We start from the raw sequence: 54,801 nt of genomic DNA on the forward strand, positions 1-54,801 counted from the left end.
CACGAACGACCCCGCACATCTAGTGGTGTGTGGTGCGGTTGTCAGTTTCATAGTGTTTCGGTGGCCATAGCGTGAGGGAAACGCCCGGTTACATTTCGAACCCGGAAGCTAAGCCTCACAGCGCCGATGGTACTGCAGGGGGGACCCTGTGGGAGAGTAGGACGCCGCCGAACAATTTGTGGGAAGGCCCCGCACCGTATGGTGCGGGGCCTTCTGCATTTCCGGGACAAAAAAGGGATGCCGGCGGTCGGCGCACCTGCCGTACGGTTGCCGTCATGAGCAGCCCCAGCAGTGATGAGAAGTACGTCGTCCGTGCCATACGCGCCGACGAGTGGTCCGAGGTCAAGGCGCTGCGGCTTCTCGCGCTCCAGGACCCGGTGGCGCACCTGGCCTTCCTGGAGACCTATGACCAGGCCACGGCGAAGCCGGAGTCCTACTGGCGGGAGCGGGCTGCCGGGGCTGCCGAAGGGGCGCCGGACGCGCGGCAGTTCATCGTCGAGGCGCCGGACGGGGCGTGGGTCGGCAGCGTCACGGTCCTCGTCGAGGAGGCCGGCAGCCGCGACTGGGCCGGGTGCCCGGTCGAGCGGCGCCAGGGGCACCTCGTGGGCGTGTACATGCGGCCCGAGCACCGCGGGTGCGGACTGACCGAGGTGCTGTTCGACGAGGCGCTGAGCTGGGCCTGGCACATCGGCCTGGAGCGGGTGCGGCTGATCGTGCACGAGGACAACGGGCGGGCGGAGCGGTTCTACCGCCGGATCGGCTTCGAGCCGAGCGGGCACACCGTGTCCTTGTCGGCGGACTCGGAGGAGAGCGAGCTGGAGTTCGTGCTCGCGCGCCCCTGAGGCCTAGACCGGCAGCTCCCGGTGCGGCCAGCGGGCACGGGCCTGTTCGCGTGACCGGAGCAGGGCCAGGGTCGGAAGGCCGCGGTCCGCTCCCGTGGACAGCAGGTCCGGGAGGTCGGGCAGTGGGGCCACGGCGGCCACGTCGTCCAGGACGAGGGTGAGTGGTGGGTCGAGCCGACCGGAGGATGACCGTTCGGCCATGCGCCGGCCGTGCTCGACCACGCTCTGGGCGAGTGCCGTCAGCAGGGGCATCGCGCCCGGATCGGTGCGCGGGTCCTCGATGGACTGCCCCATCACATAGAGCGTTCCCTCTTCGTGGACGAAGGAATCCAGGGCGAGCGCATCATTTCGGTGCGGAGTGCAGGCTTCGCGGACGTTCACCGTGAAGAGCGAGGCCAGGGCACGGCTCGTCAGCTCCTGGGCGATGTCGCGGCGTTCGGGGTGCGACGTGAGCGCGGCCTCGAGTTCGCCCGCCGCACCGGGCGCCGCCTTGGGGTGGGTGCGCAGGACCCGTACGGCGTCCTGGACCTGGGATCCCTGGGCCCAGCGGTGGACGTGGCGGACGGTGCGGCCGTCGACGGCGGCGGCGTGCAGGTAGCTGCGCAGCAGGGTCTCCGCCGTGTCGCTCACGGCCTGGTCGATCCTGGCGGTGGGGCGGACGGGGGCGAGGAGGGCGGTGGCCCGGGCGGTCGCGGTCGTCCGGTCCGCGCAGCCCGCGATGGGGGACCAGTGCAGGCGGTCCGGGGTGTCGCAGAGGTGGAGGGGGTCGTAGAGCAGGACCGGGCCCAGCTTGGCCCGGGCGTCCTTGGTGTCCTGCCACAGGCCGGGGTTCGAGGTGACGACGAGGGCGGGGCCGGCCGCGTCGCGGACGGCCTGGGCCGCGGTGGACCGGCGGCTCTCGCGCGAGCCGAGGACGACCGTCCTCCCGTCGGCGGTGGGGGCCTGGCCGAAGGGTGCGGCGAGGACTGCGGACGGGCCCCCAGGGGCCGCGGGCCGCGGTGCCCCCACCGGCTCCGGCTGCTGGGCCTGCTCGGTCTTCTGCGACTGCTGTGGCTGCTCGGGCTGGGTGTGCGGCGGTTCGGGTGGCTGTGCGGCCGTCCTCTGGGCCGGGACCTCGTGGGGTGCCGGCGCGGGGACCGCGTGCGGGTGGGGGGCCGTGTCGGGGGTGGGTCGCTCGCGCTTCGCCGCGTGTTCGGCGCGTCTGCGCAGCCGGCCCGCGCGCCATCGCGCGACGGTGCCGATGACGAACACGGTGAGTACGAACAGCACCATCAGCTGGCCGATGAACAGCCCCCAGAACAGCCCGTATCCCGACAGCCCGCCGGGAGGGGTGTCGGGCCAGGCGCCGGGCAGGTCGTGCGGCCGGCCGACGAGGTGGCGCATGGCGAGCGGCGTACGGGCGAAGGTGACGCCGGACGGCCAGGCGCCGTGCGCGAACAGGCCGGCGAGGCCGGTGGCCGTCCAGACCAGCAGCGTCATGCCGAGGAGGAACCCCAGCAGACCGACCAGCAGCCCGTCGGGCACGCCGGTCCGGCCGTCCCGGTGGGCGGCCTGTCCGCGGTCGCGGTCGTCCGGTCGCACGCCGCCTCCTAGGCCACCGTCGACTCGGAGGAGCCGTCCAGGTCGCCGATGTGCTGTTCCACGAAGGCCGCCGCCCGCTGCTCGGCCTCCAGCTCGGCGGCGCGCAGGGCGTCGTCCTGGAGGTCGCTGGCGGACTCGGTCATCGCGCGGTCGGTGAAGACCAGTGGGCGTTCGGTCTCGGTGACCAGGTGTTTGACCACCTGGACGTTGCCGTTGACGTCCCACACGGCGATGCCGGGCGTGAGGGTGGGGATGATCTCCACGGCCCAGCGGGGCAGGCCTAGGACCCGTCCCGTCGCTCTGGCCTCGTCGGCCTTCTGGGCGTAGATCGTCCGGGTCGACGCCATCTTCAGGATCGCGGCCGCCTCCTTGGCCGCCGCGCCGTCCACCACGTCGGACAGGTGGTGGACGACCGCGACGAAGGACAGGCCGAGACGGCGCCCGAACTTGAGCAGCCGCTGGAACAGCTGCGCCACGAACGGACTGTTGATGATGTGCCAGGCCTCCTCGACCAGGAAGATGCGCTTCTTGCGGTCGGGGCGGATCCAGGTGTGCTCCAGCCACACGCCGACGATGGCCATCAGGATCGGCATGGCGATGGAGTTGCGGTCGATGTGGGACAGGTCGAAGACGATCAGCGGGGCGTCCAGGTCGATGCCGACCGTGGTGGGCCCGTCGAACATGCCGCGCAGGTCGCCGTCGACCAGGCGGTCCAGGACCAGTGCCACGTCCAGGCCCCAGGCGCGGACGTCGTCTATGGCGACGTTCATCGCCTCCGCCGACTCCGGCTCGGGGTGGCGCAGCCGCTCGACGATGTCGCTGAGCACCGGCTGGCGCTCGACGATCGTCTCGTTCACGTAGGCGTGCGCCACCTTCAGCGCGAAGCCGGAGCGCTCGTCGAGGCCGTGGCCCAGGGCCACCTCGATGATCGTCCGCAGCAGGGCGAGCTGCCCGGTCGTGGTGATCGCCGGATCCAGTGGGTTGAGCCGGATGCCGTGGTTCAGGGCGGCCGTCGGGTCCAGCCGGATCGGCGTTATCCCCAGCTCATCCGCGACGAGGTTCCACTCGCCGACGCCGTCCTCGCCCTGGGCGTCGAGGACGACGACCTGGCGGTCGCGGAAGCGCAGCTGGCGCAGGACGTAGGTCTTCTCCAGGGCCGACTTGCCGTTGCCGGACTCGCCGAGGACCAGCCAGTGGGGCGCGGGCAGCTGCTGGCCGTACAGCTGGAAGGGGTCGTAGATGTAGCCCTTTCCGGAGTAGACCTCGCGGCCGATGATGACGCCGGAGTCGCCGAGGCCGGGGGCGGCGGTCGGCAGGTAGACCGCCTGGGCCTGGCCTGTCGACGTGCGCACGGGAAGCCGGGTGGTCTCGACCTTCCCGAACAGGAAGGACGTGAAGGCGTCCGTGAGGGCGGTCAGCGGGTCCCGCATCAGAGCATCAGCCCCTACCGTCGGATTCCGGTGGCGAACGGGAGCGTGTTCACGAAGGCGCGGTGGTGCTCGCGGTCGCACCACTCCAGCTTCAGGTACGACTTTCCGGCCGAGGCGCGGATGGTCCGCTTGTCGCGGGCCAGCGCCTCGGGGGTGCGGGAGGAGACGGTGATGTAGCCGACGAGGTTGACGCCGGCGGCGCCGCTCGCCAGGTCCTCGCCGCGCTGGTCGATGCGGTGGTGGGCGGCCACGTCGCGCGGGTCGACGGTGCGGTTCATCTTCGCGGCGCGGCTGGCCTCGGCGACGTCGTTGGTCTTCTCGGTGAGCATGCGCTCGATGGCGACCTCGGTGGGTTCGAGGTCCATCGTGACGGCGACGGTGCGGATGACGTCGGGGGTGTGGACGAGCAGTGGGGCGAGGAAGTTCACGCCGACCGGGGTCATCGGCCACTCCTTGACCCAGGCGGTGGCGTGGCACCAGGGCTCGCGGGTGGAGGACTCGCGGGTCTTGGCCTGGAGGTAGGTCGGCTCCATGGCGTCCAGCTCGGCCGGCCAGGCGTTGCGCTGCGTCATCGCCTGGATGTGGTCGATGGGGTGGTCCGGGTCGTACATGGAGTGGATGAGCGAGGCGAGCCGTCCCTGCCCGAGCGGCTGCCGGACGCGGATGTCCGCCTCCTGGAGCCGGGAGCAGATGTCGGTGAGTTCGCGGGCCATGACGACGGCGAGTCCGGCGTCCCGGTCGAGCTTGCGGCCGCCGGCGGGCCGGGCCGCGCGGGCCATGGCCTGCGCCTCGGCGGCGAGCTCGCGGGTGTAGTGCATGCAGGCGACCAGGTAGGCGCGGTGCTGCTCGCTGCTGGTGGACACCATCGACTGCAGATGGTCGTAGGACCGCTGGAGCCAGTGCGGAGCGCGTTCGTCGCCGCGCTGGGCGACGTCCTTGGCGTGGGCGTCGGGGTCGGCGGGCAGGGTGCGGGCGAGCATCTGGAGGCGGGTGACGAAACCGTCGCCGTTGGCCACGTGCTTCAGCAGGGTGCCGAAGCGGTCGACGAGGGCCTCCTGGTCCTCGGAGTCGCGCAGGCCGACGCCGGGGCCCTCGATCTCGATCGCGGCGGTGACCGTCTTGCGGTCGGCGTGCAGCAGGACGGCGATCTCGTCCGGGCCGAAGGGCGCGGCGAGCCAGGTGATGCGGCCGATGCCGGGCGGCGGGCCCACCTCGATCTCCCGGCCGTCGAGGCGGGTGCCGGCCTCCATGGCGGCGGAGCGGTAGAGGGCGCCGCGCTTGACGGTGCGCTTGTAGCTGCGGTTGATCTCGAACCACTTGTAGAAGGTGCGGTGCCGGTAGGGCACGTAGACCGCGGCCAGCGCCAGCATCGGGAAGCCCGCCAGCAGCACGATGCGCACGGACAGGACGGGGACGAGGAGTCCGCACATCATGCCGATGAACGCGCCCAGGACGATCAGCGCGATCTCGCCGGTCTCGCGGTTGCGGCCGATGATCGCGTTCGGCCGGGCGCGGCCGATCAGGTACGTACGGCGGGGCGTGACCGCGTGGGACACGTGGGAGTCGGTCGTCAACGCCCGTCACCTCCTGTGCGGTTGGTGCTGCTGTTGCGGGTGCTGCCGGCGTGCGGGGTGTTCACCGGGCTGGGGGAGCGGGGCGCCGGTGCGGCGGAAGGGACGGTTCCGCCGCTGTCCGGGACGCGGGTGCTGTGCGCGGAGACGCCGCCGGAAAACGGGTTGGCCGGGCGCGGGGCGGACGACTGGGCGCCGCCGCCGGAACCGCCCGCGTCGACCCGGGTGCTGTGGGTCTTGATGCCCTGGGCCACCATGTTGGCCGGCGAGCTGAGGACCGCGGCGGCCTTGCCCTCGGCGCCCTGCATGATGCGGTTGTTGCGGGAGGCGGCGATCTCGTCTCCGAAGCCGGGGACGAAGCGGTAGATCATGGCGCTGGCGAAGATGGCCAGCAGGATGATGGCGAGCCCGGAGACGACGGCCCCGAGCGCGTCCGGCCCGTCGTCCGCGGCGAGCGCGCTGGCGAGGCCGAGCACGATGACGATGACCGGCTTGACCAGGATGACGGCGATCATGATGCCGGCCCAGCGGCGGACGTGGCCCCAGAGGTTCTTGTCGACGAGGCCCGAGTAGACGACGACGCCGAGGAGGGCGCCGACGTAGAGCAGGACGGCCCTGAGGAACAGTTCGAGGTAGAGGACGCCGGCCGCGAGGATCGACACGAGCGACACCAGGATCAGCATGATCGGGCCGCCGCCGATGTCCGTGCCCTTGTCCAGCGCTTCGGCGAACGTGCCGAAAAAGGTGTCCGTCTGGTTGCCGGTGGCCTTGGCGAGGACGTCGCTGACGCTGTCGGTCGCGGAGACGACGGTGTACAGGATCAGCGGGGTGAAGGCGGAGGCGAGCACGGTCAGCCAGAGGAAGCCGACGGCCTCGGAGAGGGCGGTGGTCAGCGGGACGCCGCGCACGGCCCGCTTGGCGACGGCCAGCAGCCACAGCAGCAGCGTCAGGATGGCCGAGGCCGCGAAGACGACGGCGTACTGCTTGCGGAAGGTGGGGTTGGTGAAGTCGACCTCGGCGGTCTCCTGCACCGCCTTGCTGAGCTGCTTGATGGTCCAGGAGGCGGCGTCGGCGCAGCCCTGCGCGAGGGAGGAGAGGGGGTCGAGGGTGGAGGTGGGGTCGGTGGTGAGGCCGTTGGAGCCGTTGGACCCGGATTCGTTGCCCCTCTCGCAGTACTTCCGTGCCTCGCCGACGATGAGCTCGCAGCGGTTGTCGCCGGCTGATGGGGAGGGACTGGCGCCGTCCGACGGTGTCGCACTGGGCGAGGGGTCGGCGACGGCACGGGTGGCGAGCAGCACGACCGACGTCTGGACGGCTGTCACGACTCCGGCGAGCCTGAGCAGGGGGTGACGGCTACCGGGCATAGGTGAACCCTCCGTACTCGTCGATGGCCTTGCTGATCTCGTCGGAGGTGGCGGCCCTGTCGTCGCCGGGCACGGGGGCGGGGCCGTCCTGCTGCGAGTCGGCGGCGATCTTCCAGTCGCCGCCGGTCCACTGCAGGGTGAACGTCCAGGTCTTCCAGGTGGAGGTGACCGGGTCGGTCGATCTCTCCCCGGACATGCCGATGAGCCCCATGTACCAGACCGCGACCTTGGCCGTGCTGTCGCCGTACTGCTGCACGGTGGTGCCCACCGGGACCACACGGGAGACGAACGTGCTCCCGGTGGGCGGGTCGCCGTTGGAGTCCAGGCCCACCTTGCCGAGGAACTCGGCCGAGTAGGCCTGGTCCATGGGGCCGCGCAGCCGGGTGGCCGCGGCCGGGGTGTACAGCAGGTCCAGGAGGGAGTGCCGGGTGTCCTTCTTGAACATGTTCGTGGAGCCCAGCGCCACGGCGTAGTTCGCCGCCGCGCTCTGCGCGCCCTGGGCGTCGTGGGTGAAGCCCGAGGGGATGCCGCCCGTCTTCGTCGTCACCGGGCGCTTGCCCGTCGCCGCCGTCGCCGCGCCGGCCGGTTCGCCGCCGCGGTCGTCCGCCGAGGAGGATCCGTCGCCGCCACGGTTCGCGAAGGCGATCGCGGCGATCAGCAGGACGACCACGCCGACCACCGTGACCAGGCTGCGCGAGGACGAGCGGCCGCCCCGCCGCGCACCCCCGTAGGGGTCGCCGGCCCGGTCCGGGAGCCGGGTGCGGGTCTGCCCGCTGCCGCCGAACAGCTCGTCGTCGGCGCGCGCGGACTCCCCGTACCGGTGCTCGTCTCCGTAACTCATGCCCCGTACGCCCCCTCGACCTCGTACCGGAACGCGTGGAAGTACGACGGTAGCCGTGCTGGTTCCCGCGCGGAGGCGGTGTGGTGACAGGACATCAGGGAAACGCAACCTCAGCCGGTGGGCACGGTGGGTGGGTGGGGGCAGCGGGGGCACCGGGCGCGCCCGGAGGGGCTGACCGACGGCGGCGGCGGAGCGCCGTGCGCGGCGTGCGCGGGCGGTGCGCCGGTTACACGGCCATGCCGTACACGATGGTGAAGAGCGTGCCGAGGGATCCGATGATGAAGACTCCCGTCAGGCCAGCGATGATCAGGCCCTTGCCCTGTTCGGCGCTGAACGTGTCGCGCAGGGCCGTGGCGCCGATGCGCTGCTTCGCGGCGCCCCAGATGGCGATGCCGAGGCAGAGCAGGATGGCCACCGCCATCACCACCTCGATCATCACCTTCGCCTCGTTGCCCAGGCTGCCGAAGGGGCCCCAGTCCGGAGCGATCCCGCCGATGATGGTGTTGATGTCTCCCTTGTCGGCCGCAAAGAGCATGTAAGTCACCGCCCCTGTTGGGTAGTTCCGCCTGCCTCTGCGAGCGTGCAGAGGTCAGGCATCATTCTCGCCGACAATGATGCAGCCGGATGTCGACTTGGCGTCATTGATTGGCGGGTTTCGTACGAACACCTTGCCACCGCCGGTCGCCGGCCACGCGAAGCGGCTGGTGGGGCGGTGTGCGAGAAGGCCGTGTGGTCACTCTGTGTATCACGGCGGGTTACGCCGGGCAATGAGGTCGGAATGAAACCCGGCGTGTGGTTCCGTCGTTGACCTTCTTCACGTCGCGGCACCTTTCCTGACGGCCGGTCGGGTGAGGTGCCCTCTCGATGGTCTCACGGGTCTCCCCTTTCCTCCGGGCCGCTGGAGCGTGCGCGACGCGTGACGGTTCCTCAGCGTATATGAACTGACGTTCGATCGGGGAGGGGTCGATTCCGCTTTCGTGCGCCGCTCCGGACCGGAGCCGGGTCCCGGGGAGGCCGCGGTGAGCGGGCGCTCGTGGTGCGGCGGGCGCGGGTTGCGGCGAGAATCTCAGGGAAGCCGGGATCTGTCCCGCACTGCCGTGGGTACGGAGTGAGGCCTGATGAAGCGCACCTCACACAGGCGGAGCCCCGCCCGGCACGCCCGCCGGCGTGCCCGGAGCCGGCACGGTGCCCTGCTCGGGGCGCTGCTCCTCCTGGCCGCCACCTCGGCCTCTGTCGCGGCCGCCGACGACGGCCCCGGCCCCCTCGGGGTCACGACCGAGGCGGTGGCGAGCGCGTGGTCCGCGCGGGTGGGGGTGCTGTTCGCGGCGGACGACGCCGGTGCCCCGCGCGGCGACCACTTCTGCACCGCCTCCGTCGTGCACAGTCCCGGCCGCGACCTCGTCGTCACGGCGGCCCACTGCCTGGACGGCGACACCGACCTCGTGTTCGTGCCCGGGTACCGCGACGGCGCGGCGCCCTACGGGACATGGGAGGTCCAGCGGCGTCTCGTGCCCGGGCGGTGGGCCGAGGGCCGGGACGAGGACAGCGACGTGGCGTTCGCGGTGGTCGCGCACCAGGACGGCAGAGGTGTGGAGGACGCCGTCGGCGGCAACCGCTTCGTCACCGGAACGGCCACCGGGGCGACGGCGGTGACGGTCACCGGCTATCCGCGGTCCCGGGACGTGCCCGTCCGCTGCACCGCCGAGCCGGACGCCCTCAGCCGCACCCAGCAGCGCGTCCGCTGCCCCGACTTCACCGGCGGCACCAGCGGCAGCCCGTGGATCGGCGGGAACGGGGAACTCGTCGGGGTGCTCGGCGGGCACGAGCGGGGCGGCTCGACGGCCGACGTCTCCTACAGTGTCGTCCTCGGGCGGGAGGCGGCGGAGCTGTACGAGGAGGCGGCGAGCTGAGCCGGGGCGGTGAGCTGGAGTGGCCGGGCCTCCGGCGGCGGCCCGCGGGCGGTCGTCCCCGTGCTTCGAATCCGCGCTGGGGGGCGGCAGCTCGCGTGACCGTGTGACCGTGTGACCGGGCGCGGCCCCTGCCCGCGCCACCGTGTGCGGCCGGTTGATGCTCCGATCGGGTGACCCGGCCGTGGCATGGCCGGACTGGGGGGACCGGCGCCGGGCGGGAGGCTGCCTCAGGTCCGGCGTGTCACCGGGGCGGGCCGGGCGCGGCCGCGGGCCCGCGCGCGTCGGGAGGAGACACCGGTCACGACGGTTGTCCACAGCCCCGCCGCGAAACTGGCGCGTGTGGCATGGTCTGTTGGACGGGCGCGCGGAACAATCGGCAGTCCCCGCGCGCACGGACCGCGGTGGCCGCCCGGACAACGTCCCGTGGTTCCGCGCGGCGGTACCGGTGGGGGAGCAGGCGGCAGGCGGACGGGACCGACGGGATCGGCCGCGAGGGGAAGGGAACTGGCCGAAATGCCCGCGGGCCGGACGGGCACGCGGTGGAAGCGGCATGGAACGGGGCGTGGGTGGGGGAGGGTTGAGCCGTGCGGAAAGTATGGGTGGCCGGTGGTGTCGCGGTCGGGCTGGGCCTCAGCTTCGTCATGGTGCTCGTCGTCGGGGTGTACGTCGTGGGCGGGAACCTCGCGGGCGGCGCCGGCCGGGGAGGGGTCGGGCTGGCCAAGGGGGCTGTTCCCGCCGCCTATCAGACGCTCGTTCAGAGATGGGGCAATCTCTGTCCCGCCCTCAACCCGGCCCTGCTCGCCGCGCAGTTGTACCAGGAGAGCGGCTTCAACCCGGAGGCCAGGAGCCCCGCCGCGGCGCAGGGCATCGCACAGTTCATCCCCGGCACCTGGAACACGCACGGCATCGACGGCGACGGCGACGGCGACCGTGACGTGTGGGACCCGAATGACGCGATCCCGTCGGCGGCGTCGTACGACTGCGAGCTGGCCAAGTACGTGAAGGACGTGCCCGGGAACCTCACCCGGAACATGCTCGCGTCGTACAACGCGGGGGCGTACGCGGTCATCAGGTACGGGGGCGTGCCGCCGTACGCGGAGACGCAGAACTACGTCAGGACGATCCTGACGCTGGCGGAGAGCTTCGCCGCGCCGGTCACGCGGGTCGACCCGTCCAAGCAGGCCGCGGCCGCGATCTCGTACGCCCAGAGCAAGCTCGGCACGCCCTACCTGTGGGGCGGTGAGGGCACCCCCGAGCAGGGCGGACGGTTCGACTGCTCGGGTCTGACCCAGGCCGCGTACGCGAGCGTGGGGGTCACCCTGCCGCGGGTCGCCAACGACCAGTACAACGCGGGGCCGCACCCGAAGCGGGACGAGCTGCTCCCCGGCGACCTGGTGTTCTTCTCGGACGACCTCACCAACTCCCGGGCCATCCGCCACGTGGGTGTCTACGTCGGCGGCGGATACATGATCGACGCACCGCGGACGGGGGCCGTGATCCGGTTCGACCCGATCGACACGCCGGACTACTTCGGCGCCACCCGGGTCACCGAGGATGGCGCGAAAGCGCTCCCCACACGGGTGTGAACCCAGCGTGAACCCGCCCCCTGAGCTGCGCAGACGAGTCTCTCTTCGATAACGTCTGCGTGATCATTCGGTGGAGTGTGGAACGTATCAATCAAGGTCGTGCGTTCCTGGTGACGTAGGCCGAGCGGACGTCGGACGGAGCGCGTGTCGCACACGCGTGCAGCGGAAGCGGATCTACACCACGGGGGTGGGCAGGAGCGGCGCACACAGGGTGCGTCCGAGGAACACGACGAAGGGGCCGCAGCACCATGGCTGGACTCGCCGAATCCGGGTCGAACCCCGACGTCGACCTGCTCTACGACATCAACGGCCTGGCCAAGGCCGCGCCGCACTGGTTCGACCGGGTCATGGAGTACGTGGGCGAGTACGGACTGCTGCTCGCCATGGTGCTGCTGGTGCTGTGGTGCTGGTGGTCCGTGCGGCGCCGGGGCGGGTCCGAGGCGGCGCCGTCCGTCGCCGCGCTGGTGTGGGCGCCGCTCGCCGCCGGGATCGCGGTCCTGGTGAACGTGCCGATACGGGGATTCGTGGAGCGGCCCCGGCCCTTCAAGGACCATCAGGGGCTGGACGTCCTGATCTCTGGCAAGTCCGACTTCTCCTTCGTGAGCGACCACGCGACGATCACGATGGCCATGGGCGTCGCGCTGTTCGTCGCCAACCGCCGGTTCGGGCTGGCCGGTATCGCGCTCGCCCTGCTCGAGGGGTTCTGCCGCGTCTACATGGGAGTGCACTACCCGACCGACGTGGTCGGCGGCTTCGCCCTCGGCACGGCGGTGGCCCTGCTGCTGTCCCCGCCGGCGATGGCGCTGCTCACGCCGGTGCTGAGGGCGGTCGACCGGTCGTCGTGGGGCGGGTGGCTGGTGCGGGCGCGCACGCGGTCCGGCGTGGACCGGGACGGCCTGGTCGCGGGCGCCCGGGCCGAGGACCGGGGGCCCGCCGAGGAGCGGGACCTCGCGGCGTAGCGACGGGATCCGCCGAGGAGCGGTCTCGGGGCATGGCGGCGGGGCCCGCCGAGGAGCGGGACCCGGTGAGCGCGGCGTCCCGGACGCCGCCGGCGAGCGGTACGGGTCCGGCGGTCCGGCGACCGGGGAACCGCCGGGGCGCGGGACCACCGGGCGGTGTGGAGCCCGGGGCGTAGTGCCCCGGAAGACCGGGGCGTAGTGCTCCGGGGCCCCTGCCCCGCTCCGGGCCTACAGCCCCTGTGGGTAGGTGAAGATGCGGTTCGGGTCGTACTGCGCCTTCAGCCGGGCCAGGCGGGGCGCCGCGTCGCCGTAGTAGGCCCGGCGCCAGTCGGTCAGCGCCGGGTCGGCGTAGTTCTGGTAGGCCGCGCCGGAGGCGTACGGCCTCATGGCGCCGTGCACCGCCGCCAGCCACGACTGGGCCGCCGAGCCCGCCCGGGAGCCGGAGGGCCGCGAGGCGCCCCCGCCATCGGGCCGCCAGGAGACCAGGTACTGGGCGAGCATCCGGGAACGGCGGTGGACGAAGGCCGTCGCCGTCGGCGCGACGCGGTTGACCGCTCCGCCGAGCGCGGTGAGCGCGACGCTGCCCGAGCCGCCCCGCACGGCCCGCACCTGGGACAGCAACGCCTGAATGCCGGCCGCCGGGATCGAGCGGTCGAAGAAGTCCGACCGCGCCGCGTACGTCTCCCGGCCGAGCGCGCCCCGCGCGGAGCGGCCCGGGGTCGGGCCGGGCAGATGGCACTGGGCGTCCGTCCGGAAGGAGGAGCAGCCGGCGTAGACCTCCATGGCCTGCTCGTACGACCGGCGCCGGAGCGTGACGTGGCGCGCGGGGGCGCCGATCGCCGCGGCCAGGCGGTCCACCGCGTTCTGCAGTTCGCCGTACGTGCCGAGGGAGAACGCCGACACGGACACCGTCGGCGTGCCGCCGGCCGTGTTCTCCAGGTGCAGGGCGGACCAGATCTCGTCCGGCTGGCCGGGGCCCCACTGCTGCCATGCCCTGACCACCGCGGCGGCCCGCGTCCAGGGCCAGGTCAGGTACGCCGACACGGCCTGGGGGGCCGGGTGGGTGCGGAACCGCAGCTCCGTCACGACGCCGAAGTTGCCGTTGCCCGCGCCGCGCAGCGCCCAGAACAGGTCCTTGTTCTCACGCGCGTTCGCGGTCAGCTGCCGGCCGTCCGCCGTGATCAGCGTGGCCCCGGTCAGGCTGTCGCAGGTCAGGCCGTAGGCACGGGAGACCACGCCGTGGCCGCCGCCGAGCACCAGGCCGGAGATCCCGACGGTCGGGCAGGATCCCGCCGGGACCGTGGTGCCCTTCGCCGCGAGCGCACGGTAGACGTCGATCAGCTTGGCGCCGGCGCCGACCACCGCGGTGCCGCCGCCCGCGCGCACCCGGTTCAGCCGCGACACGTCGACGACCAGCCGGCCGTCCCCCGAGGACCAGCCCGCGTAGGAGTGGCCGCCGTTGCGGATCGCCACGCGCAGCCGGTGGGCGCGGGCGTACGCCAGGGTGGACCGGATGTCGTCGGCGTGCGCCACGTACGCGACCGCGGCGGGCCTGAGCGAGTCGAAACGGGTGTTGTAGAGCTGCCGGGCCACGTTCCAGGAGGCGTCGCCGGGACGGACCAGGCTGCCGTCCAGGTCACGGGCCAGCGCGGCCCAGTTCGCGGCGGCCGCCGCGCCGGTGGTCCGCAGCGCGGTGCGGGAGGAGGTGGACGCGGCGGCCGCGGCGGTGGTCCGCGGGGCGCCGGCCGTCCCCTCGGTGGTGCCGCTGTGGCACGCGGCCGTGGTGACCGCCGCGAGCGCGGCCGCGCCGCCTCCGATGAACGCACGCCGTTCCATGTCTGCGCCTCCTGTCGGCTCCCGTGGATCGAGACGGGCATCCGGCCGCGGGGGTTCCGCCGGCCGCGGAAGTCGGCAGGGGGTGCCGGGTGGGAGCGGCGTGCGGGGAGACCGGATCCGGAGACCGGTCCGACGCCCCGTGCGGGATCGGCGCCGACGACGGCCGCGGCAGGCGCGGTGGCTTCGCACACGTGCGCGGCTCGGGCGGACGGCGGGCGACGTGTCGTCCGGACGAAGGAGCGGACTCCGGGCGGACGACCGTCCAGGCGACGGGGCGGTCAGGCGGCTGAGCGGCCGAGGGGGCGGGCAAGCGGTGAGGTGGGCAGGGGGTCGGGCGGACGGTGGATGATCGGGCCGAGGCCCGGACGAAGAAACGACTTCCGAGCGGACGAGTAGCTGGGAGGAGGCTGGGCGGACGGGGGCGGACAAGCGGCCGAGCGGCCGGGCGGCCGAGGGGGCGGGCAAGCGGCGAGGTGACCGGGGGATCGAGCGGACAGCGGACGATCGCCGGGGCAGGACGAAGAAGCGAGTTCCGAGCGGACGAGTAGCCGGGAGGCCGGGCGACCGGAGAGACGGGCGGCCGGGCGGTCAGGCGACCGGACGGAGGAACGGCCGGCGGCCGGGCGGACGAGCGACCAAGCGGCCGGCGACGGAACGGGAGGGGCGACCGGACGGCGGACCAGCGGCCCTGAGGCCGGCATCCGAGCCGCCGCAGGCCAGGGCCCAGGGCGGCCCGGCCGGCACCCCGGCGGGATCCGCGCGTGGCCTCCCCGTAAGCGTTCCGTGACCTCACCGCACCGACGGCAGGGGTTCACTTCCCGTTCACTCATGCCGTCTGGCCGATTCACCTGTTCTGCCTAATTTCGGCCCTACCCGGTGCGGAGTGCGGCCCGACAGGCGCTCACGCATCGCAAGGACACCGCAGCCTGAGAGCACGGCCTCGCAGGGCTGACACGACTTCGCACGCCGCCCGCCGGCGGCTCCTGGAAGGAACACCCGAAAGTGAAGCTTCAGCGCAAGAACCGGCTTCGCGCGATGTCCCTCGGTGCTGTCGCCGTCTCCGGCGCCCTGGCCCTGACGGCGTGCGGCTCCGACGACACGAGCAGCGGCAGCGGAACCAACGCCTCGGCGTCCACCCAGGCGGGCTCGGTCAAGTGCGACGACGCCAAGGGGCAGCTGCAGGCGTCGGGCTCCACCGCGCAGAAGAACGCGATCGACGCCTGGGTGAAGCAGTACACGCTGGCCTGCAAGAGCGTGCAGGTCAACTACAACCCGACGGGTTCGGGCGCCGGTATCACCGCGTTCCTGCAGGGCCAGACCGCCTTCGCCGGTTCGGACTCCCCGCTGAAGCCCGAGGAGGTCGCGCAGTCCAAGAAGGTGTGCTCCGGCGGCCAGGCGATCGACCTGCCCATGGTCGGCGGCCCGATCGCGGTCGGCTTCAACGTGCCGGGCGTGGACAGCCTGACCCTCGACGCGCCGACCCTCGCCAAGATCTTCAACGGCAAGATCACCAACTGGAACGACGCGGCGATCAAGAAGCTCAACCCGAGCGCCAAGCTGCCCGACCTGAAGATCCAGGCCTTCCACCGCTCCGACGAGTCCGGCACCACGGACAACTTCACCAAGTACCTGATCTCCCAGGCCAAGGCCGACTGGCCGTACGAGGGCGGCAAGGCCTGGCAGGCCAAGGGCGGCCAGTCCGCGCAGGGCTCCTCCGGCCTCGCCCAGCAGGTGAAGCAGACCTCCGGCGCCATCTCGTACTTCGAGCTCTCCTACGCCGCCGACGGCATCAAGACCGTCGACCTGAAGACCGCCGCCGCCGAGCCGGCCAAGGCGACCGCGGAGAACGCCTCCAAGGCCATCGCCTCCGCCAAGGTCGCCGGCACCGGCAGCGACCTGGCGCTGCAGCTGAACTACAACCCGAGCGAGGCGGGCGCCTACCCGCTCACCCTCGTCACCTACGAGATCGTCTGCGACAAGGGCAACAAGGCCGACACCCTGCCGACCACCAAGTCCTTCCTGACCTACATCGCCTCCGAGGACGGTCAGAAGATGCTCGCCGACGCGTCCTACGCCCCGATCCCCGACGAGATCATCGCCAAGGTCCGTACCACCATCGCGGGCCTGAGCTGACCTGAGCGTGCGGTCCGGCCCCACTCACGGGCCGGGCCGCGCCGTCCGGTGCACCGCCGCCTGGAGCCGCCCACCGCGCGCGGCTCCGCAGACCGGAGATCCAGATGGACATATCGACACAGAAGAAGGACGCGTCCGCGTCGACACCCCAGCCACCGGCGGTGGAGCGCGAGCGCGCCGCCCGGGGCACCACCCGGCCCGGAGACCGGATCTTCCTCGGCCTCTCCCGCGGGTCGGGCGTCTTCCTGCTCGTGATCATGGCCGCCATCGCGGTCTTCCTCGCCTACCGCGCCGCCCTGGCGATCAGCGAGGACCAGGGCAACTTCCTGACCAGCTTCGACTGGAACACCAGCATCGACCCGCCCGTCTTCGGCATCGCGGTGCTGGCCTTCGGCACGGTCGTCTCCTCGGTCGTCGCCATGGCGCTCGCGGTCCCGGTCGCGGTCGGCATCGCGCTGTTCCTCACCCACTACGCCCCGCGCCGGCTCAGCGGGCCCATCGCCTACGTGATCGACCTGCTCGCCGCCGTGCCGTCCATCGTGTACGGCCTGTGGGGCGCCCTGGTCCTGGTGCCGCAGCTGACCGGCCTGTACGCCTGGCTGGACGAGTACCTCGGCTGGACCGGGATCCTCTCCTGGCAGGGCGGCGCGCCGCGCTCCCTGCTCACCGTGGGCATCCTGCTCGCGATCATGATCCTGCCGATCATCACGAACGTGAGCCGCGAGGTCTTCCGCCAGGTTCCGCGGATGCACGAGGAGGCGGCCCTGGCCCTCGGCGCCACGCGCTGGGAGGTCATCCGCATGGCGGTGCTGCCCTTCGGCCGCTCCGGCGTGATCTCCGCCTCCATGCTGGGCCTCGGCCGCGCGCTCGGCGAGACGATGGCCGTCGCCATCGTGCTCTCCCCGGCCTTCGACATCCAGGCCAGCCTGCTCGACCCGGGCGGCGGGACCTTCGCCCAGAACATCGCGAGCAAGTTCAGCGAGGCGACCCCGCTGGGCCAGGACGCCCTGATCGCCTCCGGTCTGGTGCTGTTCGTCATCACCCTGCTCGTCAACGGCGCGGCCCGCATGATCATCAACCGCCGCAAGGAGTACTCGGGGGCCAACGCATGAGCACCGCAGCCGTCACCTCCCGCCGCGCGAGCAGCCTGCGCGGCGCGCGCCTGCCGAAGTGGGCGCCCTGGGCGATCGCCGCGGGCTCCGCCGCCGCCGGGGCCGTCATCGGCCTGGCCGCCGGCCTGCAGAGCAGGGTCCAGTGGGGCCTGATCGCCGCCGTCCTCTTCGTCGCCGGCACGTACGGGATCGCCGCGCGCGTCGAGGGCCGCCGCCAGGCCAAGGACCGCATCGCCACCGCCCTGGTCTGGGTCTGCTTCCTCCTCGCCGTCGTCCCGCTGGCCTCCGTGATCTGGGCGACCGTCGCGCGGGGCGTGAAGGTCCTCGACGGGTACTTCCTGACCCACTCGATGGGCGTCGTCGCCGACACCGAACCCGGCGGCGGCATCTACCACGCGATCATCGGCACCCTGGAGCAGGTCGCCCTGGCCTCCCTGATCGCCGTGCCGGTGGGCGTGCTCACCGCGATCTACCTGGTCGAGTACGGGCGCGGCCGGCTGGCCCGGGCCGTCACCTTCTTCGTCGACGTCATGACGGGCATCCCGTCCATCGTCGCCGGTCTCTTCGTCCTCAGCTTCTGGATCCTGATCCTCGACATGGGCTACTCCGGCTTCGCCGGCGCGATGGCCCTGGCCATCCTGATGATGCCGGTGGTGGTCCGCTCCACCGAGGAGATGCTCAAGCTCGTCCCGAACGAGCTGCGCGAGGCCTCGCTGGCGCTGGGCGTGCCGAAGTGGCGCACCATCCTGAAGGTGGTCCTGCCGACGTCGATCGGCGGCATCATCACCGGTGTGATGCTCGCGGTGGCGCGCATCACGGGCGAGACCGCCCCGGTGCTGCTGCTGGTGTGGAAGACCAGCCTGATCAACAACAACCCGTTCCAGGACCCGCAGGCCTCGCTGCCGCTGTACATCTACCAGCAGTACGCGAACAGCTCGGGTGCGGGCGCGGCCTACGACCGCGCCTGGGCGGCGGCGCTCACACTGATCGCCTTCGTCATGATCCTGAACCTGCTGGCCCGCGGCATCGCCCGCTGGAAGGCCCCCCGCTAACGATCTGCGGCTGCCGCCGCGTGGCCGGTCGCCGGGGCGACCGCCCCGGCTCCGCCGGGCGGGGCCGACAGCGACCGAGACTGGAAGTGAAGAAGTAGTCATGGCCAAGCGAATCGACGTCAGCGGACTGACCGCGTACTACGGCTCCCACAAGGCGATCGAGGACATCTCGATGACCGTGGAGCCGCGCTCGGTGACCGCGTTCATCGGCCCGTCCGGCTGCGGCAAGTCGACGTTCCTGCGCACGCTCAACCGCATGCACGAGGTCACGCCGGGCGGCCGTGTCGAGGGCAAGGTGCTGCTGGACGACGAGGACCTGTACGGCACCGGGGTGGACCCGGTCTCCGTCCGCCGCGAGGTGGGCATGGTCTTCCAGCGGCCGAACCCCTTCCCCACGATGTCGATCTTCGACAACGTGGCGGCGGGCCTGCGCCTGAACGGCGGCCGCAAGAAGGGCGAGCTGGGCGACATCGTCGAGAGGTCGCTGCGGGGCGCCAACCTCTGGAACGAGGTGAAGGACCGCCTGAACAGGCCGGGCTCGGGCCTGTCCGGAGGTCAGCAGCAGCGCCTGTGCATCGCGCGGGCGATCGCGGTGGAGCCCAAGGTCCTGCTGATGGACGAGCCCTGCTCGGCGCTGGACCCGATCTCCACCCTGGCCATCGAGGACCTGATCGGCGAGCTGAAGGAGCGCTTCACGATCGTCATCGTGACGCACAACATGCAGCAGGCGGCGCGTGTCTCGGACCGCACGGCGTTCTTCAACCTGGCGGGCGTCGGCCAGCCCGGCCGGCTGATCGAGATCGACGACACCGAGCGGATCTTCTCCAACCCGTCCGTGCAGGCGACGGAGGACTACATCTCGGGCCGCTTCGGCTGAGCCGGCGGCCGGTGCGAGAACCCCTCGCGGTGCTGCATGGCGGTGCCACCGCGAGGACGCAGAAGGGCCCGCCCCCGGCTTCGGGGGCGGGCCCGCTGTGGTGTTCCGACGGGTCCGCGCGGTCGCGGGCCGCACGCTCGCTGCGGAACCGTTTCGGCAGGCGCCGGCCCATATGGGCCGGCAGCGCGTGCGCCGTCTGGGGTGAACCGTTTCAGCACCTAGCGCCGCCCGATGCCGCATCCGGCGTGCGGCGGCTGAGCTGAACCGTTTCTTCGGGTGGCTCCGGCCGGCCGGTCCGGCCGGTGGCTAGAACGCGAGGTTCAGGACCCCGAACGCCACCGCCGCCACGATCGCGGCGGCCGGCATGGTGATGAACCAGCCCAGGACGATGTTCTTGGCGACGCCCCAGCGCACGGCGTTCACGCGCTTCGTCGCGCCGACGCCCATGATCGCCGAGGTGATCACGTGGGTGGTCGAGATCGGGGCCTTGAACAGGAACGCCGTGGCGAACATGATCGACGCACCGGTCGTCTCGGCGGCGAAGCCCTGCGGCGGATCCAGCTCGATGATCTTCCGGCCGAGCGTGCGCATGATCCGCCAGCCGCCCGCGTAGGTGCCCAGCGACAGCATCAGCGCGCAGACGATCTTCACCCACACCGGGATCGGGTCGCCGTAGTCCTCCACGTCCGCGATGACCAGGGCCATCACCACGATGCCCATGGTCTTCTGGGCGTCCTGCAGACCGTGGCCGAGCGCCATGCCCGCGGCCGACACCGTCTGGGCGATGCGGAAGCCGCGCTTGGCCTTGTGGGGGTTGGCCCTGCGGAAGATCCACAGGATGGCCGTCATCACCAGGTAGCCGACGATCAGGCCAACGACCGGCGAGATGAACATCGGCAGCACGACCTTGTCCAGCACGCCGTTCCAGTAGACCGTCGTGCCGCCGGCCAGGGCGGCGCCGACCATGCCGCCGAACAGCGCGTGCGAGGAGGAGGAGGGCAGACCGAAGTACCAGGTGGTGAGGTTCCAGACGATCGCGCCCACCAGGGCGGCGAAGAGGATCGCCATGCCCTTCGAGCCCTCGGGTGTCTGGATCAGGCCCTCGCTGACGGTCTTGGCGACCCCGCTGCCGAGGAAGGCGCCCGCGAGGTTCATCACGGCCGCCATCGCCAGCGCCGCCCGGGGGGTCAGCGCCCGGGTCGAGACGGACGTCGCGATGGCGTTGGCGGAGTCGTGGAAGCCGTTGGTGTACGTGAAGAAGAGCGCGACCGCGACGGTCACGACCAGGGCGAAGGTGTCCATGGACGGGCCTCAGGACTCCTTGACCGCGATGGTCTCCACCGTGTTCGCCACGTGCTCGAAGGCGTCCGCCGCCTCCTCCAGTACGTCCACGATCTGCTTCAGCTTGAGCACTTCGATCGCGTCGTACTTGCCGTTGAACAGGTGCGCCAGCAGCTTGCGGTGGATCTGGTCCGCCTGGTTCTCCAGGCGGTTCACCTCGATCCAGTACTCGGTGAGGTTGTCCATGGTCCGCAGGTTCGGCATGGCCTCGGCCGTCAGCTCCGCCGCCCGCGCCAGCACCTCGATCTGCTGCTCGACGCCCTTGGGCAGCTCCTCGACGTTGTAGAGGACGACCAGGTCGACGGCCTCCTCCATGAAGTCCATGATGTCGTCGAGGGAGGACGCGAGGGAGTAGATGTCCTCGCGGTCGAACGGCGTGATGAACGAGGAGTTCAGCTGGTGGAAGATCGCGTGTGTGGCGTCGTCACCCGCGTGTTCCGCTGCCCGCATGCGCTCCGCGATCTCGGCCCGGGCGGATGTGTCCGCCCCGAGCAGTTCCATCAGGAGTTTCGAGCCGGTGACGATGTTGTCCGCGGACGCGGCGAACATGTCGTAGAAGCTCGTCTCCCTGGGGGTCAGACGAAAGCGCACGTGTGGTCCTCGGTCTGCTTCGGTTTCGGTCAGGCTGATGCTAGGCGCATCATCCGGCCACGGCTATCGGGCCGCCCTCCAGTGTCGCCCATCGCGCGGAGTGCTCCGCACGTGGGCTTCACCACGGGCCGGCCGGGCCACCGCACCGGGCCCCGGCCGAGGGTCGTATACCCACCGAAATTCGGTACCATATACCCGGCAGGGGTATATGTCTGGAGCTGGAGGACGCGATGACGACCACCAAGGCCGGCGCGGCGGCGCCCTCCGAGGACACCGGAGCCGTGGTGACCGACCACGACCGCGGGATCCACGGGTACCACCACCAGAAGGACGAACACCTGAAGCGGCTGCGCCGCATCGAGGGCCAGATCCGCGGTCTGCAGCGGATGGTCGACGAGGACGTCTACTGCATCGACATACTCACCCAGGTGTCCGCCTCCACGAAGGCCCTGCAGTCCTTCGCCCTGCAACTGCTGGAGGAGCACCTGCGCCACTGCGTCGCCGACGCGGCCCTCAAGGGCGGCGACGAGATCGACGCCAAGGTGGAGGAGGCCACGAAGGCCATCGGGCGGCTGCTGCGCACCTGAGGCGGCGGGCGGTCGCCGTCCCGGCCGCGGTGGCCGGAGCCCGCCCGGCCGCGGTGGCCGGCGTCGTACGGTGTGCGGTCACCCGGCGGAGGCCGCCCGGCGTTCCTCGGCCACCTTCAGCACCTCGTCGATGCTCTCCAGGCTGAGCCGCTCCCGGGCCGCCGAGGCCGCGATGATCAGTTCTCCGCACAGCTCTATCTCGGCCAGTGCCACGTGGTCCTGAACTGCCGTACCGCCGACCGGAGCCACGTGCGTCACCTCTTCCTAGCCGTCACCGGCTTCCTAGAGTAGGCAGCGCCCCGCACGCCGCGCATGGCACGGACGGGCTAGTTCGCCGGTCGATTCCCGGCTCACCCCTCGGCGATCCGCCCGGCGTAGATGTCGTCCGGGCGCGGCAGCCGCACGGTCACGGGGGTGCCGAAGCCGTACAGCAGCGTCGTCGAGACCACCGCGACGGTGCCCCTCCGCTGCCCGTTGACGAAGCTGAAGCGCTGCCGGATCTTGCGCACGCGGCCGGCGTCGTCGAGGTACACGTCGAACGGGACCTCGGCCGTGGCGAAGCCCTTCGCCGCCGCCTCCAGGGCCGCCGCGGCCGCCGCGGAGGCGTGCTCCGCCGCCAGGGCCAGATCCGCCGTGCCGCGGTAGTGCCGCACCGCGGTCCCCGCCACCTCCGTGCGCCCCAGGTACGTCGCCGCGCGCGTCCCGCGCAGCACCTCGGCGGCGGTGAGCGGGTCGGTGGCGCCGCCGGTGACGAGGTTGCCGTCGGACGAGGTGGCGGTGTCCACCCGCACCCACTTGTCGGCCGGTACCCCCGCGCCCCGGTTCTTCATGAACAGGGCTCCGGGGGCGAGGAGTTCGGTGATCGGGCGGTACTCGGGGACTCCGGCCGGGTCCTGCGGCAGCACCACCGTCAGCCGCCCGAGCTGCCTGCGGAAGTCGTACGCGCCCTCGCCCCGGATCGTCACCCGGGTCCCGCCGGCGGCCATCTCCATCGACGTACGGGCCTGGGAACTGCCCGCCCGCAGCAGCGCGTCGGCGGCGCCGCGCAGGGTCCGCACCGGGTCGGACGCCGCCCGCGCGTCCTCGGCGGCGGCGCCGCCGGAGCACCCGGTGGCGCACACGCAGACCACCAGACCCGCGGCGAGGGCCGTGCCGCCCGCGCCGCGCCGGGTCCTCGACCCGGCTCGAGCAGGAGGGACCACCGTCTGCCGCCGCTCCGCCATCGCCTGCCTACCCCCAGCCGGTACGTCCGTCACGGGCCCCCTGTCCTCCCGGGTTAACGACGGGTAAGGGGGCCCGTCACGCACCGGCGCGGCACGGGCACGGCGGACGGTCACCGGCCGTTCACCCGGTGTCGGTACCGTGGTCGGCGTGGCACAGCAGGAGGGGCTCGGCCCCGCGCCCGAGGACCCCGAGTACGTGGAACACCGCACGACGACCGTCGAACAGGGGCGCTTCTGCGCTGCCCGGTGCAGCTGCGGCTGGCGCGGTCCCGCCCGCCGGGCCCGGAGCCTGGCCCGCGCGGACGCGGAGGGGCACGGGACGGGGCCCTGAGCGGGGGCGGGCCGGGTGAGCGGTGCTCCGCGTTCCGTCCGGCGGGGCGGGTGGTGCGTCGGTCCGGGCCCGGTGCGGCTGGGTGGCCACGGCTCCCTCCGGGCGGACGCGGCTCTGTTCCGGCGGCCGGCCCGTGAGGTGGGGTTCAGGCCGGTCGGACGCCGGGCGGGGCCGGTCAGGTGTGCGGCAGAGCGCCGGTCAGGCGTGCGGGGACGGTGCCCGTCGGGAGTGGGGCAGCGGTCCGGTCGGGCGCGCGGCAGTGGGGCGGCAACCGGCTACTGCGAGCGGCGCGGCTACGACGTCGACGCCCGGGCGGGCCGCTCGTACGGGCAGGGCGATGAGCCCACGGGCTGAGGGACCGGCCGGCGTACGGTGCGCCGGTTCGCTGCGGCCCAACGGCCGGTCGGGTGCGGGGCGGTGGTGCCGGTCGGGTGCGCGGGGGTGGCGTCGGTCGGGCGCGGGACGGTGGTGCCGGTCAGGTGTGCGCGGGTGGTGACGGCAGTTCGTCGACCAGGTCGCGGTCGCGGACCTGGGTGAGGCGGCCGCGGGCCTGCGCGGGCGGGAGCCACAGGACGCGGTCCACCTCGCTGTTGGGCGTGAAGCGGCCCCCGGTGGCCTCGGCCGCCCAGTAACGGACCTGCTTGGGGCGGCCGTTCGCCATGTAGCACACGGTGCTCAGCTCGGCGCCGGGGACGGCCGTGTACCCGGTCTCCTCCAGGACCTCGCGCAGCGCCCCCGCGAGCGGGTCCTCGCCGTGCCCCAGCTTCCCCTTCGGGTGCGACCAGTCGTCGTACTTGGGCCGGTGGACGAGGCAGACCTCCAGGCCGCCGTCCACGGGGGAGCGGCGCCAGAGCACGCAGCCCGCCGCCCGGACCGTGGTGCCGTTCGTACGTGCCACAGGGTCGTTCACGCCTTCACCCTCCTTGCCGTGGCCGGGTCGCCGGACGCTCCGCCGGCCCGGGCGCCGTCAGCGGGTGCCCGCCGTCTCCTTCTGCCACGACTGCTGGAAGGCGAACCGGGCCGCCTCCACCTCGTGCCGCTGGTCGGCGTGGAGGACGCCGAGCGCGTACGCCGTCGCCGGGGCGATGCGGGGCGTCCGGGCCGCCGCCGCGGCGGCCGCCGCGGCCTCCGAGGCGTCGCGGTGCCGGTCGAGGGCCTGACCTGCCGTCAGGAGCCGTACGTCGGCGGGTGCTTTGCCGCCGCGCAGGACCTCCAGGGCGTACCGGTGCAGCCGCAGCAGCAGGCGGACCTGGTGCCAGGGCGCGTCCTGCGGATGCGGGGAGGGGTCCGGGGACAGGCCGTGGACCAGTGCCTCCGCGTTGTAGGGGCTGCCCGCGGTGACCAGGGGCAGCGCGGTGACGGCCTCCGTCAGGCGCTGCTCCGCGGCGGCGGCCGGGGCGCGCAGGTCGGCGGTGGCCGCGGCGGGCGTCAGCGGGACGTCGCTGGCGAGGACGGCGACCTGGTCGGCGACGGCGTGGAAGCGGCTGGATCCGAGGGCCTGGAGGGCGGTGGAGTGGGCGCGGGTGCGGGCGAGGGTGAGCTGTCGGTCCAGGAGCGCGCCCGCTTTCGCGGCGCCGACCGCGAGGCTGCCGCGGTCCGGGGGAGCGGTGGGCGGGGCGGCCGGACCGGCGGTGGCGGGTGCCTTCCCCGAGCCGTCCGCGTCGGAGGTGCCTCCGCCGCCTGCCACGGTGGCGCCGGCGGCACGGCCGGCCGGGGCGGAGGCGGCCAGGGGCTCGCCGGCCGCGGCGGTCGGCCCGGGTGGGAGCGGGGCGGCGCCCGAGAGGCGGTGCAGGGCCAGCAGGAGGCGGTCCAGACGGGCCTGGCAGGCGTGTTCGCGGGCCAGCGTGCCCGACACCCAGGCCAGTTCGGGACGCAGCTGTGCCGCCCAGCGTTCCTCCAGCAGCGGCCGGAAGGTGTGCAGGCTGCCGCTGATGCGGCGGGCCGAGCGGCGCAGGGCGCGTGCCGCGTCGGCGGCCCCTTCCGCGGCGGCCGGCCCGGTCTCCCGGTGCAGGCGCAGCGCGCGGAGGAACTCCGTGGCCTGCGCTCGCAGGTAGAGCGCGAGGGCGTCCGCGGTGGGGACGCCGCCGTGCCCGTGGGCCTCCCCCCGCTCCGGCGGAGCCGCCGGCGGGGCGGAGGCCGGCCGCCCGGGCGAGGGCGCGGCCGCGGGGTCCGCCGGGTCAAGGTGTCGCGTTGCCACGCCGGCGCCTCCGGGCGTCTATGAGCATCTCCTGGACGTTGCGCAGGGGGTGTCCGTCGGTGTCGACCGCGTGCCGGGTCCACTCGCCGTCCGGGCCCAGGTGCCAGGAGGCGGTGGTGTCGGACATGCCGGTCTCCAGGAGCCGGTTCAGCGCGGCCCGGTGGGCGGGGTCGACGACCCGGACCATGGCCTCGATCCGGCGGTCGAGGTTGCGGTGCATCATGTCGGCGCTGCCGATCCACACCTCGGGCTCGCCGCCGTTGCCGAAGGCGAAGACCCGCGAGTGCTCCAGGAAGCGGCCGAGGACGGACCGTACGCGGATGTTCTCGGACAGCCCGGTGACGCCCGGCCGCAGGGCGCAGATGCCGCGCACCCACACGTCGACGGGCACCCCGGCCTGCGACGCGCCGTACAGGGCGTCGATGACCGCCTCGTCGACCATCGAGTTGACCTTGACGCGGATGAAGGCGGGGCGGCCGGCGCGGTGGTGCTGGGCCTCCTTGTTGATCCGGGCGATCAGGCCGTCCCGCAGGGACTTGGGCGCGACCAGCAGCCGGCGGTAGGTCTCCCGGCGGGAGTAGCCGGACAGGCGGTTGAACAGGTCGGACAGGTCCGCGCCGACCTGCGGGTCGGCGGTCAGCAGCCCGAGGTCCTCGTACAGGCGGGCCGTCTTCGGGTGGTAGTTGCCGGTGCCGACGTGACTGTAGCGGCGCAGGGTGTCGCCCTCCTGGCGGACCACCAGGGACAGCTTGCAGTGCGTCTTCAGGCCGACCAGGCCGTACACGACGTGGCAGCCGGCCTCCTCCAGCTTGCGCGCCCACTTGATGTTGGCGTGCTCGTCGAAGCGGGCCTTGATCTCGACCAGGACGAGGACCTGCTTGCCGGACTCGGCGGCGTCGATGAGCGCGTCGACTATGGGGGAGTCGCCCGAGGTCCGGTACAGGGTCTGCTTGATGGCGAGCACGTCCGGGTCGGCGGCGGCCTGCTCCAGGAAGGCCTGCACCGACGTGGAGAACGAGTCGTAGGGGTGGTGCAGCAGCACGTCCCGGCTGCGCAGCGCGGCGAAGATGTCCGGCGGGGACGCGGACTCCACCTCGGCCAGGTCGCGGTGGGTGCCGGCGATGAACTTGGGGTACTTCAGCTCGGGCCGGTCGAGGCTGTGGATGCGGAAGAGGCCGGTGAGGTCCAGGGGGCCGGGCAGCGGGTACACCTCGGCCTCGCTGACCTTCAGCTCCCGGACGAGGAGGTCCAGCACCTCGCGGTCGATGGACTCCTCGACCTCCAGGCGCACCGGCGGCCCGAACCGGCGCCGCATGAGCTCCTTCTCCAGGGCCTGCAGGAGGTTCTCCGCGTCGTCCTCCTCGACTTCCAGGTCCTCGTTGCGGGTGAGGCGGAAGGCGTGGCTCTCCAGCACCTCCATGCCGGGGAACAGCTCCTCCAGGTGCGCGGCGATGACGTCCTCGACGGGGACGTACCGGCCGGGGGAGCACTCCAGGAAGCGCGACAGCAGCGGCGGCACCTTGACCCGGGCGAAGTGGTTGTGTCCGGTGACCGGGTTGCGCACGACGACGGCCAGGTTCAGGGACAGGCCGGAGATGTACGGGAACGGGTGCGCCGGGTCGACCGCCAGCGGGGTCAGCACGGGGAAGATCTGGTGCCGGAAGAGCGTGAACAGGCGGGCCTGCTCCTTCTCCGTCAGCTCGTTCCAGCGGACCAGGTGGATGCCCTCTTCCGCGAGGGCGGGGGCGACGTCCTCGTGGTAGCAGGCGGCGTGCCGGGCCATGAGCTCGCGGGAGCGGGCCCAGATCATCTCCAGCACCTCGCGGGGCTGGAGGCCGGAGGCGGACCGGGTGGCGACCCCGGTCGCGATGCGCCGCTTCAGGCCGGCGACCCGGACCATGAAGAACTCGTCCAGGTTGCTGGCGAAGATCGCGAGGAAGTTGGCGCGTTCGAGCAGGGGCATGCTGGGGTCCTCGGCGAGTTCGAGGACGCGCTCGTTGAACGCGAGCCAGCTGCGCTCCCGGTCCAGGAAGCGGCCCTGGGGGAGCCGCACCCCGTCGCCGCGCGACTCGTCGTAGCCGTCGAGGTCGGAGTCGAGGTCGGGTTCCAGGTCGGAGACCGTGGCCGCCACGGTGTGCGGGCGGTGCGCGGCGATCGAGCCCACGGAGGGCTGGGAGTGCTGGATCGCCTCGTGGTCCACGGGGCCTGCCTGCACGGTGCCGGTGGGGGACGGGTGGGTCTGGGCCTGGCTGTCTGGCTGCCTCATGACGTCATTCTTCCGCGTCCGGCGCGCGACAGGCGCGTCGGAGAGGGTGCGGGGGAGCCCGGCCCCGGCGGGGGACTGAGCGGCCGGTCGGGTCCGCGAGCGGGCGGGAGCGTCCCCGGTCCCCGCGGCCCCCCGCGGGGGCGGCGAAGGCTCTGGCACGGCGGGCTTCATTGGCCGAGCGTCGCAAGCCCGTCTGAATCGCCGGTTACGGCGACATGACGTGCGGGCCAGCGGGGGGCGGCTCGCGGGGGATCCCGGCTTCGGGGTCTGCGGGGGCCGGGCCTCCTCGGCCCGGTACCGGAGCCGTCGTGGGACAAGGGGCCGCCCCCCAGATCGGCTCCCGTCTCGTGCAGGCCGCGAACATTGCCGGTGCGCCACGTGGCCGGCGGCGTCCGTGCCGATTCGGGGCCACTTTCCGGAACGGGTGAACCGGTCGGCGGGTCTCGTCCGATGAGGAGACGTGAGGGATACGACAAGCGACGGGGAGCTGCTGCGGGCCATCGCGGCGGACCGCGACCGCCGCGCCTTCGAGGAGCTGTACCGGCGGTACGCGCCGTGGCTGACCGCCCGGCTGCGCGGCCGCTGCGCCGACGCCGCGATGGTCGACGACGTCGTCCAGGAGACGTTCCTGGCGGTCTGGCGCGGCGCCGCCCGGTACCGGGCGGAGGGCCACTCCGCGGACGCGGCCGGATGGCTGTGGCGCATCGGCGCCCGCCGCCTGGTCGACGCGCTGCGCGGGGACGGGGCGCGCGGGCGCCTGCGGCAGGCGCTGGCGCGGCTGCGCCACCGCGAGGAGGTGTCCGCCGAGGAACGCGTGCTCGCGGGGGTGGAGCACGGGGACCTCGCGGGCGCCCTCACCCGGCTGTCGCCCGAACTGCGGGCCGTGCTCCAGGCGACGGTCGTCGACGGGCTCAGCACCCGGGAGGCGGCCGTCCTGCTCGGCATCCCGCCCGGCACGGTCAAGACGCGGGCCATGCGGGCCCGCCGGCAACTGAGGGAGGCGCTGGCATGACCTGGCACGTGGCAGAGGACGACCTGCGCGCCTACGGGCGCGGTGAGCTGGAGCCGCCGCTGCTGTGGTCCGCCGACACGCACCTCGCCGGGTGCGCGGCCTGCCGGGCCCGGCTCGCCTCGCTGGCCGACCCGGCCGCGCTGGACGCCGGCTGGGAGCGGCTGGACGCCGAGCTGGACGCGCCCCGGCCCGGACCGGCCGAGCGGCTGCTGCTGCGGCTGGGGGTGGCCGGCCACACGGCCCGCCTGCTGGCCGCGACGCCCGTCCTGCGCCGCTCGTGGCTGCTGGCGGTGGCCGTGGTGCTGATGACGACCGTGGCGGCCGCCGAGGAGCTGCGCGCCGCGGACTCGCCCACCGCGTTCCTCGCCCTCGCCCCGCTGCTGCCGCTGGCGGGCGTGGCGCTGGCGTACGGCCCCGGCCTCGACCCGACGTACGAGATGGCCGTGGTCGCCCCGATGCACGGCTTCCGGCTGCTGCTCGTGCGCACGGTCGCCGTGCTGGCCGTCGGGCTCGGCCTGAACGGGCTGGCGACCCTCGCGCTGCCCGGCTACGGCCTGCGGGCGCTGGCCTGGCTGCTGCCGGCCCTCGCCCTCACCGCGACCGGCCTGGCGCTCACCCCGCGGCTCGGCCCGTACCGGGCGCCCGCCCTGACCGGCGGGGTCTGGGTCGCGCTGCTGCTGGTGGCGGGGGCGAGGTCGGCCGGCGGGGGCGCCCTGCCGCAGTTCACCGCGGCCGGGCAGGGCGCCGCGGCCGTGGTCGCCGTCCTGGCCACCGGGCTGCTGTACCTGCTGCGCGACCGCTTCGACGTCGCCGGCACCCGCACGTCCCCGACCGGTCTCACGCACGGGAGCACTTCGTGACCACCACCGTCTCCGCCTCCGGGCTCACCCTCCGCCTCGGCTCCACGGCCGCCCTCGACGACGTCTCGCTGCGGCTCGGCGAGGGCGTCACCGGGCTGCTCGGCCCCAACGGCGCCGGCAAGACCACGCTGCTGCGGGTCCTCGCCACCGCGGTGCCCCCGGAGCGGGGGGCCTTCACCGTGTTCGGCCACGACCCGGCCACGGCGGCGGGCCGCCTGGCGGTGCGCCGCGCGCTCGGCTACCTGCCGCAGAACCCCGGCTTCCACCCCGACTTCACCGCCTTCGAGTTCGTCGACTACGTGGCCGTCCTCAAGGAGCTGAGCGACCGCGGGGCACGCCACCGGGAGGTGCGGCGCGTGCTGGAGGAGGCCGGTCTGAGCGAGGTCCGCGGCCGGCGGATGAAGCGGCTGTCCGGCGGCATGCGGCAGCGTGTCGCCCTGGCCGCCGCGCTCGTCGGCGAGCCCCGCTTCGTGGTCCTGGACGAGCCGACCGTCGGACTCGACCCCGAGCAGCGGATGCGCTTCCGGGAACTGATCGCGCGGGCGGGCGAGGGGCGCACGGTCCTGCTGTCCACCCACCAGACCGAGGACGTCGCGATGCTCTGCCACCGCGTGATCGTCATGGCCGGCGGCCGGGTGCTGTTCGAGGGCACCCCGGCCGAGCTGACCGCGCGGGCCGCCGGCCGGGTGTGGAGCAGTGCGGAACGCGACCCCGGCGCGCGGGCCGGGTGGCGCACCGGCACGGGCTCCTTCCGCAACGTCGGCGACCCGCCCGCCGGCGCCGGCCTGCTGGAGCCCACGCTGGAGGACGGCTACCTCCTCACGCTCGACGGCGCCGCCGCGGAGGTGGCGGCCCGATGACCATCACGACGGCCGGTCCGGCCCCGGCGGCCACCGGGCCGGCGCGCGCACCCCGGCGCCCGGCGGCCGTGCTCGCCCTGGCCCGTTTCGAGGCGCGCGAGCTGCTGCTGAGCGTGCTCGTGCTCGGCGCCCTGCTGCTCCTCCTCGCGGTGACGGTCCGGGCGGCCTTCTTCAGCGGCGAGGGCATGGACGGCTTCCCGGCGCTTCAGGACGCCGACCGGGACACCCAGAGCGCCCCCCTCCTGCTCGCCTTCGCGGTGTTCGCCTGCGTCAACCGGGCCGTGCTGCGCTCCCGCCGCACCGGCACCGACCGCCACTTCGGCGTGCTCGTCATGGATCCCTGGCGGCGCACGCTCGCCCACGCGCTCTCCGTCGTCCCGTTCGCGGCGTTCACCGCGCTGGTGGTCGCGTTCCAGTTCGGCCGGGCGGCGCTGCGGCCCGGCGCCGCCGGCCACGGCTCGGTCGCCGAGCTGGCGGTCGGCCCGCTCACGGTGCTGCTGTTCGGTGTCGCGGGCGTCCTGCTGGCCCGGCTGGTCCCCTCCGTCCTGGCCGCCCCGCTGGTCGTGGTCGGGCTGTACGCGGCCGGCCTGTTCCTCGGGGTGTGGGCGCAGGAGCGCTGGTTCCGCTGGCTGACCCCGGTGGTGCGCGAGCACGGGGCGGACGCCCTCCCCTCCGCCCTGGTGGGCCGCCCCGCCGCCTGGCACGCGCTGTACCTGGCCGGACTCACCGCCGCCCTGCTGGGCGTCGCGCTGTGGCGCAGCGGGGGCCGCACGCCGTGGATCAAGGTGCTGACGGCCGTGGCCGTCGTCGCCACGGCGGCGGGGGCGGCCGGCCAGTCGCAGGGTCCGTCCGCCGCGCTGGAGGCGGCCCGCGCGCGGGTGTCCACGGCTCCCGAGGAGGCGGAGACCTGCCGCACGCGTGGCGCCACGGTGTACTGCGCGCTGCCGGAGTGGACCGGCCGCACCGGCGACTGGGCCGAGGCCGTCGAGCGCGTCCGCTCCGTGGCCGGTGAGCCCGCGGCCTCGCGGCGGTTGACCGTGCGGCAGCGCGTCGAGGCCCGCTACGGCCTGGACTCCGACCCCTCCTACGCCCCGCTGACCGCGCCCGGCGAGGTCACCGTCCTCACGCGCTGGGGCGGCAACCGCGTCCCCGAGTTCTCGGTCGGGCTGGCCTCCGTGCTGGTGGCGGGCGACGAGCGGGCCGGCGGACGGCTGTGCGACGGCCGGACGGTGACCGCCATGTGGCTCGTGCTCGGCGCCGACCCGCAGCCGCTGAGCACCCTGCGCCGGGTGCGCCTCGACGACAGCCTCTCGGGGTCCGCGTACGTGCTGACCCCGACGAGCGGCCTGGGCATGAGCGCCGGCCAGACGCGGGTGGTGCGGGAGCTGCTGCGCCGCCCGCGGCAGGACGTCACGGCCGCGGTGAAGGCCCACTGGGCCGAACTGACCGCTCCCGGCGTCCCGACGGCCCGTGTCGCCCGGCTGCTGGGCGTGCCGGACGCGGTGCGGGGCGCGGGGGGTGAGGACCGGTGCGGCGACGAGTGACGGCGGCGGTCGCGGGATCGGGCCGCCGTACGGCACCGGGCCGGACGGCGGAACGGGCCCGGGGCGAGGACCTCGCGCCCACGCCCGGCCCGGTCCGGGAGGGCGGCCGGCTGCGGGTGGTGGGCGCGCTGGTGCGGCCGACGTGGCATGCCCTGCCGTGGCCGGCGCTCGCCGGGGCGGGCGCGCTGGGGCTGGTGCTGGCCGCTGCCGTGCGGCTGCAGGGCCGGGAGGCGGGGGCGGCGGCCGGTCTGGTGCTGCTGCGGCTGGTGGCGCTCGTCGGCGGGCTCGGGGTCGCCCGTCTGCTCGACGACCCGGCCCGGCACACCACCGCCGCGGTGCCCGTGCGGCGGCCCGTGCGGGCCGGGCTGCGGGCGGCGCTCGTCGCGCCGTTCGCCGGGGCCTGGTGGGCGGCCGCGGTGCTGCTCGTGCCGGCACCGGCCCGGCCGCCCGCCGGTGCGCTCACCCTGGAGGCGGCCGCGATCGCCGCGTGCGCGTCGGCCCTCGCCGCGGCCGCGGTGCGCCTGGGCACCACGGCCCGGCCGGGCGAGCGCACGGCGCTGACACTGCTCGCCCTGGCCGCCGCCGTGCTGCTGGTGCCGCGCCGGTGGAGCCTGCTGGTGGCGCCCGAGGACCCGAACTGGGCGCCCGCGCACGCGGGGTGGGCGGCGGTCCTCGTCCTGGCCGCGTTCACGTGGGCGCTGTGCCTGCCGGAGCCCCTGCGGCGCCGGCCCGTCCCCCGCCGCCGGTCCGCCGTGGGCGGGTCCGGCGCCTGAGGCGGCGCGTCGCGAGCGGGCCCCGCGCGCGGGGGAGCCGGCGCCCGGCGGGCCGGTCACCGCCCCGGTCCGGCCGGGTCCGGTCAGGTCTCCGTGCGGTACATCAGGTCCGCCTCGTACGTCACGAAGCCCATGCGCTCGTAGACGGACACGGCCGCCTTGTTGTCGGCGTCGACGTACAGCATCGCCGTCGACAGGCCCCGGTCCGCCAGGTGGCGCAGGCCGATCACCGTCAGGGCCTTGCCGAGGCCGCCGCCCTGGGAGCCGGGGCGCACGCCGAGGACGTACACCTCGCCCAGCCGCTCCTCGGTGTGGACCTTCGTCCAGTGAAAGCCGACGAGCCGGCCCTCGCGCTCGGCGAGGAAGAAGCCCTCGGGGTCGAACCAGGCCTCCGCCTTGCGGTCGTCGAGGTCCCGCTGGGTGAGTGCGCCCTGTTCGGGGTGGTGCGCGAACGCCTCGGCGTTCACGGCCAGCCACGCCGCGTCGTCCTCGCCCGGGACGAAGGTCCGCACCGTCACGCCCTCCGGCAGCACCGGATCGGGCAGCGCGAAGCCGGTCAGCGGCCGCCGCATCTGGCGCAGTTCGCGGAACAGGGTCAGCCCGAGGACCTGGGCGAGGTGCCGGGCGGCGGAGTGCCCGCCGTGCGCCCACACCCGCAGCCGCTTGCCGGAGACGGCGAGCAGCGCCATGCCGAGCGCACGCCCGTGCCCGTGCCCGCGGTGCGCCGGGTGGACGACCAGCTCGGCGGCCGGCGCCTCCACCGGGTCGGTGTCCTCCAGCTGGGCGTAGCCGACGAGCTCGCCGGCGACGGTCAGCAGCAGGTGGGAGACACCCGCGCGGGCGCCGCCGCGCAGCTGCAGCCGGCCCTGTTCGGACACTGCCTGCTGCCCGTCGTTGCGGGCGGCGTCCGCCAGCAGGGCGAGGACGGCTTCGGCCTGGTCCGCGGAGAGCGCGCCGAGGGTCTCGACGGAGCGGGCGATCGGTGCGGTGTCGTCGCTGGTCATGCCTATGAGGGTAAGGGGCCGCCGTTCCCGGCGGCCCCGCCGTGCGTGCGCGGCCCGCCCGGCCGCCACGGGTCCCGCGTTCGCGGCCCGCCTGTGCTGCGCGGGGGCTGCGTGCGCGGTCCGCCCGGTCGTCACCGATTCCGTGTTTCCGGCCCGCCTGTGCTGGAGGGGGGCCGCGTGCGCGGTCCGCCCGGATGCCACCGGTTCCGTGTTCGCGGCCCGTCCGAGCTGCGCCGAGGTAGCGTCTCCGGCCCCCCGTGCTGCACAGGGGCTGTCGCGGCCCGCCCCGTCGTCACCGGTTCCGTGTTCGCGGCCCGTCCGAGCTGCGCCGAGGTAGCGTCTCCGGCCCCCCGTGCTGCACAGGGGCTGTCGCGGCCCGCCCGGTCGTCACCGGTTCCGCGTTCGCGGCCCCGTCCGAGCTGCGCCGAGGCCGCGTCTCCGGCCCGCCCGCGCTGCGCCGGCCCTGCGGGCGGGTCGTCGTCACGGCGCCTCCGGCGGTGGGGTCGGCGCGCCCGGCAGGCGGATCGTCGCCACCGTGCCGCCGCCCTCGGCGGGGGCCAGCGACACCTCGCCGCCGGCCTGCTGGACCGTGCGCGCGACGATCGACAGGCCGAGACCGGAGCCCGGCAGGGCCCGCGCGCTGGGCGAGCGCCAGAAGCGGTCGAAGACGTGCGGCAGTTCCTCGGCGGGGATGCCGGGGCCGTGGTCGCGCACGGTCAGGACGCCCCGGTCGAGGACGACCTCGACCGTGCCGCTGTCCGGGCTGAACTTCACCGCGTTGTCCAGGATGTTGACGACCGCCCGCTCCAGCGCGGACGGCTCCGCCCGGCTGTACCAGGGGGCCAGGTCCGCCGTGATGGTCAGCTCCGGCCCGCGCAGCCGGGCCCGCCGCAGCGCCGCCGCCACGGTGTCGTGGAACGCGACGACCTGCACGCGTTCGCCGCGCTGCCCCTCCGACCGTGACAGCTCCTGCAAGTCGCCGATGAGCGCGGCCAGTTCCGTCACCTGCGCCTTCACCGACGCCAGCAGCGCCTTGCGGTCCGGCTCGGGGATCGGGCGGCCGGTCTCCTCGCTGCGGGTGAGCAGTTCGATGTTGGTCCGCAGGGAGGTGAGCGGGGTGCGCAGCTCGTGGCCGGCGTCCGCGATGAGCTGCTGCTGCAGGTCCCGCGAGCTGGCCAGCGCCGACGTCATCGAGTTGAAGGAGTGCGACAGGCGGGCGACCTCGTCCTCGCCGGCGTCCTCCACGGGGATGCGGATGGTCAGGTCCTCGGTGCGGGCGACGTGCTCGACCGCCTCGGTGAGCCGGTCGACGGGCCGCAGACCGGCACGGGCCACCGCCAGGCCCGCCGCCCCCGCACCGACGACGCCGATGCCGGAGACGAGCAGGAGCAGCAGCGCGAGGTCCTTGAGGGTGTTCTGGGTCTCCTCCAGGGACACGCCCACCACGAGGGCGACGCCGGCGTAGACCTGGTTGCCCGGGCCCGGCGCGGGGACGGCCATGGCGGCCACCCGGACGTCGTTGCCCTTGGTGTCGGTGGTGTCGTGGAGGAAGCGGAGGCGCGGGTCGGTGTTCTCGGTCGCCTTCCGGTCGGTGGCCGTCGTCCTCAGCTCGCCGACGGAACCGGGGACGGCGCAGGCCCTGCCGCTCTCCGTCACCACCTCGAGGTAGTAGTAGAACTGCGTCCGCCTCTCCGGGGCGGTGCCGCCGGCCGTCCCGTCGCAGTTCGCGACGAGCCCCGGCAGCTCGTCGCTCAGCAGGCGGCTGTTGTAGTTCACCAGCCGGTCGTCGACCTGCTTCAGCAGCTGGTTGTGCACCACGAACCAGCACGTCACCGACACCGCCGCCACCGCGAACGCCACCGCCGCCGCGACGAGCAGCGCCAGCCGGGAGCGGATCGGCAGCGAGCGGAACCGGTGTACCGCCCTGTTCACTCGGCGCCGCCCTGCCGCAGGACGTACCCCACGCCGCGGACGGTGTGCACGAGCCGCGGCTCGCCGGCCGCCTCGGTCTTGCGGCGCAGGTACATCACGTACACGTCGAGGGAGTTCGACGACGGTTCGAAGTCGAAGCCCCAGACCGCCTTGAGGATCTGCTCCCGGGTGAGCACCTGGCGCGGGTGGGCCATGAACATCTCGAGGAGCGTGAACTCCGTGCGGGTCAGCTCCACCGGCCGCGCGCCGCGGGTGACCTCGCGGGTGGCGAGGTCCATGCGCAGGTCGGCGAAGGCGAGGACGTCGGTGTCGTCGGCCGCGCCCGCCACGGCCGCCGCATAGGAGCTGCGCCGCAGCAGCGCGCGGATCCGGGCGAACAGCTCGTCCAGTTCGAACGGCTTGACCAGGTAGTCGTCGGCGCCCGCGTCGAGCCCGGTGACCCGGTCGCCCACCGTGTCGCGGGCGGTCAGCATCAGGATGGGCGTCGTGTCGCCGGTGCCGCGGATGCGGCGGGCCGCGGTCAGGCCGTCCATGCGCGGCATCTGGATGTCGAGGACCAGGAGGTCGGGCTTGCACGCGGTGGCCTTCTCCAGCGCGTCCGCGCCGTCCACGGCGACCTCGGTGTCGTACCCCTCGAAGGCGAGGCTGCGCTGAAGGGCTTCGCGCACCGCGGGCTCGTCGTCGACGATCAGGATGCGCTGGGGGTCACGGTCGCCGTCGGCGGGGCTCATCGCTCGCTGTTCCTCGGGGTGCGGTGGGTACGGGACGGTCTGTAGCGTCGCATGTTTCCGCAGTCGCGGGGCGTTGCTTCGGGGGCGCCCCCCGGGGGCGCCCCCGAGGGGCGGACGGCCGGCCGGCGGGGGACTCAGCAGCCCCGCACGGCGGTCAGGCGCATCAGCGGCACCTTGTGGCGGTGGTGACGGACGGCGGAGGTGCGCAGGCCCATCAGTTCCGGGACCGCCACCTCGGGTATCCGGGTCGCCGGGCGGTGCGGCTCGTCGGGCACGGAAGGGGAGATCGTGACGGCGGCGGTGTCGGTCGCGACGACGGTGGCGGGGGTCTCGTGCATCACCTGCTGGATCATGTCGTTCTCCTTCTCGAAGGGCTCGGTCGTCCGCGGGGTCAGTTCTGGGAGCCGGAGCGCAGTGCGGCCAGATCGGCCTTGACGGTGTTGATCGGGATGGCGAACCCCAGGCCGACGCTGCCGGCGCCGGCGGAGCCGGTGTCGGAGGCCGCCGAGTACATCGCGGAGTTGATGCCGACGATCGCGCCGTTCGCCGCGATCAGCGCCCCGCCGGAGTTGCCCGGGTTGAGGGAGGCGTCCGTCTGGAGCGCCTTGTAGGTGGTGGTGGAGGACCCGGTGTCGCCGTTGAACTCACGGCCGCCGAACTGGAACGGCCACCGGCCGCCGTCCTGGGAGTCCTGGCTGTGGTCCTCGTCGGTCGAGACCGTCACGTCGCGGTCCAGGGCGGAGACGATGCCGCTGGTGACGGTGCCGGTCAGGCCCTCGGGGGAGCCGATCGCCACGACCGGGTCGCCGACCTGCACGGTGTCGGAGTCGCCGAGGGCCGCCGCCTTCAGCCCGGAGGCGCCCTTCAGCTTGATCAGGGCGAGGTCCTTGGAGCTGTCGGTGCCCACTACCTCGGCGGTGTAGGCCTTGCCGTCGCTGGTGCGCGCCTTGACCGACGAGGCGCCGGCGACGACATGGTCGTTGGTGAGGATCTCGCCGCCGCTGGTGATGATCACGCCGGAACCGGTGGACGTGCCGGTGCCGAGGGTGGCGCTGATCTCGACGACGCTCGGGCTGACCGCCTTGGCGATCGCCGCGATGCTGCCCCGCTGGCTGGACGGCACCACGTTGGTGCCGCCGGCGCCGACCGCGGCCGTGTCCGGGCCGGTCAGCTCCTGGAAGGCGTAGGCGGTGCTGCCGCCCACGACCGCGGCGGCGATCGCCACGGCGGCGAGCAGGGCGACCGGGCCGCCGGCGCGCTTCTTCGGCGCGGGCCGGGCGGGGACGGCCGGCAGGACGGCGGTGCCGCCGTGGCCGGCGCCCTCGGTGGACGGGGCCGGCCCGGGCTGGGCGGCAGCCTGGGACTGGGACTGCCGCACGGTGTTCTCCGGACCGAAGGGGACCGTCCGCGGCGGGTCGTAGGCCGGCGGGGGCGGCCACTCCGGGTTCACGGGAGAGGAGGCGTGCTGCTGCCGGGGGTGTGCGGACGGCTGGTGCCCGTCCCCCTGGAAGTGCTCGTACTCGCCGCTGCGGCGGATGCTTTCGGTCATGTCATGAGAGTGACCCGTGATCATGAAAGGCACCTGAGTCCCCGCTGAGAAGCCCGGCAGAACCTGGTATGCCCGATATAAAGACGCCCGGAGCGCCCTCGCTCCGGGCGCCCCGGAGCGCCCTCGCCCGGGCCCCGGAGTGCCTTCGGCCGGGCCCCGGAGTGCCTTCGGCCGGGCCCCGGAGTGCCTTCGGCCGGGCCTCGGAGCGCCCTCGGCCGAACTGCGGAGTGACCCCGGCCGGAAACCGAGGGTCCCCGGGCCGGACCCCGGCCCGGGGGTCGCGCGGCACCGGCCGGCCCGGCCCCGAGCGGCCGCGGGCCGGAACGGCGCGCCCGGCCGCGGACAGCCCGCCGCCGGACGGCTCGGCGAGCGGCTACCGGGCCGGTACCGCCGTCACGCGCAGCCGCAGGACTGGCGCACCACCAGCCGGGACGGGAACAGCTTCAGCCGCTCCCGGCGGGACCCGGCGACCCGCAGCCCGTCGTCCAGCACGAGGTCCACCGCCGCCCGCGCCATCGCCGAGCGGTCCGAGGCGACCGTCGTCAGCGGCGGGTCGGCGAGCGCCGCCTCCTTGATGTCGTCGAAGCCGGCCACCGCCAGCTCGCCCGGCACGTCGATGCGCAGCTCCCGAGCGGCCCGCAGCAGGCCGATCGCCTGGTCGTCGGTGGAGCAGAAGACCGCCGGCGGGCGGTCGGGCCCGGAGAGGATGTCCAGGGCGACCCGGTAGGCGTCGTAGCGGTTGTACGGCGCCTCGAACAGCCGTCCCTCCGTCGGGAGGCCCGCCTCGGCCATGGCGCGCCGCCAGCCCTCGACGTGGTCGGAGACGGGGTCGCCCACGGCCGGGGTGTCCGCGGTGCCGCCCATGCAGGCGACGTAGTCGTAGCCGTGCTCCAGCAGGTGGCGCACGGCGAGCTGCGCGCCGCCCAGGTCGTCGGTGACGACGGCCACGTCGTCGATGGCCTCGGGCCGCTCGTGCAGCAGCACCACCCGGGCGTCCCACGCGTCGATCTCCGCGGCGGCGAGGTCGTTGAGCGCGTGGCTGACGAGGATGAGCCCGGAGACGCGCATCCCGAGGAAGGCCCGCAGGTAGTGGACCTCGCGCTCGGCGACGTAGTCCGAGTTGCCGACCAGGACCATCTTTCCGCGCTCGGCCGCGGCCCACTCCACGGCGTGCGCCATCTCCCCGAAGAAGGGCTGGCGGGCGTCCGGCACGATCAGGCCTATGAGGTCCGTGCGCCGCGAGGCCATCGCCTGGGCGACCCGGTCCGGCCGGTACCCCAGCTCCTTGATCGCGGCGAGGACACGCTCGCGCGTGGCCGGGGCGACCGGCCGGGGTCCGTTGTTGATGACGTAACTGACGACGGCGGTGGAGGTCCCCGCCAGCCGCGCCACATCATCCCGAGTCACCTTGGCCACGCGCGGAGTCTACGCGGATGGACCCCCTGCGGGCAGGGCGTTCCACAGCCCGGTCTCACCCGGGCGTGCGCCCTGCCCGAACTCCCGCTACGCCTCCGTGCGGGTCTTCGCGGCGACCGGAGCGGCCGCGCCGTCCGCGTTGTTTCCCTTGTCCTGCTTTGTCTGGGCCGCCGCGGCCTTCGCGCCCCCCTGGCCGTCGCGTCCGCCGGAGCGGGCGCCGTCCCCGCGGTCCGCCTTCTCGGGGGTCACGAATCGGTAACCCACGTTCCGGACGGTGCCGATCAGCGACTCGTGCTCGGGGCCGAGCTTGGCGCGCAGCCGCCGCACATGGACGTCGACCGTCCGGGTGCCGCCGAAGTAGTCGTAGCCCCACACCTCCTGCAGCAGCTGGGCGCGGGTGAAGACCCGTCCCGGGTGCTGGGCCAGGTACTTCAGGAGCTCGAACTCCTTGAAGGTGAGGTCCAGCACCCGGCCCTTGAGCTTGGCGCTGTAGGTCGCCTCGTCCACCGACAGGTCGCCGTTGCGGATCTCCATCGGGGAGTCGTCGTTGACGAGCTGCTGCCGGCCCAGGGCCAGCCGCAGCCGCGCCTCGACCTCGGCCGGCCCGGCGGTGTCGAGCAGCACGTCGTCGACGCCCCACTCGGCGGTGACGGCCGCGAGGCCGCCCTCCGTCACGACGAGGATCAGCGGGCAGCCCGGGCCCGTGGAGCGCAGCAGCTGGCACAGGCTGCGCACCTGCGGGAGGTCGCGGCGGCCGTCGACCAGCACCACGTCGGCGCTCGGCGCGTCGACGAGAGCGGGGCCCTCGGCCGGGGCCACCCGCACGGTGTGCAGCAGCAGGCCGAGAGCGGGAAGCACCTCCGCCGACGGCTGGAGGGCATTGGTCAGGAGCAGCAGAGAACTCATCGCCCACCTGCTCGGGTCGTCACGGGTTCGTGCACGGTTCGCTCGCCCATAGCGTTCGGTTCCTCCTCGGTCCCTGCGAGGACGTTGCGGCACTGCCTCGTACGGTCGGTGCGAATCCCGCGCCCCTGGGACCCGCCGTGCGGTCGACGGCCCCGTACACCTGCGGTCTCCCGCCCCGTGTACAACGCTCCCGAAAGCACGAAAGGACCCGGGGGCTTCGCTGCCCGAGTCCTCTACGCAGCACAATAGCCGACATGAGCTCGGACACGGCAGGTCATGTGACACGTTCGGCGGTCGTCCCGGAGTCCGGGACGCGCCCGTCCACGCGGGTCAGGGCGTCCCTGCGCACCGCGGACGGAGTCCCGATCGACGCCGCCTACGACCCGGGCGCGACCGCCTCTGGCATCTCCGCACCGCCCGCGGGCGACCTGGTGTTCGTGGTCGCGCACGGTTTCACGGGCGACCTGGACAAGCCGCACGTACGCCGGATCGCGGCGGTCCTCGCGTCCCACGGGGCCGTGGTCACGTTCTCCTTCCGCGGCCACGGCGCCTCGGGCGGGCGGTCCACCGTCGGTGACCGCGAGGTGTTCGACCTGGCCGCGGCCGTGGCGTGGGCCCGCGGGTTCGGGCACGCGCGGGTGGCCACCGTCGGCTTCTCGATGGGCGGCTCGGTGGTGCTGCGGCACGCGGCCCTGTACCGCGAGGGCGACGGCCCGGAGACCGGGGACGACGGCGGTGCGCACACGGACGCCGTGGTCTCGGTGAGCGCCCCGGCCCGCTGGTACTACCGGGGCACGGCCCCCATGCGCCGGCTGCACTGGCTGGTCACGCGCCCGGCGGGCCGCCTGGTGGGCCGCTACGGACTGCGCACGAGGATCCACCACCGCGACTGGGACCCGACCCCCCTCTCCCCGGTGGAGGCGGTCCCGCGGATCGCGCCCACACCGCTGCTGGTCGTGCACGGCGACCGGGACGGCTACTTCCCCCTCGACCACCCCCGGATGCTCGCCGAGGCCGCCGGCCGGCACGGCGAGCTCTGGATCGAGCCCGGCATGGGCCACGCCGAGCACGCGGCCGGCGAGGACCTGCTGCGCCGCATAGGGGACTGGGTCGCGACCCGGGCGGGCTAGCAGGCCCTGTCCGTAAAGTCCCGCCTGCCCCGCTCCCCCAAGCTCTCGGCTTCGCTCGAGCAGGGGGTACCCTCACTCGCCGCACCGGCCCCGGACCCGAGTACGTCCAGTACGAGGGCCTGGGGCCGGCACGCCGAGAGCACGCACCCGACGCCGCAGGGCCGCCCTTCGGCGGCGGCGCGAGTTTGACGACAGGGTCTAGCCTGAGGTGTTCACTGCCGAGCGATGAGGGACGGGATGGCAAAGGTCACGGTGCGCTACTGGGCGGCGGCGAAGGCCGCGGCCGGGGTCGCCGAGGAGCCGTACGAGGCGGCGACGCTCGCCGGCGCGCTCGACGCGGTGCGCGAGCGGCACCCCGGTGAGCTCACCCGCGTCCTGGAGCGCTGCTCGTTCCTGATCGACGGCGACCCCGTGGGAACCCGCGGACATGAGACGGTACGGCTGACCGAGGGCGGCACGGTCGAGGTGCTCCCCCCGTTCGCAGGAGGGTGAGCGATGACCGACCGGCCGTATGACGGGCCCCCGTACGAGGGGTACGACCCGTACGCGCGCCCGTACCCGCAGGACCAGCCGCAGCCGCAGGGCCACGGCGGGCCGCAGCAGCCCGGGTACGTCCAGCCCCAGCCCCCGCGGCAGCCGCCGGCGCACGGGTACGCCCCGCGGCAGCCGCAGGGCCACGCCGGGCAGCCGTACCAGCCCGAGGCCCGGCAGTACCCGCAGGCCGAGCAGTACCCGCAGGCCCAGCAGTACCCCCAGGCCGAGCAGTACCCCCAGGCCCAGCAGTACCCCCAGGCCCAGCAGTACCCCCAGGCACCGGGCGGCCCCCAGCCCGGGGCTCACGCGCAGCAGCCGGAGGCGTGGCCGGGGCAGCACCAGGCGTACGGCGGACCCCGGGGCGGCGGGGAGCACACCCAGCAGTGGCAGGGGGAGACCTGGGAGACGCAGGTCCAGCCGCCGGTCGCCGCGGCGGCGGAGACGGCGTACCTTCCGCCGGTGTCCGCGCAGGGGCACCCGCAGGCGGCCCACGGCGCCCCGGCCGCCGGCGGCCGGGCAGCGGGATCCGCCTCCGCGGCTCCGGCTCCCGGCGCGCAACCGCGGGCCGCGGCGCCGTCCACGGCGGCGGAGCGGGAGACCGGCTACGGACCGGCCACCCTGGCCGGCAACACCCGCGTCACCGACGCACAGCGCGCCCGCGCCGAGGGCCGCTCGCCGATCATCGAGCCCGGGATGCAGCCGGCCGCGCTCACGGCGCTGCTGGGGCTGCTGCTCGCCGGCACGGCGGAGCTCGGGACGTACGCGCTGCTCGTGCCGCTCGTCGTCCTCCAGGCCGTGACGGCGGCGGGCTGGTTCCGGCTGAACGGCATGTGGCCGGCGCGGCAGGGCATCGCGCTCGGCTTCGCCGGGGCGCTCGCCGCGGACGCCGCGGTGCTGACCACGGGCCGCGAACACGCGCCCGCCGCGATCCTCGGCACGCTCGGGGTGTGGGTGCTGCTCTCCCTGGTGCTGCAGCTGCGGTCGCACGCCGACCCGGACGAGCGCATGTACGGCCTGATGGCGACCGTCGCCGCGGCGGCGCTGGCGGTCGTGGCGACCGGCTACCTGGCCGCCGCGGGCGACGCGGTGGCGGTCGGCGCGGCGGCGGTCGCGGTGGCCGCCCTGGCCCGGGCGCTGCCGCTGCCCACGCCGGTCTCGGTGGTCGTCGCGCTGCTCGCGGCGGCGGGCGCGGGCATCGCGGTGGGCGGCATGACGGGGCTGGGCGCGCGGGGCGCGCTGCTCGGCGCCGGCGCCGCGGTGTGCGCGCTGATCGGCCACCGGGCGGCGAGCTACGACTATCCCTCCCGGTTCGTGCACTTCACGGCGGGTGTCGCGCTGCCGCTGGCGGCCGCGGCACCGGCGGTGTGGCTCCTCGGGCGCGCGCTGGGCCACTGAGCGCCCGCGGCGGAGGCGGCCCCGGCGCCCGAGTGACGGGGCCGCCTCCGCACCGGGCCCGCCCCTGCCTTCGGCCCGGCCGGCCACCTGCCGCACCGGATCCCCGGGTGCCGTCCGGACAGGCCGGACCCGGCACGATGCGGGGCGGCTCCCCCGGCTCCCGGGGGAGCGGCCCCTGTCACAGGTGATCGACAGTTTCGCGATCACGCCCGCGCACGGGGTTACCGTGGCCGACGTCCACGAAGCCGCCTAGGTGGGGGAACAGCGCATGCGCGCACTGCGAGTACTTCTGATCGTCGTCGTGATCCTCGGCGGCCTGTTCGTGGCCGCCGACCGGGTGGCGGTGCACTTCGCCGAGGGCGAGGTGGCCGACAGGCTCAGGACCAGCGAGAACCTGACCGCCACGCCCGACGTCTCCATCAAGGGCTTCCCCTTCCTCACCCAGGTGGTGGGCGGCGAGCTGGACGACGTCGAGGTCGGCATGGACGACTACCGGGCGGCCACCGGCGAGGCGGGCCGGACGATCCGCCTCGACGACCTCAGGGCCGACATGAAGGGCGTCGAGTTCTCGGGCGACTACAGCTCGGCCACCGCGGCCACCGCCACCGGCTCGGCGACCATCTCCTACGAGGAGCTGCTGAAGACCGCCAAGTCCGAGCCCACCCAGGTGGCGCCCGGAGTGACCGCCCGGGTGACCGGCCTGTCCGACGGCGGCAACGGCAAGATAAAGGTCGCGGTCGAGGCGACCGTGCTGGGCGCCAAGCTGCCCGAGCCGGTCTACGTGCTCAGCTCGGTCGGGGTCCAGGACGGCAGGCTCGAGGTGAACGCGGACTCCCTGCCCCGGTTCGGCGGCGTCGACCTGGCGGAGAGCCGCGTCCGCAGGATCACCGACTTCCAGCAGGCGATAGACCAGCTGCCCGGCGGCATCGCGCTGGACAAGGTGCGGGCGGTCCGGGACGGCCTGGAGATCACGGTGAAGGGTTCGAACGTCCGGCTCGCCGGGTAGACGGAGCCGCGAGCGGGGCGTCCGCGGGCGCCGACGGGCGTCCGACAGGCGAGACGCCTCCGTCCGAAGGCGCAGAGGCCGGCGGCGAGACCGGGGCCCAGAGGCCGTCCCGGACGGCCGTGACAGCTCAAGCATCCCGGATGGCGGACGATCCTGTCTCAGTATGCGACACTGCGGTGACATGCCCGCCTCTCCCTCCCTACGATCGAGCACATGAAGCGACAGGCGGATCTCACGAAGCGGCGGGCAGTGGACCTGTGCCGCGTGGCCGCCATGCTCTGTCGCCCCTTCTGAGCGGGACCTCGAGCCTCCCGCATCGCCCCGCCGTCATCCGGCCCCGGGCCGCCGTGCGCCGCGTCCGCCGACCGGCACCGCGCACGCGCACCCCACTCGCACTCGCACGCCCCGCCGCACCTGCCCCGGAGGAGAGAAGCATGAGCCGCAGCGACGTCCTGGTCGACGCCGACTGGCTCCAGGAGCACCTGGACGACCCGAGCATCGCCATCGTCGAGGTGGACGAGGACACGTCCGCCTACGAGAAGAACCACATCAAGAACGCGATCCGGATCGACTGGACCAAGGACCTCCAGGACCCGGTCCGCCGTGACTTCGTCGACCAGGAGGGCTTCGAGAAGCTCCTGTCGGAGAAGGGCATCGCCAACGACCACACGGTCGTCCTCTACGGCGGCAACAACAACTGGTTCGCGTCCTACGCCTACTGGTACTTCAAGCTCTACGGCCACGACAACGTCAAGCTCCTCGACGGCGGCCGCAAGAAGTGGGAGCTGGACGCCCGCGAGCTGGTCGACGGCGCCGACGTCCCCGAGCGGGCGCGGACCGAGTACAAGGCCAAGCCGCAGGACGCCTCCATCCGCGCCTTCCGTGACGACGTGGTCGCCGCGATCGGCTCGCAGAACCTGGTCGACGTCCGCTCGCCCGACGAGTTCTCCGGCAAGCTGCTCGCCCCGGCCCACCTGCCGCAGGAGCAGTCGCAGCGTCCGGGCCACGTGCCGACCGCCAGGAACATCCCGTGGTCGAAGAACGCCAACGACGACGGCACCTTCAAGTCGGACGAGGAGCTCAAGGAGCTCTACACCGCCGAGGACGTCGACCTGGCCAAGGACACCATCGCCTACTGCCGCATCGGTGAGCGCTCCGCGCTGACCTGGTTCGTGCTGCACGAGCTGCTGGGCGTGGAGAACGTCAAGAACTACGACGGCTCCTGGACCGAGTACGGCTCCCTGGTGGGCGTGCCGATCGAGCTCGGCGCCGGCAAGTAAGACCGTTTCGACCTTTCAGGACTCTGGAGAGACACATGTGTGGAGCGAAGGCCGGCGGCCCGGACGCCTCGACGATCAAGCCCGGTGAGACGACGATCCAGGGCCAGGTGACCCGCGACGGCGAGCCGGTGACGGGCTACGTCCGACTGCTCGACTCGACCGGTGAGTTCACCGCGGAGGTCCCCACCTCCGCCACGGGGCAGTTCCGTTTCTACGCGGCCGAGGGCACCTGGACCGTTCGCGCCCTCGTTCCCGGTGGCACCGCCGACCGTACGGTCGTCGCCCAGCAGGGCGGCCTCGCGGAGGTCGCGATCGCGGTCTGAGCCGGACCGTTCGACGGTCGGCCGCACGGCTCAAGGGCCGCACCCCTCGGGTTGGACACCTGGGGTGCGGCCCTTCGGCCTGCCCGGGGCCGGCGGGCTCCGCGCCCGGGCCGGAGCGCCCCGGCCGACCTACGCTGGAGGGTATGTACGCACGCAGGCGGCACGTGTACTTCGCCATGATGGGGCTCTGCATCGCGCTCTTCGTCCTGGCCTGGGGCGTCGTGCGGCTGTGGTCGATCCCGGCGGCCGTCGGGATGTGCGTGGTGGCCATGGTCATCCCACCGCTCGCCGCGGTGGTCGCCAACCGGCGCGGCCCGGACGACCGCTGGTGGGACGACCCCTCGGGCGACCCGCAGTCCGACGACTGGTGGGACGAGCTGGACGGCAGGAAACGCCACTAGAGCCCGCCGGCGGGCCCGTCTCAGTACACGAGTGCCTGCGTGTCCTCGGCCATCGCCTCCTGCACGAAGAGCTGCGCACCCGCGATCCGCACGCCCTCGATGACGTCCTTCTCCGTGATCTCCCGGCGGGCCGCGCACTGGGTGCACAGGGTGACGCGCCCGGCCGCGAGGACGGAGTCGATCAGGTCGGGCAGCGGCGCCGCGTGCGGGAGTTCGAACTCGGCGGCCCGCCCGGGCAGGGCGAACCAGGACGACTCCCCGGTCAGCCACAGGGAGACCTCGACGCCGCTGGCCACGGCCACCGCCGCGACCGTGAACGCCTGCGAGCAGCGTTCGGGGGCATCGGCCCCCGCCGTCACCTTGATCACGAGCTTTTTTGCCATGGCCGAATCGTAATCAACTTCCGCGCAACTGCTTGGCATGTCCATGAGTCTCCTGTGGAGCGCGCATACGGAACGCGCGCCAGACCGCCCCTGCCCTCCGGCAGCCCGGGCCCGTTCTCCCCGGAGAACCCGGCCGACGCCCACTACGCGGACCTGCGCGCGCTGGTCCTGCCGGCGCCCGCGGGGGCGACGGAGGACAAGGCGCTGCGGGGCGCCGGCGGCTGGCTGGCCAAGAAGGACTTCCTGTCGCTGTACGCGTCGAAGAAGGACCAGGGCGAGGTGAGCCAGGTGCTGACCGACAGCGGGCTGCGGCACGTGGCCGCCCGCGGCTGGACCACCGGGGACGGCACCCGCACCCGCGTGTACCTGCTGCAGTTCGACACGGGCCTGGTCGCCCACGACGTCTACGGGCAGCTCGCCGGCTACCCCGAGCCCAAGTTCGCCGCGCTCGGCGGCGAGGCGACCGAGTTCGACGACACGTTCCCGACCGAGTCCGAGGTCGGCGGCGGGATCGACCGCAGCGCCTACACCGAGGTGAAGCCGTACGGGGCCGAGCAGGTGCGGCAGGCCTACATCGACGCGGGGGACGTGCTGGCCGTGATCGTGCAGTCCCGCAGGGGCGGTGCCGCAGCCGTGCCGTTCCAGCAGACGGTGACGCTGCAGAGCCAGTTGCTCGGCTGAGCGGTGCGGGCGGACCTCACACGGAGGGCCGGGCCCCGGCCGACTAAGCTGGGGTCCGGCCCTGTGCGCGTACCGCACCCTGCTCAACCGAGGAGCACCCCGTGGAGATCTTCTTCGAAACCCTGCTCGTCCTGGTCTGCGTCGGCGTCCTCGCCTTCGCCGGGCTGACCGTGAAGAAGCTGTACCAGGGCCAGCGCTGACCGCCTTCCCCCTCCCCACGGCCACGACGAAGAGCTGCTCATGATCGAGATTCCGTCCGACCTCCACAAGGACCTGGTCCCGCTCGCCTTCCTGCTCGGCAACTGGGCCGGCGCGGGCGTGCACGACTTCCCCGGCGCCGAGAAGTGCAACTTCGGCCAGGAGGTCGCCTTCACGCACGACGGGCGGGACTTCCTGGAGTACCACTCGCACACGTGGGTGCTCGACAAGGACGGCAACAAGGTGCGGCCGCTGGAGTCCGAGCACGGCTTCTGGCGCATCGACGCCGACCGCAAGGTCGAGGTCACGATGGTCCGGGACGACGGCGTCGTCGAGATCTGGTACGGCGAGATGGCCGCGAAGAAGCCGCAGATCGACCTGGTCACGGACGCCGTGGCGCGCACCGCCGCCTCCGGCCCCTACAGCGGGGGCAAGCGGCTGTACGGTTACGTCAAGAGCGACCTGATGTGGGTCGGCGAGAAGCAGACCCCCGAGGTCGAGCTGCGCCCCTACATGTCGGCCCACCTGAAGAAGGCCGTCACCCCCGAGGAGGTCGAGCGCTGGGCCAAGGCCCTGCCCGACGACCTGCCGGACGACGGCATCGCCTTCTTCAAGTGAGCCCTTCCGCCGGCTCGTCCCGGGGCCTGCCGGGGAAGCGGCCGCCCACCGCGCGACGGCACCGCTTCCCCGGCAGGCCCTAGACTTTTCCTGTGGTGAGCACCGACTGGAAGACTGACCTGCGGCAGCGCGGCTACCGGTTGACCCCGCAGCGGCAACTCGTGCTCGAAGCCGTGGACACCCTGGAGCACGCGACCCCCGACGACATCCTCAGCGAGGTGAGGAAGACGGCGTCGGGGGTCAACATTTCCACCGTGTACCGGACCCTGGAGCTCCTGGAGGAGCTGGGCCTGGTCAGCCACGCCCACCTCGGGCACGGGGCGCCGACGTACCACCTCGCGGACCGGCACCAGCACATCCACCTGGTCTGCCGCGACTGCACCGACGTCATCGAGGCCGATCTCCAGGTGGCCGCCGAGTTCACCGCGAAGCTGCGCGAGGAGTTCGGCTTCGAGACCGACATGAAGCATTTCGCGATCTTCGGCCGCTGCAAGGACTGCTCGCTCAAGAGTTCAACTGGCACGTCTTAGGCTTGGCTTCATGAAGAGCCCCCTGCTGTCCCTGCCCGGCGCCGTGCCCGCCGAGGGCGTGGACGAAGGCGTCGCCGCCCACTACGGCGATCTGTTCCGCGAACAGCGTGCCCTCGCCGACGGCACCGGCTTCGTCGACCTCTCCCACCGCGGGGTGGTCACCGTCTCCGGTGAGGACCGGCTGACCTGGCTGCACCTGCTCCTCACCCAGCACGTCAGCGAGCTGCCCGCGGGCGAGGCCACCGAGGCGCTGATCCTGTCCGCGCACGGCCACATCGAGCACGCGCTGTACCTGGTCGACGACGGCGCGACCGTCTGGGCGCACGTGGAGCCCGGCACCGAGCAGGCGCTGATCGCCTACCTGGAGTCGATGAAGTTCTTCTACCGGGTCGAGGTCGCCGACCGCACCGGCGAGTACGCGGTCGTGCACCTGCCCGCGGGCTCCATCGCCGAGGCGCCCGAGGGCGTCGTCGTCCGGGAGACCGCCTACGGCCGCGACCTCTTCCTGCCCCGCGCGGACCTGGAGCCGTACGCCGCGGACCTCGGCAGGCACGGCCCGCCGGCCGGGATCCTCGCCCACGAGGCGCTGCGGGTCGAGCAGCACCGCCCGCGGCTCGGGTTCGAGACGGACCACCGCACCATCCCGCACGAGCTGGGCTGGATCGGCACGGCCGTCCACCTGCACAAGGGCTGCTACCGCGGACAGGAGACCGTGGCCCGGGTGCAGAACCTCGGCAAGCCGCCGCGCCGCCTGGTGTTCCTGCACCTGGACGGCAGCGAGGTGCACCTGCCGGCCCACGGCACCGAGATCCGGCTCGCCGACGACGGCCCGGACGGCCGCAAGGTCGGCTTCGTCACCACGTCCGTCCGCCATCACGAGCTCGGCCCGGTCGCCCTCGCCCTGCTCAAGCGGAACGTCCCGGTGGACGCGCGGCTGCTGGCCGGCGACACGGCGGCGGCCCAGGAAACCGTCGTCGAGCCCTGAAGCCCGTCCCGCAGGGCCGTGCCGGCGCCCCCGGGCGCCGGCGCCGTCACATCTCCAGCAGGACCGTGAACGGGCCGTCGTTCGTCAGCGACACCCGCATCCGCGCGCCGAACCGGCCCGTGGCCACCGTCGCGCCCAGCGCCCGCAGCTGAGTCACCACCTCGTCCACGAGGGGCTCGGCGACGTCGCCGGGGGCGGCCGCGTTCCAGGTGGGGCGACGGCCCTTGCGGGCGTCGCCGTACAGCGTGAACTGGCTGATCACCAGCAGCGGGGCGCCGGTGTCGCTGCACGACCGCTCGTCGTGCAGCATCCGGATCGACCACAGCTTGCGGGCCAGCTGCGCCGCCTTCTCCTTGGTGTCCTCGTGGGTGACCCCCACCAGGACACACAGTCCCTCGCCCTCGACGGCCCCCACGGTCTCGCCGTCGACGACGACGCTCGCGCCGTCGACCCTCTGCACCACTGCACGCATGCCGACCATCATGCCGGGCCGCCGGACACACCCGGCGGCCGGACCCCGCGGGCCGTCCCCGGACCGCGCCCCGGGCGTCGGGAGCCGGGCGGGCAGGCCGCCGTTTCCGGCCCCGTGGGAGCCGGCCCGGTCGTATCGGGCCGAAACGTGAAGTGCTCCACACTACTTCCCAACCGCCCATCCGGGGCTGTTAACGGGCACTAGGTCACATAGCGGCCACCCGGGGTGGCACGATGCTTCCGTACGCGCCGGCCGCTTCCGTACGCGCCGGTCGAGGGGACGGTAGAGGCACATGAGCACATCGAGTACCGGACAGACGCTCCGGGCGGTCTCGCTGACCCGCGCGGGAGGCCCGGAGAGCCACCGGCCGCCCGTGCAGCGCACCGACAGCCCGCGGCTGACCGTGGACCTGACGGAGCGCGACCCGCACCCGGACCTGCCGGAGTCACCCGGGTCGGGCCCGGCGCCCGCCCCGTCGCGGGCGCCCCGGGCCGAGCCGGGCGCGACCCCGCCCAGGTCGCCGGAGCCGGCGGAGGCGGCCGGCCCCGACCTGAGCGTGGACCCGCCGGAGCACGACCTGGCGGTGCTCAGCCTGCCCGAGGTGCGCGCCCTGCGCCGGCAGGCCCAGCGCGACGAGGCCGACCTCAGCTATGTGCGCAGGCTGCTCCAGGGGCGCATCGACATCCTGCGCGCGGAGCTCGCGGCCCGGCGCGGGCCGGCGCCGGTCGTGGCGGCCGGCGAGACGTCCGTGGTCGAGCGGCTGGCGCTGATCCTGCGGGACGCGCCCGCCCGGCACCGCTCCTCCGCGCGGCATGTGACGCTCGGCACTCCGCACAGCGAGGAGTACCGGCGGCTGGCCGCGGACATGCTCGGCGAGGTCGAGCTGTCCGACCTCGGCGCCCGCACCGACCTGGAGCTGGGCGCGGCCATGGGCCGCCTGGTCCGCTACGAGCAGCAGGTGTCGCGGCGGCGGCAGCGGCTGCAGCGGACGGCGGACGACTGCAGCGCGGAAATCGCGCGCAGGTACCGTGAGGGGGAAGCACAAGTGGACGACCTGCTCATGTGACGCGGGCGGCCCGGAGACCCCGGGCCCCGCTCCGGGCGGGTCGTCGTACGTTCCCGCCCGGAAGGCCACCGTCGATGTCCGCGTCCGCAGCCCTGTCGTCCCCGTCCGCCGCCGTGCCGCCCGTCCTCGCCGAGGTGGTGCGGTCCGGGTTCGTGGAGGGACGGCACCGCGGCAGCCTGGTGCTGCTGGGCGCGGACGGGTCGGTGGAGCTGGCGCTGGGGGACGTGGCCGCGCCCGTCTTCCCGCGCTCCTCCAACAAGCCCATGCAGGCCGCGGGCGTGCTGCGGGCGGGCCTGGAGCTGGACGGGGAGCGGCTGGCCCTCGCGGCGGCGAGCCACTCGGGGGAGACCTTCCACCGCGACCTGGTGCAGAAGATGCTCGACGAGTACCGGCTCACCCCGGCGCAGCTCCAGTGCCCGCCGGACCTGCCGCTGGACCCGGAGGAGCGGGACACCTACCTGGCCGCCGGCGGCGTTCCCGAGCGGGTGGTGATGAACTGCTCGGGCAAGCACACGGCCATGCTGGCGGTGTGCGCCCGGCGCGGCTGGCCGCTGGAGTCCTACCTGGACCCCGGCCACCCGCTCCAGCAGCTCATCCACGAGGTGGTGGAGGAGGCCGCCGGCGAGCCGGTGGCGGCCGTGGGCACCGACGGCTGCGGTGCGCCCCTGATGGCGATCGGCCTGACGGGCCTGGCCCGCGCGTTCCGCTCCTTCGTCCTCGCCGCGCCCGGCACCGCCGAGCGCCGGGTCGCCGACGTGATGCGCGCCCACCCCGAGTACGTCGCCGGCACCCGCCGCCCCGACACCTGGCTGATGCGCGAGGTGCCCGGCGCCCTGTCCAAGATGGGCGCGGAGGCCGTCCAGGCGGTCGCCCTGCCCGACGGCCGCGCCCTCGCCTTCAAGGTGGAGGACGGTGCGACCCGCGCCCTCGGGCCGGTGCTGGCCCGCGCGCTCGCCCTGCTCGGCGTGGACGCCCCGGTCCTCGGGCGCATCGGCCGCGCCCCCCTGCTGGGCGGCGGCCGCGAGGTGGGGGAGATACGGGCGGCCTTCTGAGGCCGGGGCGCCGGCCGGACCGGCGCCCGCTCCCGGGCCGGGGGGTCCCGGAGGGCGCGGCCGGCCGGGCACGGACGGAGGCGGCCGGGGGCGGGCGGGTGAGGGGGCTGCGCAGGCGGGGAAAAAGTCCGCGACACCTCCGCCCGCGTCCGCTTACGGTCGAGCCATGACCGGCCGCAGCCCCGACATCGACGTCCGCCCGATCACCGAAGCCGAGTTCCCCGACTGGCTGCGTGCCGTGAGGGCCGGCTTCCTGCGCGCTCCGCAGGTGTCCGACGAGGAGATCGAGGCCCGCCGCGGCCAGTTCTCCCCGGGCCGCTTCCTCGGCGCCTTCGACGCGGGGCGCTGTGTGGCGACGTTCCGCTCCTTCGACCAGGAGCTCACCGCCGTCGGCGGCGCCCCGGTGGCCGCGGACGCCGTCACGGGCGTCACCGTCACCGCCACCCATCGCCGCCGTGGCCTGCTCACCCGGATGATGAACCGGGACCTGGCGGCCGCGAAGGAACGCGGCGACACGGTGGCGACGCTGATCGCCGCCGAGTACCCCATCTACGGCCGGTACGGCTTCGGCCCGGCCGTGGGCATGTCGGAGTGGACGATCGACGTGCCCCGGACGGGTCTGGACCCCCGGTGGTCCGGGCCCGACGACGGGGGCCGGATCGACCTGGTGGACGGCGGGGACGTCCGCAAGCTGGGCCCCGAGCTGCACGAACGGCTGCGGCGCTCCCAGCCCGGTGTCATCAGCCGCGACGAGCGCTGGTGGCAGGTGGCCACCGGTGCCCTGCGTCCGGAGCCCGGCCCCTGGACGGAGCCCTTCCACGCCCTGTACCGCGCGGCCGACGGCACGGTCGAGGGGCTGGTCACCTACGTGTGCGACGACACCTGGGGGGACGGCAAGCAGCCGCTGAACACCGCCACGGTGAAGAGCCTCATCGCGGTGACGCCCGCGGCGGAGCGCGCGCTGTGGCGCTATCTGTGCTCGATCGACTGGATCACCCGGGTCAGGACCGGTCACCGCGCCCCCGACGACCTGCTGCCGCTCTTCCTGCCCGACCCGAGGGCCGCGCGTGTCACCACGCAGGCGGACTGGCTGTGGGTGCGGATCCTCGACGTCGCCCGGGCTCTTCAGGCGCGGACGTACGAGGGGGAGGGGGCGCTGGTGCTGGAGGTGGCCGACCCGGGCGGTCTGACCGGCGGGCGGCTGCGGCTGGAGGCGTCGCCCGCCGGGGTGTCCTGCACGCCGACGACGCGGAGCGCGGACCTGACCCTGGGCGTGTCCGAGCTGGCCGCCCTGTGGCTCGGGGACGAGTCGGCGGTGCGGCTCACGGCGCTGGGCACGGTCCAGGAGGAACGAGCGGGCGCCGCCCGGGTGGCCGACGCCCTGCTGCGTACGTCCAGGCGGCCTTGGTGCCCGGACATGTTCTGAGCGCTCCTTCCTGCCGGCGACAGGGACGACGCATCCGTAGCTGTGCTGTTCGGTTGTGGCTGTGCCGTATGCGGTTGTGGCTGTGCGCTGTGGGCCCGGGCCCTTGCGATCCGGGCCCGGGGCCCCGGGCTGTCTCGCACGGTGACGTGCCGACGCTCCCGCGGTGTTCTGTTGTGACGGTGCCTCAGTGTTCGGTTGTGGCTGTGCCGAGGTATGCGCCTGTGACTGTGCGGCGTTGTTCGGTTGTGGCGGTGCGGCCGGCCGAGCTCCCGGCTCCCCTCCGGGGGGAAGCGCGGTCCGGCGATCCCGGCTGTGCGCCGACCTTTGGCCAACAGTCGGGAAGTGTGACCATGTTGTTGAAGTTGGCTGCCAACTTCACTGTTCTTATCTCCCCTTGGAAGGTACTCATAACCACCTTCCCCGCACCTGCCGCAGGATGGCGGGAAGTCGCACCGTCGGGCCGTGGACCGGGAGCACGCCCTCGCCAGTGGACGGAGAGCGCCCCGACGGCCCCAGCGGTCACACCGTGCGGTGGCGAGCGGCCCGACCTGGGCCGCTGCCGCGCCGGCTGCCGACGGGCCCGGGGACCGCGGCCGCGCCGGGCGGCCGGATCCGGCCAAGATCGGCGTCCGTCCGGCTGCGGCCCCGCCCTCGCCCCTCGACAGACGGCCGCGGCTCACAGGGCGGGCCCGGCGACCAGCAGCGCCAGCAGTACGGCCCCGACGGAGACGGCCTTCGGGCTGTCGGCCTTCAGGCCGACGGTGAGCGTGATCAGGCCGACGATGCCCAGGGCGCCGTACTTCCACTGGACCAGCTGCTCGACGCCGACGACGAGGAGGGCGGAGAGAAGAGCGAGGACGGGCACGACGATTCCCCCTTCGGACTGCCTGGGCGGGACGGGAGCGGGATGAGGAGGCCAAAGTCCCGCCAACTCAGCCAAGTTGGTTGCCAACTATGCTTAAGTTGTCCCCACTTGGCAGCCACTCATAAACAGGTGTCGAACAACTCCCGCCAGATAGGGCAGAGTTGTAGCGTTTGGTCGTGACCCAGGAGAACGTGGTGGCAGTGAACGGCAGCAGAAGATGCTCACCCCGGGAGATCGCC

Annotated in this window: 55 protein-coding genes and 1 rRNA gene (1 of these 56 only partly in view); 32 read left to right on the forward strand and 24 right to left on the reverse strand. The window is 73.7% G+C overall.

Annotation, left to right across the window (positions count from 1 at the left end; translation table 11 throughout):
• Window positions 1–56 precede the first annotated feature (56 nt).
• Window positions 57–173 (forward strand): 5S ribosomal RNA (gene rrf / locus ABZ920_RS07820).
• Between the two features lie 102 nt (window positions 174–275).
• The gene (locus ABZ920_RS07825) at window positions 276–842 is read left to right on the forward strand and encodes a GNAT family N-acetyltransferase (RefSeq protein ID WP_361499927.1); all 567 of its coding nucleotides are present in this window, start codon (window positions 276–278) and stop codon (window positions 840–842) included.
• Window positions 843–845: 3 nt separating this feature from the next.
• Here the strand turns inward: ABZ920_RS07825 and ABZ920_RS07830 are convergent, their stop codons facing one another.
• The 6 genes from ABZ920_RS07830 to ABZ920_RS07855 form a co-directional block, all read right to left on the reverse strand.
• Window positions 846–2,423 carry a TraM recognition domain-containing protein gene (locus ABZ920_RS07830; RefSeq protein ID WP_361499929.1) on the reverse strand — a complete coding sequence of 526 codons (1,578 nt, stop codon included), beginning with the start codon at window positions 2,421–2,423 and terminating at the stop codon, window positions 846–848.
• 8 nt (window positions 2,424–2,431) lie between these two features.
• On the reverse strand, window positions 2,432–3,853 hold the full coding sequence (locus tag ABZ920_RS07835; RefSeq protein ID WP_361499931.1) for an ATP-binding protein: 1,422 nt from the start codon (window positions 3,851–3,853) through the stop codon (window positions 2,432–2,434).
• A 14-nt stretch (window positions 3,854–3,867) separates the two neighbouring features.
• Complete coding sequence (locus tag ABZ920_RS07840; RefSeq protein WP_361499933.1) at window positions 3,868–5,427, reverse strand: SCO6880 family protein; 1,560 nt, start codon at window positions 5,425–5,427, stop codon at window positions 3,868–3,870.
• Window positions 5,424–6,788, reverse strand: coding sequence for a hypothetical protein (locus ABZ920_RS07845; RefSeq protein WP_361499935.1), 1,365 nt, complete (start codon window positions 6,786–6,788; stop codon window positions 5,424–5,426). The genes ABZ920_RS07840 and ABZ920_RS07845 overlap by 4 nt, the downstream gene beginning before the upstream one ends.
• Window positions 6,778–7,629, reverse strand: a complete 852-nt coding sequence (locus tag ABZ920_RS07850) for a hypothetical protein (RefSeq protein ID WP_361499937.1) — start codon at window positions 7,627–7,629, stop codon at window positions 6,778–6,780. The genes ABZ920_RS07845 and ABZ920_RS07850 overlap by 11 nt, the downstream gene beginning before the upstream one ends.
• Before the next feature lie 226 nt (window positions 7,630–7,855).
• On the reverse strand, window positions 7,856–8,164 hold the full coding sequence (locus ABZ920_RS07855; protein WP_003991275.1) for a hypothetical protein: 309 nt from the start codon (window positions 8,162–8,164) through the stop codon (window positions 7,856–7,858).
• 583 nt (window positions 8,165–8,747) lie between these two features.
• On the opposite strand from ABZ920_RS07855, the gene ABZ920_RS07860 reads away from it, so the two are divergent.
• The 3 genes from ABZ920_RS07860 to ABZ920_RS07870 all read left to right on the forward strand — a co-directional run bounded on the left by ABZ920_RS07860 (window position 8,748) and on the right by ABZ920_RS07870 (window position 12,084).
• Complete coding sequence (locus tag ABZ920_RS07860; protein WP_361499939.1) at window positions 8,748–9,539, forward strand: trypsin-like peptidase domain-containing protein; 792 nt, start codon at window positions 8,748–8,750, stop codon at window positions 9,537–9,539.
• A 641-nt stretch (window positions 9,540–10,180) separates the two neighbouring features.
• On the forward strand, window positions 10,181–11,125 hold the full coding sequence (locus ABZ920_RS07865; protein WP_361500426.1) for a bifunctional lytic transglycosylase/C40 family peptidase: 945 nt from the start codon (window positions 10,181–10,183) through the stop codon (window positions 11,123–11,125).
• Window positions 11,126–11,373: 248 nt separating this feature from the next.
• On the forward strand, window positions 11,374–12,084 hold the full coding sequence (locus ABZ920_RS07870) for a phosphatase PAP2 family protein (protein WP_361499941.1): 711 nt from the start codon (window positions 11,374–11,376) through the stop codon (window positions 12,082–12,084).
• Window positions 12,085–12,312: 228 nt separating this feature from the next.
• Here ABZ920_RS07870 and ABZ920_RS07875 read toward each other — a convergent pair whose 3' ends face one another.
• Window positions 12,313–13,920 (reverse strand): FAD-binding oxidoreductase, encoded by a 1,608-nt coding sequence (locus tag ABZ920_RS07875; protein WP_361499943.1) that lies wholly within the window; start codon window positions 13,918–13,920, stop codon window positions 12,313–12,315.
• Between the two features lie 1,002 nt (window positions 13,921–14,922).
• On the opposite strand from ABZ920_RS07875, the gene pstS reads away from it, so the two are divergent.
• From pstS to pstB, 4 genes are all read left to right on the forward strand, one after another.
• Entirely contained in the window at window positions 14,923–16,053 is a 1,131-nt protein-coding gene (gene pstS / locus ABZ920_RS07880; protein ID WP_361499945.1) for a phosphate ABC transporter substrate-binding protein PstS, read from the forward strand.
• 104 nt (window positions 16,054–16,157) lie between these two features.
• Window positions 16,158–17,165, forward strand: a complete 1,008-nt coding sequence (pstC, locus tag ABZ920_RS07885) for a phosphate ABC transporter permease subunit PstC (RefSeq protein WP_361499947.1) — start codon at window positions 16,158–16,160, stop codon at window positions 17,163–17,165.
• Complete coding sequence (gene pstA, locus ABZ920_RS07890) at window positions 17,162–18,217, forward strand: phosphate ABC transporter permease PstA (protein ID WP_361499949.1); 1,056 nt, start codon at window positions 17,162–17,164, stop codon at window positions 18,215–18,217. The genes pstC and pstA overlap by 4 nt, the downstream gene beginning before the upstream one ends.
• 100 nt (window positions 18,218–18,317) lie before the next feature.
• A complete protein-coding gene (pstB, locus tag ABZ920_RS07895) occupies window positions 18,318–19,094 on the forward strand; it encodes a phosphate ABC transporter ATP-binding protein PstB (protein ID WP_361499951.1) in 777 nt (258 codons plus the stop codon).
• A 306-nt stretch (window positions 19,095–19,400) separates the two neighbouring features.
• Here the strand turns inward: pstB and ABZ920_RS07900 are convergent, their stop codons facing one another.
• Both ABZ920_RS07900 and ABZ920_RS07905 read right to left on the reverse strand, forming a co-directional pair.
• On the reverse strand, window positions 19,401–20,396 hold the full coding sequence (locus ABZ920_RS07900; protein ID WP_361499953.1) for an inorganic phosphate transporter: 996 nt from the start codon (window positions 20,394–20,396) through the stop codon (window positions 19,401–19,403).
• A 9-nt stretch (window positions 20,397–20,405) separates the two neighbouring features.
• Entirely contained in the window at window positions 20,406–21,026 is a 621-nt protein-coding gene (locus ABZ920_RS07905; RefSeq protein WP_188289463.1) for a DUF47 family protein, read from the reverse strand.
• A gap of 230 nt (window positions 21,027–21,256) precedes the next feature.
• Here ABZ920_RS07905 and ABZ920_RS07910 point away from each other — a divergent pair, with 230 nt between their 5' ends.
• Window positions 21,257–21,613: a metal-sensitive transcriptional regulator gene (locus ABZ920_RS07910; protein ID WP_361499956.1), complete on the forward strand. Its 357-nt coding sequence runs from the start codon at window positions 21,257–21,259 to the stop codon at window positions 21,611–21,613.
• A gap of 78 nt (window positions 21,614–21,691) precedes the next feature.
• On the opposite strand, the gene ABZ920_RS07915 is transcribed toward ABZ920_RS07910, so the two are convergent.
• Window positions 21,692–21,871, reverse strand: a complete 180-nt coding sequence (locus ABZ920_RS07915) for a hypothetical protein (protein WP_361499958.1) — start codon at window positions 21,869–21,871, stop codon at window positions 21,692–21,694.
• Between the two features lie 92 nt (window positions 21,872–21,963).
• Window positions 21,964–22,836, reverse strand: coding sequence for a hypothetical protein (locus ABZ920_RS07920; RefSeq protein ID WP_361500428.1), 873 nt, complete (start codon window positions 22,834–22,836; stop codon window positions 21,964–21,966).
• Between the two features lie 148 nt (window positions 22,837–22,984).
• Here ABZ920_RS07920 and ABZ920_RS07925 point away from each other — a divergent pair, with 148 nt between their 5' ends.
• Window positions 22,985–23,167: a hypothetical protein gene (locus tag ABZ920_RS07925; protein WP_361499960.1), complete on the forward strand. Its 183-nt coding sequence runs from the start codon at window positions 22,985–22,987 to the stop codon at window positions 23,165–23,167.
• A 475-nt stretch (window positions 23,168–23,642) separates the two neighbouring features.
• On the opposite strand, the gene ABZ920_RS07930 is transcribed toward ABZ920_RS07925, so the two are convergent.
• The 3 genes from ABZ920_RS07930 to ABZ920_RS07940 form a co-directional block, all read right to left on the reverse strand.
• Window positions 23,643–24,077, reverse strand: a complete 435-nt coding sequence (locus ABZ920_RS07930; RefSeq protein WP_361499962.1) for an NUDIX hydrolase — start codon at window positions 24,075–24,077, stop codon at window positions 23,643–23,645.
• A 57-nt stretch (window positions 24,078–24,134) separates the two neighbouring features.
• Entirely contained in the window at window positions 24,135–25,217 is a 1,083-nt protein-coding gene (locus tag ABZ920_RS07935) for a CHAD domain-containing protein (protein ID WP_361500431.1), read from the reverse strand.
• A 127-nt stretch (window positions 25,218–25,344) separates the two neighbouring features.
• Complete coding sequence (locus tag ABZ920_RS07940) at window positions 25,345–27,630, reverse strand: RNA degradosome polyphosphate kinase (RefSeq protein ID WP_361499964.1); 2,286 nt, start codon at window positions 27,628–27,630, stop codon at window positions 25,345–25,347.
• Window positions 27,631–28,090: 460 nt separating this feature from the next.
• Here ABZ920_RS07940 and ABZ920_RS07945 point away from each other — a divergent pair, with 460 nt between their 5' ends.
• Genes ABZ920_RS07945 through ABZ920_RS07965 form a run of 5 tightly spaced genes read left to right on the forward strand, consistent with a single transcriptional unit; the run spans window position 28,091 to window position 32,679 of the window.
• Window positions 28,091–28,642 (forward strand): RNA polymerase sigma factor, encoded by a 552-nt coding sequence (locus ABZ920_RS07945; RefSeq protein WP_361499966.1) that lies wholly within the window; start codon window positions 28,091–28,093, stop codon window positions 28,640–28,642.
• On the forward strand, window positions 28,639–29,502 hold the full coding sequence (locus tag ABZ920_RS07950; protein WP_361499968.1) for a zf-HC2 domain-containing protein: 864 nt from the start codon (window positions 28,639–28,641) through the stop codon (window positions 29,500–29,502). The genes ABZ920_RS07945 and ABZ920_RS07950 overlap by 4 nt, the downstream gene beginning before the upstream one ends.
• The gene (locus ABZ920_RS07955) at window positions 29,499–30,362 is read left to right on the forward strand and encodes an ABC transporter ATP-binding protein (RefSeq protein WP_361499970.1); all 864 of its coding nucleotides are present in this window, start codon (window positions 29,499–29,501) and stop codon (window positions 30,360–30,362) included. Before ABZ920_RS07950 ends, ABZ920_RS07955 begins: the two co-directional genes overlap by 4 nt.
• Complete coding sequence (locus ABZ920_RS07960; RefSeq protein ID WP_361499972.1) at window positions 30,359–31,906, forward strand: ABC transporter permease; 1,548 nt, start codon at window positions 30,359–30,361, stop codon at window positions 31,904–31,906. The genes ABZ920_RS07955 and ABZ920_RS07960 overlap by 4 nt, the downstream gene beginning before the upstream one ends.
• Window positions 31,891–32,679, forward strand: coding sequence for an ABC transporter (locus tag ABZ920_RS07965; protein WP_361499974.1), 789 nt, complete (start codon window positions 31,891–31,893; stop codon window positions 32,677–32,679). The genes ABZ920_RS07960 and ABZ920_RS07965 overlap by 16 nt, the downstream gene beginning before the upstream one ends.
• Before the next feature lie 83 nt (window positions 32,680–32,762).
• Here the strand turns inward: ABZ920_RS07965 and mshD are convergent, their stop codons facing one another.
• The 7 genes from mshD to ABZ920_RS08000 all read right to left on the reverse strand — a co-directional run bounded on the left by mshD (window position 32,763) and on the right by ABZ920_RS08000 (window position 40,217).
• Complete coding sequence (gene mshD, locus ABZ920_RS07970) at window positions 32,763–33,683, reverse strand: mycothiol synthase (RefSeq protein WP_361499976.1); 921 nt, start codon at window positions 33,681–33,683, stop codon at window positions 32,763–32,765.
• Between the two features lie 480 nt (window positions 33,684–34,163).
• A complete protein-coding gene (locus ABZ920_RS07975) occupies window positions 34,164–35,615 on the reverse strand; it encodes a HAMP domain-containing sensor histidine kinase (RefSeq protein ID WP_361499978.1) in 1,452 nt (483 codons plus the stop codon).
• On the reverse strand, window positions 35,612–36,346 hold the full coding sequence (locus ABZ920_RS07980) for a response regulator transcription factor (protein WP_361499980.1): 735 nt from the start codon (window positions 36,344–36,346) through the stop codon (window positions 35,612–35,614). The genes ABZ920_RS07975 and ABZ920_RS07980 overlap by 4 nt, the downstream gene beginning before the upstream one ends.
• Before the next feature lie 134 nt (window positions 36,347–36,480).
• Window positions 36,481–36,699 carry a hypothetical protein gene (locus tag ABZ920_RS07985; RefSeq protein ID WP_361499982.1) on the reverse strand — a complete coding sequence of 73 codons (219 nt, stop codon included), beginning with the start codon at window positions 36,697–36,699 and terminating at the stop codon, window positions 36,481–36,483.
• 38 nt (window positions 36,700–36,737) lie between these two features.
• Window positions 36,738–37,895: a trypsin-like peptidase domain-containing protein gene (locus ABZ920_RS07990; RefSeq protein WP_361499983.1), complete on the reverse strand. Its 1,158-nt coding sequence runs from the start codon at window positions 37,893–37,895 to the stop codon at window positions 36,738–36,740.
• A 393-nt stretch (window positions 37,896–38,288) separates the two neighbouring features.
• Window positions 38,289–39,311, reverse strand: a complete 1,023-nt coding sequence (locus ABZ920_RS07995) for a LacI family DNA-binding transcriptional regulator (protein ID WP_361499985.1) — start codon at window positions 39,309–39,311, stop codon at window positions 38,289–38,291.
• 87 nt (window positions 39,312–39,398) lie between these two features.
• On the reverse strand, window positions 39,399–40,217 hold the full coding sequence (locus ABZ920_RS08000) for a response regulator transcription factor (protein ID WP_361499987.1): 819 nt from the start codon (window positions 40,215–40,217) through the stop codon (window positions 39,399–39,401).
• 254 nt (window positions 40,218–40,471) lie between these two features.
• Between ABZ920_RS08000 and ABZ920_RS08005 the strand changes: the two genes are divergently transcribed.
• From ABZ920_RS08005 to ABZ920_RS08040, 8 genes are all read left to right on the forward strand, one after another.
• On the forward strand, window positions 40,472–41,347 hold the full coding sequence (locus ABZ920_RS08005) for an alpha/beta fold hydrolase (protein ID WP_361499989.1): 876 nt from the start codon (window positions 40,472–40,474) through the stop codon (window positions 41,345–41,347).
• A 237-nt stretch (window positions 41,348–41,584) separates the two neighbouring features.
• Entirely contained in the window at window positions 41,585–41,839 is a 255-nt protein-coding gene (locus ABZ920_RS08010; protein WP_361499991.1) for a MoaD/ThiS family protein, read from the forward strand.
• Window positions 41,840–41,842: 3 nt separating this feature from the next.
• A complete protein-coding gene (locus ABZ920_RS08015; protein WP_361499993.1) occupies window positions 41,843–43,276 on the forward strand; it encodes a hypothetical protein in 1,434 nt (477 codons plus the stop codon).
• Window positions 43,277–43,544: 268 nt separating this feature from the next.
• Window positions 43,545–44,282: a DUF2993 domain-containing protein gene (locus ABZ920_RS08020; protein WP_361499995.1), complete on the forward strand. Its 738-nt coding sequence runs from the start codon at window positions 43,545–43,547 to the stop codon at window positions 44,280–44,282.
• Between the two features lie 213 nt (window positions 44,283–44,495).
• Window positions 44,496–44,576, forward strand: coding sequence for an Ms5788A family Cys-rich leader peptide (locus ABZ920_RS08025; RefSeq protein ID WP_350751515.1), 81 nt, complete (start codon window positions 44,496–44,498; stop codon window positions 44,574–44,576).
• 140 nt (window positions 44,577–44,716) lie between these two features.
• Window positions 44,717–45,562 (forward strand): sulfurtransferase, encoded by an 846-nt coding sequence (locus ABZ920_RS08030; protein WP_361499997.1) that lies wholly within the window; start codon window positions 44,717–44,719, stop codon window positions 45,560–45,562.
• Between the two features lie 35 nt (window positions 45,563–45,597).
• Window positions 45,598–45,885 (forward strand): DUF1416 domain-containing protein, encoded by a 288-nt coding sequence (locus tag ABZ920_RS08035; RefSeq protein ID WP_004986406.1) that lies wholly within the window; start codon window positions 45,598–45,600, stop codon window positions 45,883–45,885.
• 143 nt (window positions 45,886–46,028) lie between these two features.
• The gene (locus ABZ920_RS08040) at window positions 46,029–46,286 is read left to right on the forward strand and encodes a DUF3099 domain-containing protein (RefSeq protein WP_361499998.1); all 258 of its coding nucleotides are present in this window, start codon (window positions 46,029–46,031) and stop codon (window positions 46,284–46,286) included.
• 20 nt (window positions 46,287–46,306) lie between these two features.
• Here ABZ920_RS08040 and ABZ920_RS08045 read toward each other — a convergent pair whose 3' ends face one another.
• Entirely contained in the window at window positions 46,307–46,669 is a 363-nt protein-coding gene (locus ABZ920_RS08045; RefSeq protein WP_361500000.1) for a DsrE family protein, read from the reverse strand.
• Between the two features lie 54 nt (window positions 46,670–46,723).
• On the opposite strand from ABZ920_RS08045, the gene ABZ920_RS08050 reads away from it, so the two are divergent.
• From ABZ920_RS08050 to ABZ920_RS08065, 4 genes are all read left to right on the forward strand, one after another.
• On the forward strand, window positions 46,724–47,350 hold the full coding sequence (locus tag ABZ920_RS08050; protein ID WP_361500002.1) for a hypothetical protein: 627 nt from the start codon (window positions 46,724–46,726) through the stop codon (window positions 47,348–47,350).
• Window positions 47,351–47,590: 240 nt separating this feature from the next.
• Complete coding sequence (locus ABZ920_RS08055) at window positions 47,591–48,166, forward strand: FABP family protein (protein WP_361500004.1); 576 nt, start codon at window positions 47,591–47,593, stop codon at window positions 48,164–48,166.
• Window positions 48,167–48,258: 92 nt separating this feature from the next.
• Window positions 48,259–48,696 carry a transcriptional repressor gene (locus tag ABZ920_RS08060; protein ID WP_361500006.1) on the forward strand — a complete coding sequence of 146 codons (438 nt, stop codon included), beginning with the start codon at window positions 48,259–48,261 and terminating at the stop codon, window positions 48,694–48,696.
• 10 nt (window positions 48,697–48,706) lie between these two features.
• Window positions 48,707–49,681: a folate-binding protein gene (locus tag ABZ920_RS08065; RefSeq protein ID WP_361500008.1), complete on the forward strand. Its 975-nt coding sequence runs from the start codon at window positions 48,707–48,709 to the stop codon at window positions 49,679–49,681.
• A 46-nt stretch (window positions 49,682–49,727) separates the two neighbouring features.
• On the opposite strand, the gene dtd is transcribed toward ABZ920_RS08065, so the two are convergent.
• Window positions 49,728–50,153 carry a D-aminoacyl-tRNA deacylase gene (dtd, locus tag ABZ920_RS08070; protein ID WP_361500010.1) on the reverse strand — a complete coding sequence of 142 codons (426 nt, stop codon included), beginning with the start codon at window positions 50,151–50,153 and terminating at the stop codon, window positions 49,728–49,730.
• A gap of 550 nt (window positions 50,154–50,703) precedes the next feature.
• Here dtd and ABZ920_RS08075 point away from each other — a divergent pair.
• The 3 genes from ABZ920_RS08075 to ABZ920_RS08085 all read left to right on the forward strand — a co-directional run bounded on the left by ABZ920_RS08075 (window position 50,704) and on the right by ABZ920_RS08085 (window position 53,697).
• Window positions 50,704–51,219: an aerial mycelium formation protein gene (locus ABZ920_RS08075; RefSeq protein ID WP_361500434.1), complete on the forward strand. Its 516-nt coding sequence runs from the start codon at window positions 50,704–50,706 to the stop codon at window positions 51,217–51,219.
• Window positions 51,220–51,293: 74 nt separating this feature from the next.
• Entirely contained in the window at window positions 51,294–52,271 is a 978-nt protein-coding gene (locus tag ABZ920_RS08080) for an asparaginase (protein ID WP_361500012.1), read from the forward strand.
• Window positions 52,272–52,437: 166 nt separating this feature from the next.
• The gene (locus tag ABZ920_RS08085) at window positions 52,438–53,697 is read left to right on the forward strand and encodes a GNAT family N-acetyltransferase (protein WP_361500014.1); all 1,260 of its coding nucleotides are present in this window, start codon (window positions 52,438–52,440) and stop codon (window positions 53,695–53,697) included.
• A 676-nt stretch (window positions 53,698–54,373) separates the two neighbouring features.
• On the opposite strand, the gene ABZ920_RS08090 is transcribed toward ABZ920_RS08085, so the two are convergent.
• Window positions 54,374–54,562: a hypothetical protein gene (locus tag ABZ920_RS08090; RefSeq protein ID WP_361500016.1), complete on the reverse strand. Its 189-nt coding sequence runs from the start codon at window positions 54,560–54,562 to the stop codon at window positions 54,374–54,376.
• 170 nt (window positions 54,563–54,732) lie between these two features.
• Here ABZ920_RS08090 and ABZ920_RS08095 point away from each other — a divergent pair, with 170 nt between their 5' ends.
• On the forward strand, window positions 54,733–54,801 hold the beginning of the coding sequence (locus tag ABZ920_RS08095; RefSeq protein WP_361500018.1) for a winged helix-turn-helix domain-containing protein. It continues 816 nt past the right edge of the window; 69 of the gene's 885 nt are visible here — the first part of the coding sequence; the start codon lies at window positions 54,733–54,735; the stop codon falls past the right edge of the window.

This window comes from Streptomyces sp. NPDC046831 (genome assembly GCF_040645305.1).
Classification (GTDB): domain Bacteria; phylum Actinomycetota; class Actinomycetes; order Streptomycetales; family Streptomycetaceae; genus Streptomyces.

What these genes read in the sequence shown, in the direction of transcription:
- ABZ920_RS07850 (WP_361499937.1), bottom strand. Translation starts at nt 7,629, where the DNA reads ATGAGTTACGGAGACGAGCACCGGTACGGGGAGTCCGCGCGCGCCGAC.
- ABZ920_RS07825 (WP_361499927.1), top strand. Translation starts at nt 276, where the DNA reads ATGAGCAGCCCCAGCAGTGATGAGAAGTACGTCGTCCGTGCCATACGC.
- ABZ920_RS07950 (WP_361499968.1), top strand. Translation starts at nt 28,639, where the DNA reads ATGACCTGGCACGTGGCAGAGGACGACCTGCGCGCCTACGGGCGCGGT.
- ABZ920_RS08065 (WP_361500008.1), top strand. Translation starts at nt 48,707, where the DNA reads ATGAAGAGCCCCCTGCTGTCCCTGCCCGGCGCCGTGCCCGCCGAGGGC.
- ABZ920_RS07845 (WP_361499935.1), bottom strand. Translation starts at nt 6,788, where the DNA reads ATGCCCGGTAGCCGTCACCCCCTGCTCAGGCTCGCCGGAGTCGTGACA.
- ABZ920_RS08030 (WP_361499997.1), top strand. Translation starts at nt 44,717, where the DNA reads ATGAGCCGCAGCGACGTCCTGGTCGACGCCGACTGGCTCCAGGAGCAC.
- ABZ920_RS08035 (WP_004986406.1), top strand. Translation starts at nt 45,598, where the DNA reads ATGTGTGGAGCGAAGGCCGGCGGCCCGGACGCCTCGACGATCAAGCCC.
- ABZ920_RS07910 (WP_361499956.1), top strand. Translation starts at nt 21,257, where the DNA reads ATGACGACCACCAAGGCCGGCGCGGCGGCGCCCTCCGAGGACACCGGA.
- ABZ920_RS08045 (WP_361500000.1), bottom strand. Translation starts at nt 46,669, where the DNA reads ATGGCAAAAAAGCTCGTGATCAAGGTGACGGCGGGGGCCGATGCCCCC.
- pstC (WP_361499947.1), top strand. Translation starts at nt 16,158, where the DNA reads ATGGACATATCGACACAGAAGAAGGACGCGTCCGCGTCGACACCCCAG.
- ABZ920_RS08000 (WP_361499987.1), bottom strand. Translation starts at nt 40,217, where the DNA reads ATGAGTTCTCTGCTGCTCCTGACCAATGCCCTCCAGCCGTCGGCGGAG.
- ABZ920_RS08025 (WP_350751515.1), top strand. Translation starts at nt 44,496, where the DNA reads ATGAAGCGACAGGCGGATCTCACGAAGCGGCGGGCAGTGGACCTGTGC.
- ABZ920_RS07875 (WP_361499943.1), bottom strand. Translation starts at nt 13,920, where the DNA reads ATGGAACGGCGTGCGTTCATCGGAGGCGGCGCGGCCGCGCTCGCGGCG.
- ABZ920_RS08040 (WP_361499998.1), top strand. Translation starts at nt 46,029, where the DNA reads ATGTACGCACGCAGGCGGCACGTGTACTTCGCCATGATGGGGCTCTGC.
- ABZ920_RS07900 (WP_361499953.1), bottom strand. Translation starts at nt 20,396, where the DNA reads ATGGACACCTTCGCCCTGGTCGTGACCGTCGCGGTCGCGCTCTTCTTC.
- ABZ920_RS07855 (WP_003991275.1), bottom strand. Translation starts at nt 8,164, where the DNA reads ATGCTCTTTGCGGCCGACAAGGGAGACATCAACACCATCATCGGCGGG.
- ABZ920_RS07940 (WP_361499964.1), bottom strand. Translation starts at nt 27,630, where the DNA reads ATGAGGCAGCCAGACAGCCAGGCCCAGACCCACCCGTCCCCCACCGGC.
- ABZ920_RS08005 (WP_361499989.1), top strand. Translation starts at nt 40,472, where the DNA reads ATGAGCTCGGACACGGCAGGTCATGTGACACGTTCGGCGGTCGTCCCG.
- mshD (WP_361499976.1), bottom strand. Translation starts at nt 33,683, where the DNA reads ATGACCAGCGACGACACCGCACCGATCGCCCGCTCCGTCGAGACCCTC.
- pstA (WP_361499949.1), top strand. Translation starts at nt 17,162, where the DNA reads ATGAGCACCGCAGCCGTCACCTCCCGCCGCGCGAGCAGCCTGCGCGGC.
- ABZ920_RS08010 (WP_361499991.1), top strand. Translation starts at nt 41,585, where the DNA reads ATGGCAAAGGTCACGGTGCGCTACTGGGCGGCGGCGAAGGCCGCGGCC.
- dtd (WP_361500010.1), bottom strand. Translation starts at nt 50,153, where the DNA reads ATGCGTGCAGTGGTGCAGAGGGTCGACGGCGCGAGCGTCGTCGTCGAC.
- ABZ920_RS08055 (WP_361500004.1), top strand. Translation starts at nt 47,591, where the DNA reads ATGATCGAGATTCCGTCCGACCTCCACAAGGACCTGGTCCCGCTCGCC.
- ABZ920_RS08020 (WP_361499995.1), top strand. Translation starts at nt 43,545, where the DNA reads ATGCGCGCACTGCGAGTACTTCTGATCGTCGTCGTGATCCTCGGCGGC.
- ABZ920_RS08080 (WP_361500012.1), top strand. Translation starts at nt 51,294, where the DNA reads ATGTCCGCGTCCGCAGCCCTGTCGTCCCCGTCCGCCGCCGTGCCGCCC.
- ABZ920_RS08015 (WP_361499993.1), top strand. Translation starts at nt 41,843, where the DNA reads ATGACCGACCGGCCGTATGACGGGCCCCCGTACGAGGGGTACGACCCG.
- ABZ920_RS07990 (WP_361499983.1), bottom strand. Translation starts at nt 37,895, where the DNA reads ATGACCGAAAGCATCCGCCGCAGCGGCGAGTACGAGCACTTCCAGGGG.
- ABZ920_RS07865 (WP_361500426.1), top strand. Translation starts at nt 10,181, where the DNA reads ATGGTGCTCGTCGTCGGGGTGTACGTCGTGGGCGGGAACCTCGCGGGC.
- ABZ920_RS07860 (WP_361499939.1), top strand. Translation starts at nt 8,748, where the DNA reads ATGAAGCGCACCTCACACAGGCGGAGCCCCGCCCGGCACGCCCGCCGG.
- ABZ920_RS07960 (WP_361499972.1), top strand. Translation starts at nt 30,359, where the DNA reads ATGACCATCACGACGGCCGGTCCGGCCCCGGCGGCCACCGGGCCGGCG.
- ABZ920_RS07870 (WP_361499941.1), top strand. Translation starts at nt 11,374, where the DNA reads ATGGCTGGACTCGCCGAATCCGGGTCGAACCCCGACGTCGACCTGCTC.
- ABZ920_RS07835 (WP_361499931.1), bottom strand. Translation starts at nt 3,853, where the DNA reads ATGCGGGACCCGCTGACCGCCCTCACGGACGCCTTCACGTCCTTCCTG.
- ABZ920_RS08085 (WP_361500014.1), top strand. Translation starts at nt 52,438, where the DNA reads ATGACCGGCCGCAGCCCCGACATCGACGTCCGCCCGATCACCGAAGCC.
- ABZ920_RS07985 (WP_361499982.1), bottom strand. Translation starts at nt 36,699, where the DNA reads ATGATCCAGCAGGTGATGCACGAGACCCCCGCCACCGTCGTCGCGACC.
- ABZ920_RS07920 (WP_361500428.1), bottom strand. Translation starts at nt 22,836, where the DNA reads ATGGCGGAGCGGCGGCAGACGGTGGTCCCTCCTGCTCGAGCCGGGTCG.
- ABZ920_RS07980 (WP_361499980.1), bottom strand. Translation starts at nt 36,346, where the DNA reads ATGAGCCCCGCCGACGGCGACCGTGACCCCCAGCGCATCCTGATCGTC.
- pstB (WP_361499951.1), top strand. Translation starts at nt 18,318, where the DNA reads ATGGCCAAGCGAATCGACGTCAGCGGACTGACCGCGTACTACGGCTCC.